Annotated in this window: 55 protein-coding genes and 2 tRNA genes (2 of these 57 running past the window's edge); 28 read left to right on the plus strand and 29 right to left on the minus strand. The window is 45.1% G+C overall.

The genetic code is table 11. The features are described 5' to 3' along the window. From O8C65_09090 to O8C65_09110, 5 genes are all read right to left on the minus strand, one after another. On the minus strand, positions 1-205 hold the 5' portion of the coding sequence (locus O8C65_09090) for a hypothetical protein (GenBank protein ID MCZ7357077.1). The gene continues 2 nt to the left of window position 1, outside the view; only the first 205 of its 207 coding nucleotides appear in the window; it begins with the start codon at positions 203-205; only part of the stop codon is in view: it crosses the left edge, with 1 base visible at position 1. Positions 206-268: 63 nt separating this feature from the next. Next, the gene (gene cbiQ / locus O8C65_09095; GenBank protein ID MCZ7357078.1) at positions 269-1,096 is read right to left on the minus strand and encodes a cobalt ECF transporter T component CbiQ; all 828 of its coding nucleotides are present in this window, start codon (positions 1,094-1,096) and stop codon (positions 269-271) included. Position 1,097: 1 nt separating this feature from the next. Continuing rightward, complete coding sequence (locus tag O8C65_09100) at positions 1,098-1,922, minus strand: ATP-binding cassette domain-containing protein (protein ID MCZ7357079.1); 825 nt, start codon at positions 1,920-1,922, stop codon at positions 1,098-1,100. A gap of 1 nt (position 1,923) precedes the next feature. Next, on the minus strand, positions 1,924-2,859 hold the full coding sequence (cbiM, locus tag O8C65_09105) for a cobalt transporter CbiM (protein MCZ7357080.1): 936 nt from the start codon (positions 2,857-2,859) through the stop codon (positions 1,924-1,926). A 249-nt stretch (positions 2,860-3,108) separates the two neighbouring features. Continuing rightward, complete coding sequence (locus O8C65_09110; GenBank protein ID MCZ7357081.1) at positions 3,109-3,762, minus strand: undecaprenyl diphosphate synthase family protein; 654 nt, start codon at positions 3,760-3,762, stop codon at positions 3,109-3,111. A gap of 59 nt (positions 3,763-3,821) precedes the next feature. Here O8C65_09110 and O8C65_09115 point away from each other — a divergent pair, with 59 nt between their 5' ends. Together O8C65_09115 and O8C65_09120 are read left to right on the plus strand one after the other, a co-directional pair. Then, positions 3,822-5,177 (plus strand): TIGR00297 family protein, encoded by a 1,356-nt coding sequence (locus O8C65_09115; protein MCZ7357082.1) that lies wholly within the window; start codon positions 3,822-3,824, stop codon positions 5,175-5,177. Continuing rightward, positions 5,163-5,236 (plus strand) — tRNA-Arg (locus tag O8C65_09120). Before O8C65_09115 ends, O8C65_09120 begins: the two co-directional genes overlap by 15 nt. 229 nt (positions 5,237-5,465) lie before the next feature. Here the strand turns inward: O8C65_09120 and O8C65_09125 are convergent. Both O8C65_09125 and O8C65_09130 read right to left on the minus strand, forming a co-directional pair. Next, positions 5,466-5,756: a non-histone chromosomal MC1 family protein gene (locus O8C65_09125; GenBank protein MCZ7357083.1), complete on the minus strand. Its 291-nt coding sequence runs from the start codon at positions 5,754-5,756 to the stop codon at positions 5,466-5,468. Between the two features lie 270 nt (positions 5,757-6,026). Beyond that, the gene (locus O8C65_09130; protein MCZ7357084.1) at positions 6,027-6,518 is read right to left on the minus strand and encodes a pseudouridine synthase; all 492 of its coding nucleotides are present in this window, start codon (positions 6,516-6,518) and stop codon (positions 6,027-6,029) included. Between the two features lie 57 nt (positions 6,519-6,575). Between O8C65_09130 and O8C65_09135 the strand changes: the two genes are divergently transcribed. The 3 genes from O8C65_09135 to moaC are packed head-to-tail and all read left to right on the plus strand — an operon-like array spanning position 6,576 to position 8,677. After that, positions 6,576-8,030: an NAD(P)H-hydrate dehydratase gene (locus O8C65_09135; GenBank protein MCZ7357085.1), complete on the plus strand. Its 1,455-nt coding sequence runs from the start codon at positions 6,576-6,578 to the stop codon at positions 8,028-8,030. Further along, the gene (locus tag O8C65_09140) at positions 8,027-8,197 is read left to right on the plus strand and encodes a hypothetical protein (GenBank protein ID MCZ7357086.1); all 171 of its coding nucleotides are present in this window, start codon (positions 8,027-8,029) and stop codon (positions 8,195-8,197) included. The genes O8C65_09135 and O8C65_09140 overlap by 4 nt, the downstream gene beginning before the upstream one ends. Then, positions 8,198-8,677, plus strand: a complete 480-nt coding sequence (gene moaC / locus O8C65_09145; protein MCZ7357087.1) for a cyclic pyranopterin monophosphate synthase MoaC — start codon at positions 8,198-8,200, stop codon at positions 8,675-8,677. Between the two features lie 396 nt (positions 8,678-9,073). Here the strand turns inward: moaC and gatD are convergent, their stop codons facing one another. Continuing rightward, positions 9,074-10,318 carry a Glu-tRNA(Gln) amidotransferase subunit GatD gene (gene gatD / locus O8C65_09150; protein MCZ7357088.1) on the minus strand — a complete coding sequence of 415 codons (1,245 nt, stop codon included), beginning with the start codon at positions 10,316-10,318 and terminating at the stop codon, positions 9,074-9,076. 84 nt (positions 10,319-10,402) lie between these two features. On the opposite strand from gatD, the gene O8C65_09155 reads away from it, so the two are divergent. Further along, on the plus strand, positions 10,403-11,833 hold the full coding sequence (locus O8C65_09155; GenBank protein MCZ7357089.1) for an aspartate ammonia-lyase: 1,431 nt from the start codon (positions 10,403-10,405) through the stop codon (positions 11,831-11,833). Between the two features lie 6 nt (positions 11,834-11,839). Here the strand turns inward: O8C65_09155 and cgi121 are convergent, their stop codons facing one another. Further along, positions 11,840-12,331: a KEOPS complex subunit Cgi121 gene (gene cgi121, locus O8C65_09160; GenBank protein MCZ7357090.1), complete on the minus strand. Its 492-nt coding sequence runs from the start codon at positions 12,329-12,331 to the stop codon at positions 11,840-11,842. 77 nt (positions 12,332-12,408) lie between these two features. On the opposite strand from cgi121, the gene O8C65_09165 reads away from it, so the two are divergent. Next, the gene (locus O8C65_09165; GenBank protein ID MCZ7357091.1) at positions 12,409-12,915 is read left to right on the plus strand and encodes a hypothetical protein; all 507 of its coding nucleotides are present in this window, start codon (positions 12,409-12,411) and stop codon (positions 12,913-12,915) included. On the opposite strand, the gene O8C65_09170 is transcribed toward O8C65_09165, so the two are convergent. Together O8C65_09170 and thrC are read right to left on the minus strand one after the other, a co-directional pair. Beyond that, positions 12,901-14,790, minus strand: a complete 1,890-nt coding sequence (locus O8C65_09170) for a phosphoadenosine phosphosulfate reductase family protein (GenBank protein ID MCZ7357092.1) — start codon at positions 14,788-14,790, stop codon at positions 12,901-12,903. The genes O8C65_09165 and O8C65_09170 overlap by 15 nt on opposite strands. Positions 14,791-14,835: 45 nt before the next feature. After that, positions 14,836-15,942 carry a threonine synthase gene (thrC, locus tag O8C65_09175; protein ID MCZ7357093.1) on the minus strand — a complete coding sequence of 369 codons (1,107 nt, stop codon included), beginning with the start codon at positions 15,940-15,942 and terminating at the stop codon, positions 14,836-14,838. Between the two features lie 150 nt (positions 15,943-16,092). On the opposite strand from thrC, the gene O8C65_09180 reads away from it, so the two are divergent. Next, positions 16,093-18,009, plus strand: a complete 1,917-nt coding sequence (locus O8C65_09180) for a phosphoadenosine phosphosulfate reductase family protein (protein MCZ7357094.1) — start codon at positions 16,093-16,095, stop codon at positions 18,007-18,009. Positions 18,010-18,082: 73 nt separating this feature from the next. Here the strand turns inward: O8C65_09180 and O8C65_09185 are convergent, their stop codons facing one another. Both O8C65_09185 and O8C65_09190 read right to left on the minus strand, forming a co-directional pair. After that, on the minus strand, positions 18,083-18,880 hold the full coding sequence (locus O8C65_09185; protein ID MCZ7357095.1) for a hypothetical protein: 798 nt from the start codon (positions 18,878-18,880) through the stop codon (positions 18,083-18,085). 391 nt (positions 18,881-19,271) lie between these two features. Next, entirely contained in the window at positions 19,272-20,168 is an 897-nt protein-coding gene (locus tag O8C65_09190) for a hypothetical protein (protein ID MCZ7357096.1), read from the minus strand. 77 nt (positions 20,169-20,245) lie between these two features. Between O8C65_09190 and O8C65_09195 the strand changes: the two genes are divergently transcribed. The 3 genes from O8C65_09195 to O8C65_09205 all read left to right on the plus strand — a co-directional run bounded on the left by O8C65_09195 (position 20,246) and on the right by O8C65_09205 (position 22,646). Further along, entirely contained in the window at positions 20,246-21,214 is a 969-nt protein-coding gene (locus tag O8C65_09195; GenBank protein ID MCZ7357097.1) for a replication factor C small subunit, read from the plus strand. A gap of 150 nt (positions 21,215-21,364) precedes the next feature. Then, positions 21,365-21,886, plus strand: a complete 522-nt coding sequence (locus O8C65_09200) for an ArsR family transcriptional regulator (protein ID MCZ7357098.1) — start codon at positions 21,365-21,367, stop codon at positions 21,884-21,886. After that, positions 21,870-22,646: a winged helix-turn-helix transcriptional regulator gene (locus tag O8C65_09205; protein MCZ7357099.1), complete on the plus strand. Its 777-nt coding sequence runs from the start codon at positions 21,870-21,872 to the stop codon at positions 22,644-22,646. Before O8C65_09200 ends, O8C65_09205 begins: the two co-directional genes overlap by 17 nt. A gap of 46 nt (positions 22,647-22,692) precedes the next feature. Here O8C65_09205 and O8C65_09210 read toward each other — a convergent pair whose 3' ends face one another. From O8C65_09210 to tnpA, 3 genes are all read right to left on the minus strand, one after another. Continuing rightward, entirely contained in the window at positions 22,693-23,103 is a 411-nt protein-coding gene (locus O8C65_09210; protein MCZ7357100.1) for a hypothetical protein, read from the minus strand. Further along, entirely contained in the window at positions 23,103-23,642 is a 540-nt protein-coding gene (locus O8C65_09215) for a nucleotidyltransferase domain-containing protein (GenBank protein ID MCZ7357101.1), read from the minus strand. Before O8C65_09215 ends, O8C65_09210 begins: the two co-directional genes overlap by 1 nt. A gap of 225 nt (positions 23,643-23,867) precedes the next feature. Next, on the minus strand, positions 23,868-24,311 hold the full coding sequence (tnpA, locus tag O8C65_09220; GenBank protein MCZ7357102.1) for an IS200/IS605 family transposase: 444 nt from the start codon (positions 24,309-24,311) through the stop codon (positions 23,868-23,870). Between the two features lie 206 nt (positions 24,312-24,517). On the opposite strand from tnpA, the gene O8C65_09225 reads away from it, so the two are divergent. From O8C65_09225 to O8C65_09245, 5 genes are all read left to right on the plus strand, one after another. Further along, positions 24,518-25,783: a Single-stranded DNA binding protein gene (locus O8C65_09225; protein ID MCZ7357103.1), complete on the plus strand. Its 1,266-nt coding sequence runs from the start codon at positions 24,518-24,520 to the stop codon at positions 25,781-25,783. Between the two features lies 1 nt (position 25,784). Then, the gene (locus tag O8C65_09230; protein ID MCZ7357104.1) at positions 25,785-26,759 is read left to right on the plus strand and encodes a hypothetical protein; all 975 of its coding nucleotides are present in this window, start codon (positions 25,785-25,787) and stop codon (positions 26,757-26,759) included. Next, complete coding sequence (locus O8C65_09235; protein ID MCZ7357105.1) at positions 26,756-27,571, plus strand: metallophosphoesterase; 816 nt, start codon at positions 26,756-26,758, stop codon at positions 27,569-27,571. The genes O8C65_09230 and O8C65_09235 overlap by 4 nt, the downstream gene beginning before the upstream one ends. Positions 27,572-27,591: 20 nt before the next feature. Then, positions 27,592-27,888, plus strand: coding sequence for a hypothetical protein (locus O8C65_09240; protein ID MCZ7357106.1), 297 nt, complete (start codon positions 27,592-27,594; stop codon positions 27,886-27,888). Between the two features lie 93 nt (positions 27,889-27,981). Further along, the gene (locus O8C65_09245; GenBank protein MCZ7357107.1) at positions 27,982-28,878 is read left to right on the plus strand and encodes a right-handed parallel beta-helix repeat-containing protein; all 897 of its coding nucleotides are present in this window, start codon (positions 27,982-27,984) and stop codon (positions 28,876-28,878) included. Between the two features lie 61 nt (positions 28,879-28,939). Here the strand turns inward: O8C65_09245 and O8C65_09250 are convergent, their stop codons facing one another. Continuing rightward, a complete protein-coding gene (locus O8C65_09250) occupies positions 28,940-31,675 on the minus strand; it encodes an MEDS domain-containing protein (GenBank protein ID MCZ7357108.1) in 2,736 nt (911 codons plus the stop codon). 191 nt (positions 31,676-31,866) lie between these two features. On the opposite strand from O8C65_09250, the gene O8C65_09255 reads away from it, so the two are divergent. Further along, entirely contained in the window at positions 31,867-32,190 is a 324-nt protein-coding gene (locus tag O8C65_09255) for a hypothetical protein (protein MCZ7357109.1), read from the plus strand. A gap of 245 nt (positions 32,191-32,435) precedes the next feature. Here O8C65_09255 and O8C65_09260 read toward each other — a convergent pair whose 3' ends face one another. Together O8C65_09260 and O8C65_09265 are read right to left on the minus strand one after the other, a co-directional pair. After that, on the minus strand, positions 32,436-33,026 hold the full coding sequence (locus O8C65_09260; protein ID MCZ7357110.1) for a response regulator: 591 nt from the start codon (positions 33,024-33,026) through the stop codon (positions 32,436-32,438). Between the two features lie 110 nt (positions 33,027-33,136). Then, on the minus strand, positions 33,137-33,625 hold the full coding sequence (locus tag O8C65_09265) for a hypothetical protein (protein ID MCZ7357111.1): 489 nt from the start codon (positions 33,623-33,625) through the stop codon (positions 33,137-33,139). A gap of 118 nt (positions 33,626-33,743) precedes the next feature. Here O8C65_09265 and O8C65_09270 point away from each other — a divergent pair, with 118 nt between their 5' ends. The 3 genes from O8C65_09270 (at position 33,744) to O8C65_09280 (ending at position 36,678) form a co-directional block, all read left to right on the plus strand. Next, positions 33,744-34,481, plus strand: a complete 738-nt coding sequence (locus O8C65_09270) for a DNA polymerase sliding clamp (GenBank protein ID MCZ7357112.1) — start codon at positions 33,744-33,746, stop codon at positions 34,479-34,481. 2 nt (positions 34,482-34,483) lie between these two features. Continuing rightward, the gene (gene priL / locus O8C65_09275) at positions 34,484-35,527 is read left to right on the plus strand and encodes a DNA primase regulatory subunit PriL (protein ID MCZ7357113.1); all 1,044 of its coding nucleotides are present in this window, start codon (positions 34,484-34,486) and stop codon (positions 35,525-35,527) included. A 149-nt stretch (positions 35,528-35,676) separates the two neighbouring features. Then, positions 35,677-36,678 (plus strand): hypothetical protein, encoded by a 1,002-nt coding sequence (locus O8C65_09280; protein ID MCZ7357114.1) that lies wholly within the window; start codon positions 35,677-35,679, stop codon positions 36,676-36,678. 371 nt (positions 36,679-37,049) lie between these two features. Here the strand turns inward: O8C65_09280 and O8C65_09285 are convergent, their stop codons facing one another. From O8C65_09285 to O8C65_09295, 3 genes are all read right to left on the minus strand, one after another. Beyond that, complete coding sequence (locus O8C65_09285; GenBank protein ID MCZ7357115.1) at positions 37,050-37,256, minus strand: MoaD/ThiS family protein; 207 nt, start codon at positions 37,254-37,256, stop codon at positions 37,050-37,052. Next, positions 37,253-37,393 carry a hypothetical protein gene (locus O8C65_09290; GenBank protein MCZ7357116.1) on the minus strand — a complete coding sequence of 47 codons (141 nt, stop codon included), beginning with the start codon at positions 37,391-37,393 and terminating at the stop codon, positions 37,253-37,255. The genes O8C65_09285 and O8C65_09290 overlap by 4 nt, the downstream gene beginning before the upstream one ends. Positions 37,394-37,735: 342 nt before the next feature. Continuing rightward, positions 37,736-38,779 (minus strand): DUF362 domain-containing protein, encoded by a 1,044-nt coding sequence (locus O8C65_09295; GenBank protein ID MCZ7357117.1) that lies wholly within the window; start codon positions 38,777-38,779, stop codon positions 37,736-37,738. Between the two features lie 444 nt (positions 38,780-39,223). Between O8C65_09295 and O8C65_09300 the strand changes: the two genes are divergently transcribed. Together O8C65_09300 and O8C65_09305 are read left to right on the plus strand one after the other, a co-directional pair. After that, positions 39,224-39,397 (plus strand): 4Fe-4S binding protein, encoded by a 174-nt coding sequence (locus O8C65_09300; protein MCZ7357118.1) that lies wholly within the window; start codon positions 39,224-39,226, stop codon positions 39,395-39,397. Further along, a complete protein-coding gene (locus tag O8C65_09305) occupies positions 39,394-40,572 on the plus strand; it encodes an NAD(P)/FAD-dependent oxidoreductase (protein ID MCZ7357119.1) in 1,179 nt (392 codons plus the stop codon). The genes O8C65_09300 and O8C65_09305 overlap by 4 nt, the downstream gene beginning before the upstream one ends. 71 nt (positions 40,573-40,643) lie before the next feature. Here O8C65_09305 and O8C65_09310 read toward each other — a convergent pair. Continuing rightward, positions 40,644-40,717 (minus strand) — tRNA-Phe (locus tag O8C65_09310). 158 nt (positions 40,718-40,875) lie between these two features. Here O8C65_09310 and O8C65_09315 point away from each other — a divergent pair. The 5 genes from O8C65_09315 to O8C65_09335 are packed head-to-tail and all read left to right on the plus strand — an operon-like array spanning position 40,876 to position 48,011. Next, positions 40,876-41,754: a hypothetical protein gene (locus tag O8C65_09315; GenBank protein ID MCZ7357120.1), complete on the plus strand. Its 879-nt coding sequence runs from the start codon at positions 40,876-40,878 to the stop codon at positions 41,752-41,754. A gap of 12 nt (positions 41,755-41,766) precedes the next feature. Further along, positions 41,767-42,714 (plus strand): MoxR family ATPase, encoded by a 948-nt coding sequence (locus tag O8C65_09320; GenBank protein MCZ7357121.1) that lies wholly within the window; start codon positions 41,767-41,769, stop codon positions 42,712-42,714. A 3-nt stretch (positions 42,715-42,717) separates the two neighbouring features. Continuing rightward, positions 42,718-43,587: a DUF58 domain-containing protein gene (locus O8C65_09325; protein ID MCZ7357122.1), complete on the plus strand. Its 870-nt coding sequence runs from the start codon at positions 42,718-42,720 to the stop codon at positions 43,585-43,587. A gap of 3 nt (positions 43,588-43,590) precedes the next feature. Further along, positions 43,591-45,456 carry a BatA and WFA domain-containing protein gene (locus tag O8C65_09330; protein ID MCZ7357123.1) on the plus strand — a complete coding sequence of 622 codons (1,866 nt, stop codon included), beginning with the start codon at positions 43,591-43,593 and terminating at the stop codon, positions 45,454-45,456. Continuing rightward, positions 45,456-48,011, plus strand: a complete 2,556-nt coding sequence (locus O8C65_09335; GenBank protein ID MCZ7357124.1) for a VWA domain-containing protein — start codon at positions 45,456-45,458, stop codon at positions 48,009-48,011. Before O8C65_09330 ends, O8C65_09335 begins: the two co-directional genes overlap by 1 nt. A 237-nt stretch (positions 48,012-48,248) precedes the next feature. On the opposite strand, the gene O8C65_09340 is transcribed toward O8C65_09335, so the two are convergent. The 5 genes from O8C65_09340 to O8C65_09360 form a co-directional block, all read right to left on the minus strand. After that, the gene (locus O8C65_09340) at positions 48,249-48,404 is read right to left on the minus strand and encodes a hypothetical protein (protein MCZ7357125.1); all 156 of its coding nucleotides are present in this window, start codon (positions 48,402-48,404) and stop codon (positions 48,249-48,251) included. Positions 48,405-48,658: 254 nt separating this feature from the next. After that, positions 48,659-48,970: a 30S ribosomal protein S10 gene (gene rpsJ / locus O8C65_09345; GenBank protein MCZ7357126.1), complete on the minus strand. Its 312-nt coding sequence runs from the start codon at positions 48,968-48,970 to the stop codon at positions 48,659-48,661. A gap of 32 nt (positions 48,971-49,002) precedes the next feature. Continuing rightward, complete coding sequence (tuf, locus tag O8C65_09350; GenBank protein ID MCZ7357127.1) at positions 49,003-50,274, minus strand: translation elongation factor EF-1 subunit alpha; 1,272 nt, start codon at positions 50,272-50,274, stop codon at positions 49,003-49,005. Positions 50,275-50,383: 109 nt separating this feature from the next. After that, positions 50,384-52,573 (minus strand): elongation factor EF-2, encoded by a 2,190-nt coding sequence (locus tag O8C65_09355; protein ID MCZ7357128.1) that lies wholly within the window; start codon positions 52,571-52,573, stop codon positions 50,384-50,386. 129 nt (positions 52,574-52,702) lie between these two features. Next, positions 52,703-55,240, minus strand: a complete 2,538-nt coding sequence (locus tag O8C65_09360; GenBank protein ID MCZ7357129.1) for a cation-translocating P-type ATPase — start codon at positions 55,238-55,240, stop codon at positions 52,703-52,705. Between the two features lie 156 nt (positions 55,241-55,396). On the opposite strand from O8C65_09360, the gene O8C65_09365 reads away from it, so the two are divergent. Beyond that, on the plus strand, positions 55,397-56,500 hold the full coding sequence (locus tag O8C65_09365) for a mechanosensitive ion channel family protein (GenBank protein ID MCZ7357130.1): 1,104 nt from the start codon (positions 55,397-55,399) through the stop codon (positions 56,498-56,500). Between the two features lie 173 nt (positions 56,501-56,673). Here O8C65_09365 and hemA read toward each other — a convergent pair whose 3' ends face one another. Next, positions 56,674-57,671 carry the 3' portion of a glutamyl-tRNA reductase gene (gene hemA / locus O8C65_09370; GenBank protein ID MCZ7357131.1) on the minus strand. It continues 259 nt past the right edge of the window, so only the last 998 of its 1,257 coding nucleotides appear in the window; its start codon lies beyond the right edge, outside the window — the gene reads right to left on this strand; its stop codon occupies positions 56,674-56,676.

The raw sequence follows: 57,671 nt of genomic DNA on the forward strand, positions 1-57,671 counted from the left end.
ATACCTCTCTGACCACGTGGATGTTCGAGAACGGTATATAGTGTTTCTTCCCAGCATTTTCTCCCTCGAGCGGATAGAACACTAAATACTGGTCATTATGTTTCACTTCTATTACGTTTGCATTTGTTATCCATCGATCGAAAGTGGATTTCCCATCCTCACCGATGTATCTCCTGGATTCTATTATATATTTCCTGTCTGCCATAATCTACCTCCTCTGTTATTTTGTAGATGATTGTATTTCAATTTTATTGAAAGCAAGATAACTTTAGAAAAATTTTAAGACTAGATTGCCTGATATCTGCACCATTCCTATAACTCCAAGTGTCAGCAAAGAAATGAAAATATCAGCTGCGCCGATTTTTCTCTTGCCGGTATACACGTTAGCATCCGCGCTATAACCCCGGCAAAGCATGCTCTGGTATGTCCTCTCTCCTTGCTCATAAGAGCGGATGAACAGGGAACTTATTGTGTATCCCAGTTGTTCCAGTGTCCATCTTCGCGGCACTCTTTTATTCCAGATGTCAAAACCACGTGTCTTCTGTGCGGTTCTTATCCGTCCGAGCATATTCCAGAAAACAAATAGATAGCGCACCATCATTGTAAACAGGAGCGCAATTTCCTTTGGCAACCCCAGTCGGCGTGCCGAGGAGACAAGCTCGCTCATGGATGTGGTTGAAGAAAGAAGTATTACAGCAGTTATACACACCAGGAATTTCGCGAAGATGCTTGCCCCAAAGAGCGCACCTTCCAGGCTTATTTCCAGCCCGAATGGGAGGGTGTATAGAACATGGAAATCCCTCAAGAATGGCTGCTTTATGACAAGCTGCAGGATGGCTACGCTGAAACCGAACGGCAGGGCTATTGCGAATCGAAGGGCAAGGTATGGAAAATCAAGCCTGGCTAGCAAGAGCAGCGCACCCAGATAAACCTCAATCAATCCGAGTTTCAAGAAATTTTGAGTATCTACCCTGGGGAGGGCAACTGCGTACACGATTATTGCAAGGGTAATGAAGATCTTGATCCTCCCGTCCAGCCTGTGAATGGGAGTTTTCTTGTAGGTCTCGCGCTCAAACTCCGTGAGTGATATGTGCATCCTATTTCACCATTCTGAGGAGTTCGTCCCTCGCTTCTTCAAGCGTGAACTTGATGTTCACTGGCACGCCTTCTTCCTGCAGCATTTCCATGAGCTGTGCTACAATTGGCAGACGCAGATGGGTTTTTCTTATCATTTCATCGGTTGAGAATATCTCAGCAGGAGTTCCATCGCCAATGATTTTCCCTGAGGACATGATACACACCCTGTCGGCGAGCAATGGGACGATATCCACTTCATGTGTTGCGATGATCGTAGTTATCCCCATGTACCTGTTCATATCGTTGATCAACCTGATCAGGCGCAAGGCACCACCCGGGTCAAGTCCTGCTGTGGGCTCATCCAGCACCAGCACTTCGGGTTGCATTGCAAGTATACCAGCTATAGCGACCTTCTTTTTCTCACCTGTGCTCAGGTGATGCGGTGCCCTTTCCTCAAAGCCTGTCAGGCGCACGGTTTCAAGGGACTCGCGTACACGTTTTTCAATCTCATTCCCGCCTAAGCCGAGATTCATGGGGCCGAAGGCCACATCCTGCTTCACCGTCGGGGCGAATATCTGGTCATCAGGGTCCTGGAAAACCAGACCCACAGTCCTTCGCACATCGAGGATGTTCTTGCTGTTTATCGGATCACCCTTGATCAGTACTTCACCGCTCGTTGATCTGAGTATCCCGTTGAAGTGCTTGAAAAGCGTGGATTTCCCTGCTCCGTTGGCTCCTATGATGGCAATGCGCTCTCCGCGTTTGGCGGTGAAATTGATGCAGTCAAGTGCTTTGATCTTTCCCCTGTATACGTGGCTCAGGTCGCGTGTTTCGATAATATTCATGTTATGCCCTTTTGATCAATCTTACAGCACCCAGCGAAATCAGGATTATTGCAGCGAATCCGATCATTATTGCAATGACTTTCCCTTCCATTCCCATGCCAGGTATGGAATAATTTGGGAATAAAGGTGATATTGGAGCTATTATATTGTTTATTCCATTTTTTACAACTATGGTTGTAGTCTGCTGGAGCCCATCCGGGTTGCTGGTTGTGAGGAAAGGCGCAGCCAGTGCAAGCCCGATTACTACCACAATGCCTGCTGCGGCGACCTTGATGGCGCTGACATTTTTATGGGCGTCCTGTGAGACTATATCGGGACGGGCTTTTGTTATGGCAGAAAATACGATGACGGTGATAAGTCCTTCCCCCAGCCCCGCAACGCCCTGGAATGTCCCCATCAGGAGAACACCCTGCTTTAGAGGGAATGTGCCTGCAAACCACAGTTCGAATGCCAGGGCTATAGCTGGCAAGATCATGCTGAGCCACGCCCCTGCGAACATCGCCACAGACCGCTTTACCGATAGTTTGCAAAGACCGATATAGCTGTAATATCCCAGAAAACCGCCTATTATCCCCATGTTCATTATGTTCGCTCCCATAGCCGTTATCCCGCCGTCCCCGAAAAGGGATTGCACGGCAAGTACCAGCGTCATCAGCAGCACCGCTGCCCATGGACTTGCGAATATGATTGCCGTGAGAGCGGCGCCCACAATATGCCAGCTCACGCCGCCGAGCATGGGAATAGGTATGAGAAGATTAGCTGCTATGTTTATAGTCTGCAGTACGAACATGCCCGCCGCAAGCACACCGAAGAGGGGTATCATACTTTCATCAATTTCGCTGCGCGCCCATTTTACCGATCGGGCGATGAAGAATATGGCTATTATCCAGTAGACAGCCGCCTGTCCCAAAGGGATGTATCCGTCTGGAATGTGCAAAAATTTTACCTCCTGAAGCAATTTTTATTAATTATTTTTAAATATGCACATATATAGTATTACGAAATTGCAATTTTGTAATACTAAATAATGCATTATAAATCGTTATGGTATATGTAAGTTTTGCTGCCCCTTTTTGCGCTCACATGGAAGTACCATGCTCACAGGACATTACGGATTAGTATTTCGCAATTGTTCTGCCAATCCGGCCTACGCAATAATGCATTTTAGTTAAATGGCTTTTCAATTTCACTTCCCGAATCTCCTTTGTCGTTTCTGAAAATCCCTAATAGCGCGGAGGAAATCCACCTTTCTTAAATCCAGCCAGTTAACATCTGTAAAATACAGCTCAGAATAAACCGATTGCCAGATGAGAAAATCGGTCAACCTTTTCCCGCCTGCCCGTATCACAAGGTCAGGCTCGCACTGGAACAGCAAATGAGATTCTATTGCTTTTTCATCGATATCTTCGGGAACCATTTCACCACTTTCTATTTTTTCCATTATTTCCCTGATGGCATGGGTCAATTCATATTTTCCGCTGTATCCGAGCGATATATCAAGCCTCATGCCTTCTCTTTCATCCTTTTTTATTTCTTTGTTCCAGCGTGTGATCACGTTGATATTACCCGTTATACTGGAGAGCACTGAAGGAATTTCAAAAGCAAGCTTATTACATATATTGTCGCTGAGCTCTGCATCCACGTCGATTATGTTGACATGTATCGTTACCGTGCATATTCCGGTCTCGTTGCACCAGGAAACAAAGGATTTGAGTTTTCCATAATTACTATCTGCCAGCAGGTCGCTTTCAGCAAGCGCGAGGACGATATGTTTTGGTACTGCCTGGTTTTCTATTGCATTCTTGAGTTTCCATTCATACAGTCCTGAAATCAGTCCCATGGTTCAGTATTGGAACAGAAGGATAAAGTATTTGCTTATCAGCACGGATTCTGTTAAAGATGAAGCTGAGGCAGGAGTATAAAACGCAGGGCATCTACATTTCTCTCGGATTGATCATATTACTTCTGCCATTTCTAAAATCTTTTTTTTTGATAGTGTTCCTGGGGGGTGCGCTCTTGTTCTCAAGTTTGTCCCCGAAATCACCGGTATTTGGCATGCTGGCCAGGGAATCGGATATTAAAGCAGGGAAACTCACAGGTCTGGTACAGCTCTTTTTCACTATGGGTATTCTCATGCTGATGGGTTTTCTTACAGGATTTGACAGGTTCCCGTTATTCCTGATCGCCGGGGCTTTTGCCATCACGACATTTGGCGATGGGGTAGCAGATCTTGTAAATATACACGATAAAGTGAGAAATGCTGATACCCAGCAAAATGGCATCAAAATCTATTCCGCAAAATCGAGTATTGTTTTCTTGATCTCAGGGAGCATCTATGCATTCCTTGTAGGGGTATGGATATCAGGGTTCACTTTACACGTCCCTTACGGGATGCTCTTTTTCCTCGCGGTCATCGGATCCATTACAGGCGCGCTGCTTGAGTCTATGACGGTGACAGAAGATAATATCCTCATCCCCTTTGGGTCTGCAATGGTGATGTGGCTTTTCTATGCATTCAGCTTCAGCTATAATGTGGACACGGTCTATCTTATTCAGGCCCTGCTTTTTGCTTTCATGCTTGGTTACCTTGCTTACCGCGCGCGTATTGCCGATATCTCAGCTATGCTGAGCGCGACACTGCTTGGGGTTGTGATCATTATATCCAGCAACTTTTTCTGGTTTTTTATCCTCCTCTCATTCTTTTTATTGGGGGGGATTTTCACAAGATATAAATACAATTTCAAGCTCGCCCGAGGGATAGCGGAAGGGAAGGGTGGGGTGAGGGGATACAGGAACGTTTTCAGCAATTCCCTGGCTGCCCTTGCACTGGCAATGGCTTTTAGGATATTTCCGGCAAGCTCAGCGTTTTTGCTTCCTGCTTATCTTGGTTCGATCGCTACAGCGACGGGAGACACGCTGGCGAGTGAGATAGGCGAGACCTGCAAAGGAGAGCCAAGAATGATAACGACACTCAAAAAAGTGCCCGCAGGTACAGACGGCGCAATTTCAAGCCTTGGCGAGTATGCGGCTTTTTTCGGCGCTTCTGTAATTGCGGTCCTTGCATTCTTTTTGATAAGTAATGATACAGGTCTTTTAATTGCCGTGGCAGCAGGAGGCTTTATTGGCACGAACATTGATAGTGTGCTGGGCGCCACGTTGCAGCGGAAAGGTTACCTTTCAAATAACGGGGTCAATCTTCTTGCCACCATTTCAGGATCTATCGTATCAGGAATAATTTATGGGCTCGTAGTATAGTCCGGATAGTACATGGGCCTCCGGAGCCTATGACCCGGGTTCAAATCCCGGCGAGCCCGTTCATTATCAGCTTTGAGGATGCATTTAGAAAAGGGTTCTAACGAACTCAGGTATGAGAAACAGCGTGAACGCCAAACCTGTGATCGCCACGAACAACCAGAAAACATAACCCGGTAATAGCCAAGAACTCATTAATGCACCTCATTTAAGAAATGAGATTCCTGCATATAAAACTTACTTAAAAAAATCCGCCACGCCAAAAAAAAATAAAAAATAGTTAAAAATAAATTAAACTTTTTTGAGCTTGTCTATGCCTGCTTTCTTTACATTCGGCTTATTAATTTTTGCAGGCATCCATTTCGGTTTGTTCTTCGGGGCAGGAACAAGTTCTTTCCATCCCTTATAGATGTGAACCTTCTTGGTTCCTCTTTCTCTCAATCTCAGTTCAACCGGCTTTGATTTTGTTCCCTTGCTGCGGTTGGCTGCTTTCAGGGCCGCCTGACGCGGCTGATTTCCTGTGAAAACTCCAGTCTCTTTTCCGTTCTTTTCCCTTAATACAAAATTTCTTATTTTCGCCATATTTTTATTACCCCGACAACGATTCGTTGTCTTATCCTTTACTTCTCTCTTCATTATATATAAACCTTGCTATGAAAACAAACGGCTTTGCATACCGTTTTGTAATTATGCTACTTCTGATACCGGTATTTCAGAAACTGAAAAATCAGATGCAAATGACCCAAAATAGTTTTTACAAAGACTCGAAAGCATCATCTGCAGAATATCCATTTTTTCCTTGATGAAGAAAAATCGAAGATAACAGGCTGCATGAGAGAAAGAAATAGAAATCTAATCATCATCAGTCCCCTCACCAGATTCGATTCCGTGTCTTACCTCCACTGCCATACCTTTTTTAAAAGCGATCATTTCATTGGCGGAAAGCACAGATTTCCCTGTAGCCAGGAAGCGATCATCTTCATCCACTACCAGGACTTCCTGTCCCGCCCTGATATCTGTGTCCGCAGACACGACGTGCTTTGCAAAAGCATTCTTGCCTCTTGCCACAAAAGGTGCAGAATCGCTATTAACAACAACCCTCTGCCCCGGGTGCTTGATGAATTCATGAAGCAATTTTGCGCCTGTGATACCAAGCGTCAGCATGCCATCCTGCGCCCTTACCGTTGCTATGCGGTTATTATCAAGGAGGATCTGACGCACCCTCTTTGTCATTGAAAACTGGAACCTCACAGTTTCAGGGAAGAGAATTTCCCCGGCGCCGCGCCCGAATTGGTAGTCAGCTATTGTCCTGACGCGTTTTAGATGAGAGATTTTAGCCAGCATGTTTACCCACTACATTCTTGAACAAATTATAAATGTTTAGGGGTCGAATATCCAGTTATGGAAGCGATTACCTCCTCCCGAATGGCAGCCATCGATGCTAATTGTGAATATCTCGGCGTGAAGAGTCTCCAGCTCATGGAAAATGCGGGAGCCTCAGTCGCTGCCAGTGTGAGAAAAAAGATAAAATCAGGTAAGGTTGTTATAATAGCTGGTAAAGGAAATAACGGGGGAGATGCTTTCGTTGCTGCGCGGCATCTTGTCGGTTATGAAACCAGGGTAATACTTGTGGGGCGGAAAGAAGAAATCAAGACCCAGGGGGCACGGCATAACTGGAACGTACTTGAAAAGACAATGATTCCATTGATACAGGTCATGGATTCAACCGGATTCGATTCGACCCTGCTGAAAAATGCAGATATCATAATAGACGGGATTTTCGGGACCGGCGTGAAAGGCAAAATACATGAGCCGGAGTCAACGGTGATCGATATCATCAATGAATCGGATGCTTTTGTGATATCTGTGGATGTACCATCTGGTTTTGACCCTGACGGAGGCGAGTTTGAGAAGTGCGTCCATGCTGATATAACCCTCACCTTCCATAAGATGAAAGCTGGCATGCTTGCCCCGGACGCTCGTCAATATACTGGTAAGATCGAGGTGGTGGATATAGGAATTCCAGTTGAGGCTGAATTCTTTGTCGGGCCCGGAGATATTGAACCCTTCCAGAAAAGACCGGCGATAAGCCATAAAGGGGATGCGGGGAGAATTCTGGTTATAGGCGGCGGCGCGTATTCCGGAGCTCCTGCGCTATGTGCCCTTGGAGCACTGAGGGCGGGGGCTGATATTGTTACAGTTGCAGCGCCAAGAAACGTATCTGATATAATCGCTTCTTTTTCCCCGAATCTTATCGTACGGTCACTTTCCAGTGATAGATTAGTTGAAGACGATGTTCCGGTCATTTCAGAGCTTATAAAAAGGCACGATGTTGTGGTCATGGGAATGGGCCTTGGAACTTCGGATGAGACACTCTCGGCTGTTAGAAAAATAATCCCGCTCTGCGGGAAAGCGGTCATCGATGCCGATGCGCTCAGACCCTTTATTATCCCGCTTCTCCATAAGAACATCATAATTACCCCGCATGCGGGTGAAATGAAACGGGTTTCATGGATGGATGTTCCCAAAAACGAAAACGAAAAAGCCGAGTTCGTGAAGAATTTTGCGAAAAAAAATCAATTGAACGTGTTACTAAAAGGCGCTGTGGATATGATTTCGGATGGGGTTGAGGTTCGCGCCAACAGGACGGGAAATCCGGGCATGACCGTTGGAGGCACAGGAGATGTGCTTGCTGGTTTGACGGGTGCTCTTTTTGCAGAACACGATGCTTTTGAGGCTGCTTGTGCCGCAGCGTTCATTAATGGCACAGCTGGCGATCTCGCATTCATTGAATACGGGTTTGGCCTTCTGGCTACAGACGTGGTGGATAATATACCCAAGGTGATGAAAGCATGAAAGAGATCCTTACTGACATAGAGCGTAACAGGATAAGAATTGTGATTAGATATGATGAAGACGAGATAGTTATAAGGTTAAAAATTAATGAGGCCCTGGAGCTATCTGGAAAACTGACCGAGCTGATCTCAGATTTTGAGAAAAGGAAAAAAGTCAGGATAGATTGAATGATGTTTTCACACATTCAGGACGGCAGGGCAAGAATGGTCGATATCAGCGATAAACAGGATGTTGCCAGACGCGCCGTAGCTTCCGGGGAAATAAAATTAAAGCCCGAGACGCTTGCGGCCATCGAGAACAGGCGAATTGAGAAAGGGGAAGTGCTTGAAACTGCCAGGATCGCTGCTATCATGGCGGTCAAGCAGACACCCTTAATGATCCCCATGTGTCACCAGATCCCCATAACAAGCATTGACGTGAGATTCGAAACATTTGAATCTACCATCAAAGCCATCGTCGAAGTCAAATCAACGGGTAAAACAGGTGTTGAGATGGAGGCGCTCAACGGTGTCAGTACCGCTCTCCTGACGATATGGGATATGGTTAAATCCGCGGAAAAAGATGAAACCGGTAATTACCCTGTTACTGCAATAAAAAATATAATGGTTCTGGAAAAATCAAAATCAGATCCCCATAGCAAGCATTGACGTGGGATTCGAAACATTTGAATCTACGACCAAAGCCATCGTCGAAGTCAAATCAACAGGTAAGACAGTTGTTAAAACGGAGGCGCCGTAATACCGCTCTCCTGACGATGTGGGATATGATTAAAACCGCTAAAAAGATGAACCGGGAATTCCCCTGACACTCAATTAAAAAATATAGTTGTTCTGGAAAAATCAAAACAAAATCGAAAATCTTAAAAGGTGTAGTGATTAGGTATCTAATTAAAACGATGGGTCGAAGGAGACTGAGGGTACTAAAGGCGTTAGACACCTAATCCTACTACAATATTCATTATGATTTTAATAGTATTTAATATTTACGCTTATATTATATGGTGTATATAATTATTATTATCATCATCACAAGCACGTCAATAATTATATACGTGTGCTCCGTGTGAGCTCGCCTGCTATGCTTATGCGCATCAATTCTTTCACTTTTTTCATGTCCTGGGTCTGTCCGAGCACCCACATGAGTTTTACGAGGGCTACTTCAGGCAGCATATCTTCGCCTTCGATCGCACCGGCCTTCAGTATGTCCCTACCTGTGTCATAGACACGGTCGCAGACCCTTCCGTTGATGCACTGCGATGTCATCACTACTGGTATTCCGGCTTCCGTGGCGTTCCTTATCATAGGGACCCAATCGGTCGAGACGTGACCAAGGCCAGTTCCTTCAATGACAATCCCTTTATAACCACTACCGCTGTGGAACAGAAGCGATTCGCTGCTCGCGCCTGTAACATATTTTATCAAAGCGCATTTCGGTTCAAGTTTATCATGAAGAGCCAGTTTTTTCTCTCCCCGCTTTGCGTATTTAGATAATATTTTTATCTCGCGGGATGGATATTCCACACGTCCTATGGGTCTGGCATTTATGGACTGGAAAGCGTCGCGCCTGGATGTGTGCATCTTCCTCACTTTCGTTCCTCTATGGATATGGCAGAAATCGTCACTCGTTGAGCCGTGCATTACCACGCAGACCTCCGCGATGTCGCTTGTAGCTACAACTGCGGCGCATATTGCGTTCATGGCATTGTCGCTGCTCGGCCTGTCTGCGCTTCGCTGGGAACCCACAAGGACGATTGGGACAGGGGTTTCGATCATGAAAGACAGGGCTGCAGCGGTGTACATCATGGTATCCGTGCCATGTGTGATGATTATGCCCTCCGCTCCGTTCTTGATCTCTTCATGCACTGCGCGCGCAAGCTCGATCCAGTAGGAAGGGCGCATGTTCTCGCTCAGTATGCTGTAGATCATCCGGCAGTTGTAGTTGGCTATTTCCTCAAGCCCGGGGATGGCGCGCAGGATATCCTCTGCAGAGAACTGCGATGTGACAGCGCCCGTGCGGTAGTCTATCTTGCTTGCAATGGTACCGCCCGTGGAAAGGATCGAGATGTTTGGGAGTTCTTCATTTCTTTTTTTACATGGTTGAGAAAGGGCTCCCTGGATCATTTTCTCTTCTTTTCTTTTAAGAAGGGTTACAGTGGCCCGCCTTATCCCCATATTATATCCATTTTTCAATTTTAATACTATACTGCCTGTCTGGGAAGGCATAAGGGTACCTTCATATTTCATGCCTTTTGATTCAACGCGAACCAGATCGCCTTCTTCTGCCTGCATAATCCTCTGTTCATATCAGTTGAGGATAAAAAACTTTCTTAAATGCAAGATTAAATATGCCAGGAATAATATCAGACATATATTATGGGCAGGATCGAAAAAGACAGCCTCGGCGAGATAGAAGTCCCGGATGACGTGCTCTACGGCGCTTTTACGACGCGGGCTTCCAAAAATTTCCAGATAAGCGGACTGAAAGCAAAACCGGAGTTCATCAAATCCATAGCGCTGGTAAAGAAAGCGGCTGCACTTACGAATATGAAACTCGGGATGCTAGACAAAAAACTCGGGAATGCAATTGTGGAGGCGGCCAGTGAGGTTATAGATGGGAAATTCAGGGATCAGTTCATCCTCGACGTTTTCCAGGCAGGAGCAGGCACCCCATTCAACATGAACGCCAATGAGGTCATTGCCAATGTTGCGATAAAAAAATTGGGCGGGAAGCCGGGAAACTACCACATCATACATCCGAATAACCACGTGAATATGGCGCAGTCATCCAACGATGTAATTCCAAGCTCTATCAGATTGAGCGTGCTTTTATCTCTTCCACCTCTTATCCGGGAAATGGAAGAAATGTCAACTGCTTTTCGAGCAAAGGGAAAGGAATATGCAGGCGTGATCAAGGTGGGAAGAACTCATCTTGAGGATGCAGTGCCGATACGGTACGACCAGGTGTTCGCTGGATATGCAACAGCAATCGAAAAATGTGCCGAGAGAATAAGAAATGCCAAAAAAAGCATGCTTGAGCTCGGCATCGGCGGCACTGCTGTAGGGACAGGGATAAATTCACATCCGGATTTCAAGAAGACTATTATTTTAGAATTGAACAAACTGACAGGTCTGGAATTTCATGAGGGGAACAGCGTGATGCTCTCATGGAGCATGACTGGTTTTGTAGAGATGTCCGGAGCTTTGCGGATTTTGGCAATAGATCTAAATAAGATATCAAATGATCTGCGCCTGCTTAATTCGGGGCCAAAGACCGGGATATCGGAGATAGTATTACCTGAGGTCGAGCCAGGGTCTTCCATAATGCCGGGGAAAATAAATCCCTCCATTCCAGAAGATGTTAATATGGTATGTTTCCAGGTTATGGGCAATGATAATGCCGTAGCGCTTGCGGCGGAGGCAGGACAGCTCGAACTGAACGTGATGACCCCGCTTATTGTATTTGATCTATTATGGAGTATCGAGCTTTTGACCAACGCCAGCAGGATGCTTCGAGAAAAGTGCATATCCGGAATAGTGGTTGATGAGAGAAGATGCAAAGAGCTTCTCGAGAACAGCCAGGCCCTGGCAACTGTTCTCAATCCGTATATCGGATATGAGAACGTGGCAGAGCTCGTGAAGGCAGCGCTTGCAGAGAATAAGTCCATGAAGGAGTTGCTCCTTGAAAAGGGTTTGATCCCTGAAAAGTATCTGGCCGAGATCCTTGATCCCATGAAAATGACGGAACCGGGAGTTATAGACAAGAAAATAATTGAAAAAATCAGAGAATACAGGAAAAAAAGTTGAGAACTATTATTTGATTACATCGACGAGCGCAACTCTTTCAAGAACAAGCTCGGGGATTTTTTCTTCTCCCACAGCTTTTATTTCTTCATCAGTGATATTGAAGGCTTGCATGATTGCCTCTTTCTTGGATTCGTGATACTGAAGTACGGGTTTTGGCATTATTTCATCGAATTCAGAAAAATCAGGTTTTTCCCCGATTGCCACAAGGACTATGTTATTTTCTCCTTTGTGTATCCCCAGTCTCATCGCTTTATTTATCTGGCGCGTTCCTGAAACATAGAGCATTATTTCTTTGGAAAGGTCGTTCGCAATATTTCTTTTGTTCTCAAATGAGTTGATAGCCTTCTTGACAGCGAACCTGACATGCTCTTCTCCGGCCAGCTTATCTGCATCAAACGCCTGGATCGTGATGTTTTTCTCTTTACTTATCTTCTTAAGCTTATTTAGGAATTCATCCAGACCTTCTATAAATACTGTGCCTTCGAGGATTTGTATCATCAAGCTCTAAATGGGGTTTTTCATGAAAAAGATAGCGATGGGCAAAATAGTTATGGTTTGCAGCCTGTGTCTATTGCATGAGATTTGAAGACATTATCAAACAAATAAAAAACGTCAGCAAAGCGGAAATAAAACGGGTCGCTCCGACCGATTGCAATGAGACAAAAGAAATTATTAGAACCCCAAACCCGATAGACCTGTACGAGAAAATGGTAGCAGGCTATTTGACATCTCTTTGCGCTGAGTCTATGTATCCTGAGACCTTTCATCTTGAACAGGATGGTCTTGATTATGTTGGGCTTGAACTCGAAAAAGGTTTTATCGAAGTCGGAATAGCCGCAAACAACCTTGGTTCGTGTATGAAAGGCGGAAAAATAATGGTAAAAAAGGCAGGTAGCGAAACCGGAAGCTCCATGGCAGGTGGGGAAATAATCGCTGATGAGATCAAAAGCATCGGCAATACCATAGGCGGAAGAATAACTGCGAAAAAGGTGGACAGTATCTCAAGATCTCAGGGTGCAGAAATTCTGATAAACGGGATCAAATTCAAACGCAGCATTCTTGATAGGTTATTCGGTAAATGAGCCGAACTTGACAACAGGACACGCCCATGTACACTTACCGCAATGCGTGCATTTATCATTGATCCTGGCAGTGCCGTTGACGCTGATCGCTCGTGCTGCACATTGCCCCACGCAAACTCCGCAGCCAGTGCAAGAAAGGGCACGCATGATCGTTTTTTCAGCAAGGCCGATCAGTTCCCTGGCACTTATCTCGTCCTTGCCCCGGGCCACTACCGTGCCGCTTGCATAAACATGCACATTATCCTCCCCATTCTGCGAAAGAATTACGCCATCTATTGCATTTGAATTTCCGATTATCGTGAGGAAACCTGTTTCAGAGATCAGCTGAAGGTTCAATGGCGCACTAAAACTGCCTTCTGCCGTTATCCCGCCTGTTTTGCATGGCCTGTACCCCACTGTCACAGTAAATTTGACCGGCCTTTTTCCGTATTTTGGGACAAGATTGATTCCTTTTTTCTCGGCGATCATCCTTATTGACTTGGGAACAACCTGCCAGCGCCAGAAGCCGTACATTACCCATTCTTCAGGCAATCCATTACGGGAAGCATATTCAAGAAGATATTTTTCAATCCTGCCATAAAGTTCTGGATGGATTTCTTTCAGGCGCGAAAAATCTGCCATGCTTGCGGAAGGACACAGCCAGCATCCGATGCGGTCAAACCCTTGCTCATACAATGGATTGTATTCTGCCTTCTTCCAGAAAAGATACAGCCATACATGCAGGGCAGTCCAGTTCTGGATTGGTGTAGCTCCTATCTGGTTCCCGACCCAGGGATTCCTCCAGATATGCTCGCTGTTGGCCCGTATCTCGCTTTCGTATTTTCGCTGTCCTATGAATGTAAGGCATCCATTTTCGTAGTTGTTCTCGATCAATTGCGTTATTGCGCCGAGTTTGCAGACCTTGCAGCACCATCTGGCTTCCACCGTGGGAGGACCGAAATTGTCTATCGACTGCCAGAACGAGTCGCCTGAAGAATGCATCCTTAAAGGCAGAGAAAATTCGCTCGCTATCTGCCTGACATTATCGACAGTCTCCTGGAATTCAAGACCTGTATCAGCAAAAAGAATATCAAATACGGGCGTTGCATCCCGGACAAGAAGCAGTGTGACAAGGCTGTCCTTTCCGCCAGAGTAGGAAACTGTCACCGGTTTGCCCGTCGTCTCGACGACATTTTTTATGAACTTATGAGATTTCTCCTCAAATTTTCTCAGTATAGGAAGGTTCGCGGCTACGGCATCGTCCCACGTTCTTTTTTCCCCTTCGTATGATAGCTCTGCCGGCTTTGGGGCGCCATTCCAGCGCGTCTTGACTGCCATGCCCTTTTCATGCGTGAGCATGCGTTCTGCGCTCATCCGTGCCCTACCAGTGGCGATTACTTCATTTTGCGGCGTGAGTACAATGACCTCGTCGTCCTCGACTATGCTGGCACAAGCTTCATTAACCCCGGGTGCAAGCACTGAGGCACCTTTTATGATAAAATTAACCGCTCCTTCATCCACAACCAGCCATTTCCTGTTTCCTGCCAGCCGCCGCGCCCCCTCAAGTCTGGGGATAAATACCCATCCCATCTTCTCAAGTTCAAAGCGAAGCGAACCCATCACCACGCCGTCAAATATCACCTCATCCATCCTGTCCTCATAGGGCGCCTTGTTCAGAACAACGAGCCTGCCCTCTGGTATGAGCTTCTTGCCGAACTGTTCTTCTGTCGTCCTGTTAATGAGGTCGATGTCGTATGGAAAACCCGCCCTTATATCGCCAGGCGGAGTGATATCTATCTTTTTTGTGGCAACTCCGCAGGCACAGGTTTTCCCCAGCACCGGGAGGTTGCATGAGGGGCACCAGTACAGTAATAGCTCGCCGAGGTAGTGGGTCATGGGTCTTTCTTGGAGCTTGTACTATATTAATGTTGATTTCACAAATTATGCCAGCCCATACATATCCTTCAGCCCGTGCCCCGTAGCAACCACCACAACCGTCCCCTCAAGCTTTTTCTTCATCGCGCCTGCATAAGCGACCGCTCCGCTTGGCTCAACAAAAATCCCGTTCCTTGCAAGCATATCCCGCGCTGATAGCGCTTCTTCATCGGAAATCCGGATTGCTTCTCCTCCTGATTCCCGGATAGCCCGCAGCGCTGCAATACCGTCTATGGGGTCTCCACATGCTATGGCAGTGGCTATCGTCCTGGGGTTCTGCACGGGTATAATTTCGCCCAGCTCGTTATCCCAGGCATGTACCACAGGGTCGCAGTTCTCAACCTGCACGCCGGTTATATGTGGTATCCTATCCGTGATCCCCACGAGCACAAGCTCCCTGAAAGCTTCGAAAATGCTCCATATAAGCGTGCCGTTCCCTACAGGCACAACAACATAATCTGGCACATGCCAGTAAAGCTGGTCCGCGATCTCAAAACCAATGGTCTTGGTACCTTCACTGCGCCAGGGATAATCACCTGTCAGGAACGAGTCGCTGTTGGAGATAACATACTCCTCTGCTTTTTTCATCGCCTCTGAATAGTCCCCTTCCACAGCTATTGTTTCTGCGCCGTAGGCTTTTATCTGCGTGATCTTTTCCTTGCCCACGATATCGGGAATGAATACCCTGCACTCAAGTCCTGCGTAAGCCGCATATGCTGCCACGGATGCGCCCATGTTACCTGTCGAAGCGAGCGCAACCTTGCGTTTCCCGAACTCAAGCGCTTTTGTGATTTCAAGCGACGAGCCGCGGTCTTTAAATGAACCTGTTGGGTTTGATGCCTCATATTTTATCAGCAATCTTCCGGTTTTTGCAAGCCTTTTGTTCTCAAGCAAGGGCGTGCCGCCTTCACCCATGGTGATTATCTTGGAGAGGTCTCTTGCGGGCATGAAAGCCCAGTACTTCCAGTGAGCAGGTTTAGCGCGCATGAAATCATCGCGCAAAATGATTTTCTGTATAGTCTTGTAGTCATATTCCGCGTCAAGGGCTGAGCCACAATTGGTGCATCTCGGGATAGTCAGTTTCTCAATTTCCTGCGGCTTGAATTTCCTCATGCAGCGAAAGCACTTGAAACTGGTAACATACACCATACAGAGTAATTCATGCGCTTTTGATAAATAATATTCGGAAAAAAGTCAATAATAAAAGGTTATCTTTATATTGCAGACGGATTGAATTAAAGCCAAATATTTCTTCTTTATCTCATGAAGGAAACAAGATATTTCGAACTTGAAAAAAATCACATTTTCTGGTGCAGAAAGTGTAATGTTCCATTACTTGAAGAGCAATGCGGAATATGCGGAGAAAAAGGCCATGAAATTGAGCTTTCCCAGCCGGGCGATGTGAGGTTTGCCTCTCCGCACGAACAAAAAATAATCCAGAACCTTGTCTTAAACTCATTTGGTACCAATCCCATGGAAGGAAAACTCATCCTTCTTAATAAAATTCCCGGGGAAGACAAAACCGATGAGATACTGGTTGACGGTCTTCATTTCGGAGTTCTGAGATTCGATATGAAGGAACTCAATTTCAAACTCGACCTCATGATCGAGGGAGCAAAGGCGCTCATTGAATCAGGCATCCGGAAAAAGCTCGTCCTGATTTCTTCTAAAGGCCGCCATCTCAGCGGAAAAGCAATAGATGGAAGCGAAATCCTCGAATGTTCAGAGGACATCGAGAAAGGCGATACGGTTCTCGTAATTGACAAGAACCTGAGAGGGTTTGGAATATCGTACAGGCAGGGCAGTGAATTAAAGGCCCCCGGACAATCTCTGAAGATAAAGAAAATCGATTCCGGAAAAGCCTATTTTGTGGATAGACAGCCAACCAGGGATGAGATCATCCGTGCCAATGCGCCGCACATGAAATGGCTTGTGAAAGATGCTGTGAACACGATCCGCGGTATCGCCAACCAGAAAGAGTTCAAAGATTCGCCAGTCTACGTTTCATTCAGCGGCGGCAAGGACAGCCTTACCACGCTTGACCTTACAAGAAGCGCAGTGAAAAAACCCATAAAAGTGTTCTTCGCGAACACAGGCATCGAGTTCCCGGAAACGATTGAGTTTGTAAGGAGATTCTGTGGAGAGAATAAAATAGACCTGGCGGAAGTGAAAGCTAAAGATGCTTTCTGGGAAAATCTCCCGAGTTTCGGCCCTCCTGCAAAGGATTTCAGGTGGTGCTGCAAGGTCTGTAAGCTTGGCCCCATCAACACTGTCATGGAAGAATGCACCCGAGGAGGGCGCAAATGTATCACGATTGATGGGAAAAGGAAATATGAGTCCTTTGTCCGCTCGCGTATTGCCCCAAAGGAAGAGAACCCATTTATTCCTGGGCAGGTGAGCGTGTTCCCGATACGAGACTGGCGTGCTATGGAAGTATGGCTGTACCTGTACTACCGTAAACTGGAATACAATCCTCTATATGACCTTGGCTTTGAGCGTGTGGGATGCTGGCTGTGTCCTGCAGAGCTGAACGCTGAATACTACAGGTTCAAAGAACTTCATCCGGAGCTGTTCGAGCGCTGGAATGAGTACCTTCTGGATTGGGCCAGGAAAAATGGACTTTCAGATGCATTCATAGAGCGTGGTTTCTGGCGCTGGAAAATGCTGCCCCCTAAGATGCTCCGTCTCGCAGAGGAACTGGGGATAAGTACTGCATTGAAAGCTGAAGAAAAAGAGTTCAGCATTGTGGTGACTGGCGGGGTTTCACCCTGCAAGACGGGTGGATACACAATGGAAGGAAAGATTACGGGGCTTTTGCTCTCCGAAGCGCAGAACATCGCAAATATGCTCGGGGACAATGTATTCTCGGAAGACCTCGGGGTGCTCCTGATCAAGACAGAGAAATCAAATGTCAAGATATTCTCGTCCGGGCACATATCCGTCAATGCTCCTGGAGAGGAAGAGGCCTTAGCGCTTTTTGAAAAGACAGCAAAACAGTTGATCAGAGAAAAAAAATGCACCAAATGTGGTGTGTGTTTGAAAGTCTGTCCTGTCGGCGCCATAACCATTGAACCGCAATTGAGAATACAGAAGGAGTGCAATAGGTGCGGAAAATGCAGTGAGTCATGCGTTGTTGTGAAATACTCTGACAGAATATTACCTGGATTCCGTGTACAGTAAATGAGGTGTTGACTTACAGCATGGTTATCTGAAAATATAAAAGAGGGTTTTACCCTCTAAATGTTTTCGAAGTTCATTCTTTATGCGCTTGCTGGTTCCCATTTTTCAGGTTGCCAGAGACCGAGAGAACAATGTTACCGCTGGAGTCCTTGATGACGATAGTAGCACTGTCACTGGTACCTGGTTCGCCCGCATCGGTAAAGGTCCACTCTATCGTAGCACCGGAGACACCATTATAGCTGCCAGTACCAGTACCTGTGTAGGTGTCAAATCCTGCGGCAGGTGGATTAGGTGCAATTGCTGGATCGTCGCTGCAAGTGGCTGTTGTCAGGCTCTCCAGATGGAACTTGTTATTCTTGCCCCAGTTGACCTGAAGGTTATTGGGTGCTTTGCTGGCATTGCAGTTAAGTTCGAAACCGTGCGTTACTCGTTCACCGTTGGTGGTGAAAACGCTGCCTCCGCCTGTCATGCGACCTGTTACTTCCATATTGCCGAAGTCTATACCTGTAATAGCCTCCCCTTCTCCAAGAGACACCTGGTAATTTCCTGATGGTACTGGAGCTGTTTGAGTCCAGCCCACCTGCTGAACCTCTCTCACGATATAGTCGCCGGCACCAAGTCCGCTGAAGATATAGTTGCCGCTACCGTCTGTAAATGTGCTTGTGGTGATTTCACTAGTTAAATTTGTAAGAATGATTTGCCAGTTTGCAAGCCCCGGTTCTCCCGCGTCATTTTGCCCATTATTATTGAGGTCGTTGAATTTCATGCCTGAGATGCTTCCTTGTGCAGAAACTGCACCTGAGAAAAGTGTCATGATAATGACTGTTCCCAGTAGCCCTAATGATATTCTCCATAAACTATTATGTTTCATTTTGTTTCCTCCTTTTTATCGGGATACTTACCTTTCGGCAAGGTTATGCTGCCTTGTGTCATTGCGCCTCCCATGTTTTGGCGCTCTTGATGCATTCACCGCATCACCCTTGCGGGCAAATCCCCATGCATCTCGGATTTTTTAGATGTGGTTTAAGAAGTGTTCAGGTGCCAGTTTTTAGTGTCGCCCTTCGAATATTCAGATTATTTTTAGCACCTGCACGATTAGTATTATTATAATGAAATGGAATTTACTGTATATAAAGCTTTGTGGTTATTCTCTGGACTGCAGTCGGCTGCCTGTATTAAGGCAAGCGCTGGAGCCACAGAGATGGTCAAGTCGATTATCAGAACTCAATCGAAATACTCTTTCTGATTAACTTTTGACCGATTTAAGAATTTGGAGCGTCAATCTTTATCTTTTCGCTCGGAACAATGCCGCAGCATGCGCCATAATAGTTTATCTCATACCCCTCATCTTTCATAAACCGCATCGTTCTCACAGTCGGCGCCGCGATGCCGCTCACTCCACTTTGAATGGCGATCTTTTCTATCTCTTCCCTGTCTTTCCCGCTTGAATGGGCGCATCCCAGCACGACAGGAGTATCAGGGAATAATTCCACAGCCCTGGTTATGACCCCGGCAAAATCAGAAGGGTTTGGCTTGATGTGCTCCATTGGCGTGCCCGCGACCGGCATCAGTCCTGTTAGTATCAGGGTCGCCGGCTTTATGTTCTTGATCAATTCAAGGGCGTGAAATTCCCCTCTCAATTCTCCGAAATGAATGCCAACACAAACATGAGGGAATACCTGGATTCCTGAATCATCTATGGCATGAAGGCTTTCCAGGTATTGTTTTTCCGAAACATCAAGACCATAAACTTCTCTCGCTGTCGTCATGTCCCCCAGCACATCGAAACCTATCCCGTCCAGTCCTGAGATTTTTAAAGCGGCCGCCTCTTCACATGCTATAAAACCCGTGTGTGCTATAACCAGAAGATCAGTTTTTTCTTTGATTGCTTTTATCGCAGGAATTAAATCCTTTATTGGGACTTTCCCATGATTATCGCAACCGCCCGTGAGGAGTATGCCTTTTGCACCCAGCCTCCGGAAGATTAAAGCTTTTTCTTCAAGTTCATGACACGTTCGCGCGGGGATCAGAGGTTCAAGCAATTTTCCTTTGCAATGCTGGCACATCAGGGAGCATTTCTGCCCGGTGACTGAAATTGAAGGGAAGAATCTAGATGTGATAAAGAAATTGATCTTTTTGTGGGATTTCTTCTCAGCCATGTTATATTCCATATCAAGATAAAAATTGAATGATGTCAGGGAAAGTTAAATAATACTTGCTTCGTATTAAGGTTTGCATGCTCAAAGAAGAAATCTGGATAGAGAAGTACCGCCCGAAAAAACTTGACGACATAGTTGGGCAGGAAGAAGTCATAAAACGCCTGAAATCGTATGTCAGATCGAGGAACCTTCCGCATCTTCTTTTTTCAGGCCCTCCGGGAGTAGGAAAAACCGCGGCCGCCATTTGCGTGGCCAGGGAACTCTTCGGAGAGACCTGGCTCAATAACTTCACCGAGCTGAACGCAAGCGATGAGCGCGGCATCGACGTTGTCAGGAACAAGATCAAGAACTTTGCAAGAACTGCGCCACTGGGTGAAGCCGATTTCAAGATAATCTTCCTTGACGAGGCAGATGCGCTTACCTCGGATGCGCAATCTGCCCTTCGAAGGACGATGGAAAAATACACCAGCTCATGTCGTTTTATTCTTTCATGCAACTATTCTTCAAAAATAATCGAACCCATCCAGTCAAGATGTGCGATATACAGGTTCAAGCCGATCGGAAGCGTGGCAGTTGAGGAGCGAATAAGGCATATAGCCAAGACAGAAGGAGTGACAATCACAGACGATGGTCTTGAAGCAATAAGATACGTAGCCTCAGGGGACATGAGACGGGCCATCAATGCTCTCCAGGCTGCAGCGATGCTTGATAAGACCGTAAATATGGATGCGATCTATAAGACCACAGCGACGGCGAAACCGGAAGAAGTAGTGGATTTGATCAAGCTTGGATTGGAAGGCAATTTCATGAAAGCGCGGGCAAAGCTGGACTATCTTCTGATCGAGCAGGGGCTTTCCGGTGAGGATATAATAGGGCAGATATACCGCGCCATGTTTGACATGACAGTCCCGGACAGGTTAAAAGTGGATCTTATTGACTTTATAGGAGAGATTGATTTTAGGATTGCTGAAGGTGCAAACGAACGGATTCAGCTTGAAGCATTGATCGCTCATTTTATAATCTGCGGCTCGAATAAAATGGCTTGAATCTAATATGATAGGGTAATCCTAATAGAAATATGCAGAAATATATTTAAATAAATTTATATACGCTCCTTCAAAACGTTTATCCATTTTGAACACATAATAGAATGTTGAACCGAGAGAAAAATTCTGGTAAATTAAGAGATGTCGCCCATGGGTAAAAGAACGCGTATTATCAATGAACCGTCAGACCTGGTCCCGCTTCTGCGTGCGTTTGGATCAGATAATCATAAAAAAGTTTTTGATGCATTGCAAACAGATTGGAAAACCGGGGAGGAGATTGAGACAGAAGTAGGGTTTAATGTTCAGGAAAGCCTTGATGTCCTGAAAAAAAGCGGACTCGTCGAGAGCAAGTGGAGAATGCCGCAGCCCGGCAAAAAGCCGGAGAAAGAGTATCATTCCTCTTATTCCAGGGTGCAGGTCAATTTTCAGTGCACGGTTGAGGATTTAGGTGACCTGATAACCATAACTTTCAAGAGTGACAGTGAAATAAGGAAATATCTTGACACTATCGAAAGGGAAGTGATCGGGGGGAACCAGTCCATGAATGGGCTCCAGAGGGTGGTAGACAAGAGTATCATGTTTATCCGCGGTGTGGCAAAGCGATCACATGTCCTGACGGTTAAAGGGCAGAGGATTGAACTGGTCGGGGAAGCGAATGATACTGCGGAGTAAAAAAGAAAGCACCAAATTCCAGATACTTGTTGAAATATCCGCGCACCAGCCAGATGTCAGACAGAGAGAGATTGCGGAAAAGATCGGCATAACCCCCCAGGCAGTCTCAGAATACATCAAAGACCTTCTATCAGAGGGATTTTTATTTTCTGATGGCCGTGTGCGCTATCGGGTAACAAAAAAGGGTGTGGACTGGGTTCTTGAAAAGGCAATCGAGCTTAAAAAGTATTCCCATTATATCATGGAGGATGTTATCAGTCACATATCTGTCGCGACTGCAATCGCGAGGGGAAAATTCAATAAGGGTGACAGGGTGGCGCTCTGGATGGAGAACGGTTTACTGTATGCTCGTTCGGGGGATGGTGACGTCACAGGGGGCACTATATCTGCCGCAGAAGAAGGAGAGGATATCGGCGTCACAGATCTGAAAGGATTGATAAAATTCCCCCCCGTAAGCATAACAATATGTAAAGTGCCAAGGGTGGAAAGAGGAGGCTCCAGAAGTGTGGATTTAAAGGATCTCAGAAGGCAGGCAAAAGATAAACCTTATATTGCCGCCATCGGGGTCGAGGCGCTGATAGCGCTCAGAAAGATAAGTATAGAGCCCACTATCCTTTTCGGTGCAAGGGAGTCAGTTGTGGAGGCTGCATTTCATGGTCTGTCTTCGCTTGTGGTCTCGGTGGATGAGGAAGTTCCCTCGCTGCTTAACAGGCTCGAGGCCGAAGGGTTGAACTATGAGGTTGTGGACCTGAGCAAATAGTTGTGTCCATTAGCTCTTGATAGTCATACTAATTCCAATCCGCTGATTATAGTTTTTTATAGATTATCACTTTCAGTTTTTCTATTATTGCCTGAATGTCTTTACTTTTTCTTTCTGGATAATCTTCAGTAACGAAAAATCCATTGTAAGCAATACGATTTCTTAGGATTCTCAGGTCATCTATGAGTGAGATCTCATGCCCTTTGAATTCTGGATAATTTTTCTCCAGATATTCTATCAGCTTTTTATGCGCCCCTTCTCCCTGCGTCTTATATCCATCCAGAAGTAAAATGACTGTAATAAGCTCCCGAATGACCTCGTAATATTCCTTAAGCACGTTGGATGGATATTTCTTGGGATCTATTACGCCTATCATTTCCAGAGTGGTTTCCACCATTTTCAAGATGGATTTTGCCTTTTCTCTGTCAGGGGCGGTTTTTATGATGCCTTCTTCCATCAGAACACCTTCAGGTACCCTTTCAAAATTATCCCATTTATTATGTTGTTTTTCAATTCATTGCTAAGTTCAACAAAATCTTTGCTAAAGAACAGGCTGATTTTTCTTTTTATTCTTTTCTCGAAATCCTGCAAATCCATTTTTCTTTCTTTGCAGAGCATGTATAAGTCTATATCGCTTTCTATTGTATCTTCGCCTCGTGATGCTGAGCCGAACAAAATTATAACGTCAGGCATGCATTTGCTCTCAAGAAACTCTATTAAGCCTGAATCTTTTAGGGTCATTATTGTATCTATTTTTTTCAGGAACCTGAATTTTTCACTGTCCAGGTTCGCCCGATAAACAGGATATGCATGTATCCTGTGTTTGGATATTATAATCAGTTCTTCATTAACCAGTTCGTTCAGATACCGCTTTACAGAGGTTGTGGCAAGTTTTGTAATTCTGCCAATCTCTCTTAATTGAAATCCTGCACCTTCCGGATTCGGGTTCTCAAAGAAGACCTTAAGCACTTTCCATTTGTTATATTTTTGTAACATATGTGACAATATTGTAACAACTGTAATATAAATGTTTCAGTTTCCTGAATCTTTATATTGGAACCTGCATTGGTAGTTCATGCAAAGGAGGTATACGTGCCCACATTTTAGGAACCACATTGTTATTCTGTTTTATGATATTCCAAAGGATGCACGAGAACGCCTATCGCCTTCAGTCACTATACCCCGTACTTAATGATACACGGGCTTGTTAGCGTTTTTGGCTTATAAATCTTTCTCATCAGACGAGCAATTCTGCGTGGAAATATATTTCTCCACAACTTCCCAGCCCTGCCCGACAGAACCGTGATAGCAACCCGGAGCCCAGAGATGATCATCGCACCATTCGCGAAGATGCGGGAACTCCTGTCTCAAGAGCCTGCTTGACCGTCCTTTGATCTTCTTGGCGATAAAGCTTACAGAATATTTCGGAGGATACTGGAAGAACAAATGCACATGGTCAACATTTACAGCAATTTCTATGATTTTGAGACCCATTTCCGCGCATGTTCCCCTTATAATACCCTCTGCGGCAAAAGCAACTTCGCCAACCAGGATTTTCCCGCGATATTTCGGGGTTATCACAAGGTGATCCGTGAGCAACGATACTGTATGCCTGTCGCGACGAAGCTCTTTGCTTCCGGCTGTTACATCCATAGCAGGCGTCATAACTCCTGTATTCAAAACCTTTTGGTAAGAGTGGAGCGAAAGTGTTCAAATCTCAAAAAATCCCGCCCTCCAGAGGCGTGACCTCTGGCGCCTTTATCTGCAATTCCCTACCGTTAATAAGACTAAAAATCTCAAACTTTTATCCGATGGTTTTTTATCTTTTATAACCATTATGACTCCTATTCCATTAGTCGGAAGGAGGCTTTATGGAAATTGAATTTGCGCCCCATATTGAAGAGATAAAAAGGGCGCTTGATAATGAAATAGACGATGATAGCATATTAGCGGATTTGAAGAAGCTGCTCCAATACAGGGTACCGATAGAGGAAGCCAAGCGCAGCCTTGTCAAGAAATACGGTGGGGCTGAAAAGAGCATAGTTCGAAAGCTCAAGGATATAGAAATCGGGGACCGAAATATTGAAGTGATCGCTCAGGTGATAGAGATAGCCAAAAAGAATATCAATATAAAAGGCGCAGAGAAGACCATATTTTCCGGGATCATTAAGGACGAGACTGCGGCCAGAAGTTTCACTGCATGGCACGATTTTGCCCTGAATGCTGGCGACGTTATCAATATTACCCAGGCTTATGTCAGGAACTGGCAGGATAGGCCGGAAGTAAATATCGGACCCCGTTCAAAGGTCGCCAAACTCAGCACAGGGATTGCGATAACCCAGGAAAGCCAGCAGAAAAAACTCTCGGAATTAAGGGATGGGGAAGTAAACGTCCATACTGTTTTGACAATTTTGAGCATTGAAACTCGCGAGATTTCTACGAAAGACGGCACCAGGAAAATCCTGAGCGGTATTGGCGCAGATGATGAAACAAAACTTCCATTTACTGCATGGGTAATACTTCCCGAACTCGAGGTTGGGAACACAGTTGAGGTTAAGAATGCATATGTTCGCTCTTTCAGGGGACTGCCTACAATTCACATAAATGAAAATAGCGCAGTTACAAAACTCGACAAGAAAGTCCAGTATAATAATGAGAAGCAAAAGATCACGATCGGAAATCTTATAGAGAAAGAAGGGGCGTTTGATGTTGTCATCGAGGGGAATATCCTTTCTGTAAGACCGGGTTCGGGATTAATAGCCCGTTGTCCTGAATGCTCACGCGTCATCCAGAAAAGCATATGCAGAGTTCACGGCAAAGTGGATGAAAAAATGGATATGCGGATTAAAGCCATAATTGATGATGGAACGGGCGCACTGACGCTTGTTCTCAATGCTGAACTCACACATCAGATATGCGGTTTTACCATTGAACAATCAAAACAAATTGCAAAGGCAGCAATGTCCCAGAACGCAGTCGAAGAAGAAATCAGAAAGAAACTGTTGGGGAAAATGTTAACCGCGAAAGGCAATATGTCAAAAGGCGAATACGGGATTACGCTTGTGGCGAGCAGTATATGGATGTCACCAGACGTTACAAAAGAAAAAGCAGCAGAGTTGCTGGAAAAGGCAGGTTGACATGGAAAAGATACTCGATAGGGAAGTTGCATGGCGCATCTTTGCATGGGAGTTTAACAGATCGAATCTTCACATGAGCGAAGGTGATGAGAGGGCGCCGAATTACATAATAACACCTACGGGTGTTAAATGCAACCGGCTTTTTATTATCGGTGTGGTGACTGAAGTGGAAAACATTGGACAGGATAATAGTCTCTGGAAAGCTCGCATCGCTGACCCTACAGGTGTGTTCACTGCATACGCGGGACAGTACCAGCCGGAAGCCGCTATTTTTCTATCTGAATTAAACGTTCCGGCCTATGTCGCTGTCGTGGGCAAGGCAAGAAAATATGAACCTGAAGATGGGAGTGTATACACATCGGTAAGGCCTGAAGAAATAAATATTGCGGATGAAAATCAAAGGGACAGGTGGGTAATTGATACAGCGGAACGCACGCTTGAGCGCGTAGGGCTCATCAAAGAAGCGATGAACTCGAAACTATCTGGAAATGAATTGAAAGAATTCTTGATGAAGAAAGGCAATAGCCCGGTTGTTGCGGATGGTATAAGCCGGGCGATTGAACATTATAAAAACCTGGATAGAATTATCGAAGAACTGAGAACTGCGGTTATCCAGGCCATCAAAGCGGTATCTAACGAAAATAATCAGGAAGATCAGGTCGCAGAGAAAAATCCAGGGGAAAAGGAAAAGATAGGGGAAATACCGGAGAGGATAATTGACCTTAAAGGAATAGAATATATCGAAAATAAAGCCACTCCGGAACCCGAAAGAATCGAAAAACCCCCCGAACCCAAAGAGATCATTGCAGCCATAATCGATAAACTTGATACCGGCAAGGGAGCAAATTATTCCCAGGTTGTAGAAAAAGCTATGGAGGCAGGTATTGGCGGTGAAATCGTGGAATCCGGCATCAAAGAGCTTATGGAAGAGGGAAGATGCTATGAGCCGAAGATCGGGGTGCTGCGGAAAGTTTGAAAATGATAGTTGACCCGTTATTGAACGAGCCTGCCCTGGTTGTCGAGAATTCCTTTAAGACGCTTAGTATAGCGGACATTCATCTTGGTATAGAGTGGGACCTTTATTACAGCGGCATCAGTATCCCAAGCCAGATCGAAAAGAGAAAGAAGCGCATCCGGGATTATTTGCAAAAGGTCAGGCCGGACAGGATTGTGCTACTTGGAGATATCAAACACAATGTCCCGAAGACATCGTGGCAGGAAAAAGAGGAAGTACCGGGATTTCTTGAGGATCTGGCCTCTTTTGCACCCGTTGACATTGTGCCAGGGAATCATGATGGGGATATAGAAAAACTCATTCCGGAGCATGTCACTGTCCGCAGCATGAGGGGTTTCGTGCTTGATAGTGTGGGTTATTTCCACGGTCACACATGGCCTGATATGGAATTACTTTCAACATCGTATGTTGTAATGTCCCATAATCATCCTGCGATAAGGTTCACTGATTCATTGGGGCATGGAGTATCTGAGCCTGTATGGATACGCACGCATTTTATGGAAAAGGCGATAAAGGAGCATTATGGAGACCATGTGAAATGGATGGACCCAGAAGTCATCATAATGCCTGCTTTTAATGAATTGTGCGGAGGCATACCTTTTAATGAGTCTATCCATGAAGAACTCCTGGGGCCTCTCTTTGCGAACCATGCTATCGGGCTTGAAAAAGCCAGAGCCTTCCTGCTGGATGGGACCGATCTGGGCACGATAGGAGGTATCAAGAGACTTGGCATCACGAGGATACGCAAAAGATATAAGTCCCGGCAAGGATAAAATCTAAAATGGTGAAATGAATGGAAGATGAAATCGACACAATACCACAGGAACCCGATGCATGCGCGACTAAAACTCCTCATGACCATCAATTGATGATACGGACTCTTGAAAACCCGGTCAGGAGAAAGATAGTAAAATCAATAGGAGCTTTCGGGAAGACAAAAAAGGAAATAATGAAAGAGCTTGGGCTGACAGAGCAGCAGTTGAAACTGCAGGTTGATTACCTTGTGAAAATGTGTTATGCAGAGGTGGATGGGGAAAATTGCAGGCTTAACGCAAAAGGACTGGATGAGCTGCTGGCAAATATCAAATAGGCAGGGAAGGGGCAATCCCCTCGCATGGTAAACTTTCGCCCATAGCACTCGCAATCTTTTTATATAAAAACGCGAATTAATACCGGAGGGACTATGATATCAAATAAAATCGTGTTGTGTATCTTAATGATACTCCTTGGCATCGGAGCCGCAAGCGCGGACACTCTAAACGTTGGGCAGGGACAGACCTATCCTACGATCCAGTCAGCAATAGATTCAGCAAAAACTGGCGATGTGATCTCGGTAGGAGAAGGAACATTCTCTGAGAACCTTGTTATAAAAAAGAACGGTATATCGATCACAGGGAAGAACGGGGAAAAAACAATTATCGATGGCAGGAAAATCGGCAGCGGCATCAAGATAGATGGTTCAAATAACGTCAGGATCAGCGGGTTGACAGTGCAGAACAGCGGTGGAAGCGGACAGGACGATGCTGGAATAAGTCTTTACAGGGCGAATAATAATGTTGTAATAAATACAATTCTTATAAACAATGCGGTAGGTATTTCGATATATTCTGGAAGCAATAATAATACAGTGTCGGGCAATGAGATATCATCAAATGGTAATTATGGTATTTTCATATTCTCATCCAATGATAATAACATATACAACAATAACATCCAGGGAAACAAAAAATTCGGGCTATATGCAGATTCAGCGCGCACAAACCACATATATTCCAATAATTTTATAGACGATCAGGCGTATGATAACAGCGGATTAAATTCATGGGATGGGGACAAATCAGGCAATTACTGGAGCACATACAAGAAAGGAAGCGGTCCAAACCTTATACCAGGCGGGGCAAAAGCACAGGATAATTACCCACTCTCAGGTGCGGTTACAATAAAAACGGAGGAAGTTCCTGCATCTCCTGAAAAATCTGTAGCTAATGCGGAAACTAAAAAATCCACGCCTGGATTTTCAGGCATTGCAGTTCTGGTCTCCGTTATCATTCTGGTCTTAACGGGCAGGAAAACAAGATGATCGCCGGATTTATTCTCTGAAAAGGGATAATCCGGGAACATTTTTCTTGACATTAAAATTTTTATTTCTCCCCTGATACGGGTATCGTAAAGGTAAATGTACTGCCCTTTCCGTACTCGCTCTCGGCAGTGATTTTCCCCCCCTGCATCTCAACGAGCTGCTTTGTGATAGCAAGTCCAAGACCTGTCCCATCATATTTTCGAGATAATCCTTTATCAAGCTGCTCGAACTTCTGGAAAAGCCTGGTCATATCTTCCTTCTTTATTCCTATGCCCGTATCAGAAACTGAAATTCTGACCATATCCCCATCTTTCTTCGTCGATAGCCTAATAGTTCCTCCCTCCTCCTTGCTGAATTTCAAAGCGTTGCTGAGCAGGTTAAAGATTATCTGCTTGAATTTCTGTCTGTCTGATTTTATCACAAGATGGCTTTCAAATTCTTTTTCCAGGACTATCTTACGGCTTGCAGCTTTTTCTTTGAAAAGATCGAGAATCTCGATTATGGCATCCTTTGCAGATATGTCTTCTGTTACCATTTCCAGCTTTCCTGCTTCCAATTTTGCAAGGTCAAGCATGCTGTTGATAAGGGAAAGCAGGTGATTGCTGCTTGCATGAATACTGTCTACATAGGCCATCTGCTTCATATTCAATTTACCGTGACCCATTTCCTTTAGAAGTATTGAATACCCGATTACTGAAGTCAGAGGTGTCCTGAGCTCATGGCTCATAATGGTCAAAAACTCAGACCTTGCCTTGCTTGCACTTATCAGACGTTCATTTTCAATGCGTAATTCATCCATTTTTTTGCGCTCTGTGATATCCTCGATGACAAGAAGGATCATCTGCTTATCGATGGTATCCCTGTAGATCCGCCGGGCGTTGAGCACCATTGTCTTTCGCCCTATGAGGGGGAATTCGTGCTCAACCTCAAAATCTATGAACTGATTGTTCTCCGGGATAATTTCTTCAAGAAGTTCTCTGAGCTTTGGAATATCCCATTGGCCGTTCCCGAGGTCGTAGATCAATTTATTGTTCGTCTCTTCTATCGAGACCTTGAAGGTTTTATAAAATTCATGATTTGCTGTCTTTATATGCAGGTTCTTATCCAGGATCAAGAATGGCTCCTGTATTGAATCCACGATGCTCTCCGCGTATTTTAGAGCCTCCTGTATGACTTGCTCCATCTCGATACGTTCGGTCACATCAGTAAGAGACAGCACCATCCTGTCTATATATCCGGAATTATCCTTAATGGGTGTAAGTGTCCAGTCCCAATATGTAACGCCCCGCCAGGGCTGGTCAATGAACTCGAAGGGCTTTGCTTTGAACTCCATTTCATTTCCAGTATCTCTCACTTTTTCAAATATCGCCCTATTTTCCGGATTTGGAAAAAACTCAAAATGGTTATGCCCTATCAACTCTTCCTTGCTGTGACCAGAGCCCCTTGCAAAGGCTGAGTTTACCCTTATGAAATTGAATTTCGGGTCAAGGTAGGCAAGCTGGGTAGCGGTATTCTCCATGATTACGTTGAGCGTATCCCTTTCCTTCTTCAGCAATAGGGCCAGATTCTCCGCATGCTGCTGCTGATCAAGTATCCCCTCGATCAGACGCTCCCGTTCTTCTTCAGCCCGCTTCCGATCAGTTACATCCCAGAAAATGCCAAGTATACCTGCCATATTCCCATTCTCATCTATGACAGGCGTTTTTACCGTATTAATAAAATGTTCCTTTCCATCCAGAATATATTTCTCTTCTATTTCTTCTGTCTTACCCGACTCAATAATTCGTTTGTCGTCCGCTATGTATTTTTCAGCCAGATCCCTGGTGTGAAAGTCATAATCCGTCTTCCCGGCAATCTCATACGGTCTGATCTTTAAATCGCGTGCGTAGTTCTCGTTGCACGACAAATAAATTGAATGAACGTCTTTATAAAATATTTTTTGTGGAAGATTTTCAAGCAGCGTTCTGTACGTGTTCTCACTTGCCTGAAGCGCCTCCTCGATTTTTCTGCGCTCCTTTATCTCAGTCCGTAATGCTTCATTGGCCTCCCCCAGTTCTTTTGTTCTTTCCTCCACCCGTATTTCCAATTCTTCCTGAGCCCTGCGCAGCTCCTCTTCTGCTTTCTGGCGATCCTGGACATTATTCAGCAGCCTTTTTACTTCATCAGAGATCTGTTGCTCTTTTGGTTTTAAGAATTCATCAGGCGGAATGTAATATGAATTATCAAAGATCATTGATCCGTATATTATAGTTGGATGGGTACGGATCACATCAAGGATAATTTCGGGTGTAAAACGGTTCCTGTTATACTGGCAGATTGCAACGATGTCGTTATCGGAAAATAAATGGTTCAATTTTGCCTCATATTCCATCAGCCGGTCAGCGCCCATCTCGCTCCCAAGTGCCCATGTCATTTCCCCGGCGATCCGAAGTGCTTTGAAGCCCGCTGCCTTTGTTGAACTTACTTGTTCCCTGAGGAACTGTATCATTAGATCAGGATCAAAATACCCGTTCCTAAGATACGATTCGCGCTTGGTAACGACCGCTAAGGCTTTCGACCTGATGGCTGAATCTGTATCAATGCCTTCGGTACGCATGGCCTCAAGAACAGCAGCAGCGGTGTTATCATCCGCTATGTATAGGCATTTCTCATCCCGATCCAACCCGATTCTTATGAATGATAACGCTGTCGCTTTCTGTTCTTCAAGGGATTCATAAATCAGGCAAAGATGGTCATGTGAAGAAAGTTTTTCCAGTTCATTGAAAAGCCTGGATTTATAGTTTCTTGATTCGGTCATAAATTACTATATTTTGCTATTCTTTCTTTTAACGAGAATTAAGCTATCTTCGCCAGATAGATTTGTCCATCCATAGAAGGGTTAATTGTTCCTTCTGATTATAAAGCTTTTTTATCAATCGTTTAAAAATAAACGAATCAATTAGAAAGTTTTAAATACCATTATGTCATTGTACAATTTTGTCTGCGATAATGAACCAAGGGAGCGGGATTTATCGTGCCCCTGTCCTGCATCGGATGCAGTGCGGGGCACATTCCCAATTTAATCGCGGGCAGATACAGGAGGCCAAGAAAATGGAAGAAACGAATGAAGCCAGGATCAAAAACCTTTTGAATGATGTGAATAAGGAATTTAAGGGACTTAACCATTACCATCAGGCCAAATTCGCGATAGAGCAGATAAGCCAGTGGCAGAAGAAGTTCAATGAGGCTAAGGTCAAGATATCAAGAGAAAACATTGTTGATGCGACGCCCGCGGGAATGATGATAAGTCAATATCCTGAAATAGAAGCATAAATGTTTGAAAATCAAGAAGAACTCCTCAATTCTCTATTTTTCGATCCAGTAATACCCTCAAGACAACCAGAGGAAGTCTTGGAGAGAATCCAGGTAGGAAAGAGTGGCGCTCCTTAAAGCCGGTTTCACAAGTAAGGATATCGAGTCCAATTACCTCCGGCTCAAAGGTATCTTTATTGTGATGTGAACTGGGAGGATTCGCCATCTTCCGGTCCTACTTGAACCGCTAACTTTTTTCTTAACGATCAATCAATGCTTACGGGTTTCAACCTGAGTTTGATCCTTGCTTTTAATTCTCTGGGGTCAAAAGGCTTTACGATATAATCATCTACACCCAGGCCCATTGCTGTGAGCTTATCCTCTATACTGGTTTTGGCGGACAATATTATAATAGGAATCTTTTTTGTGGATTCGTGTTTCTTAAGCTCCTCGCATACCTTATATCCATCCATGTCGGGCATCATAATGTCAAGGATAAGCATATCAGGCGATTCTGCGAATACCATCCCAAGAGCTTCCTTTCCATTCACGGCTTCCAAAATCTCGAATTGTTCGGGGTCGAACGAATCCCTGATAATGGTTATTACATTCTTGTCATCATCAGCGACCAGTAATTTCATCGTTTTGATATTCTTTATATTTTGACCTTTTTCTTCTTTCAAAAACCAGATTTTCGCAGTCCCTATCTCTTCGAAATCTACCAGGTTTTTTTCTTTAAGCATCTCAAGGTATTTCAGGGCTGTCACTTTGCTCATATTGACCTTGGCAACTACCTCGCTGGTTGTCAGTTTTCCTTTTTTAATTGCAGTAAGCAATTCCTTTTCACGCCAGTGCATATAGAGCTCATTTAAATTTGAATGAACTATATATTCATTTTTACTATTTCAATTTTTGGATAAGGAGATTTATATTTATAAAAAGTTAAAGTCGAATCCCGAAATGTTTCTCATTCTGGGATTTTACTTTCGATTTTTTCGGCGAGACCTGTGATGTGGTCGATATTTTCCGCCTTCTCAATTTTATATTTGCCGCTTATCGCTGCAAAAAATGTGTTTTTTAAAAAAAGTATATTATAGGTGATCCCGTCACTTTGGTTTTTCTTGAACATGATGGAGTCATCACCCAACATTTTTCCCTTTAAAGGTCTTCCATAGTTATTCTTCTTGAAATAATTCACGTCTGCTTTGTAGGCCAGAGCCGCCCCGTTTCTTTCCTGGTATGTCGTAATTACCTGGACTATCACATCTTTCTTATCCCGCAAAAGAGCGCTAAAACACCCTTCAAGGAACTTCCATTCTCTCAGTTCATCAGTAGTCGCATAATTAAAACACAATTCAGGCTCCGTCGCGAGAGTGCATACGTTCTCATAGACCGTTTCCAGCCCTTCTCCCGCTTCGGCCTCTGTAAGTGCTATATCAATAGAACGTTTTGCCATTTTTTTACCAATAAAAGCGTAAGTTAGATATGAAAGTATCGACACCTTAATCGATAGAATAAAATAGATAGAATAACTTATTAATATCCTGTATTATTAGGTAACGAGGAGGCTTAAAATGTTTAAGGCGGTAATAGGCGCAGAAAAATTAAAGGATGCGATTGAATCGATATCAACACTTGTAGATGAAGCTAAATTCAGACTCAACCCGGACGGGATATCAGTAAGGGCCGTTGACCCTGCGAACGTTGCCATGGTAAGTCTTGATATTGCAAAAGATGCCTTTGACTCTTTTGAAGCTACGGAAGGGGAGCTCGGTATCGACCTGACAAAATTGAACGGTATAATGGAGATGGCAGAAAAGGGTGACAATATCGAACTTGAGCTGGATGAGACGGCTCATAAACTCATCCTTCGCATGCGCGGGCTTTCCTATACAATGTCACTGCTTGATCCTTCTTCTATCAGGAAGGAGCCAAAGGTGCCAGCTCTTGATCTCCCCGGCCGCATCGTGATCAGAGGGGAAGACCTGAAACGGGCGGTAAAAGCTGCTGAGAAAGTTAGCGATTATATGTCCATGGGGATAATGGGTGATACCTTTTTCATGGAAGCAGATGGGGATACAGATAACGTTCGTCTTGAGATGACAAAAGACCAGTTAATAGAAATTAAACCAGGAGATGCAAAATCCTTATTCTCACTTGATTATCTCTCTGATATGAGCAAGATACTTGGTAAAGCCAGCGAGATCACTATTGACATAGGAAAGGATTACCCTCTTAAGATCAGATTCAAGATCGCAGAAGGTCATGGTGACGTCAGTTATATGCTCGCTCCGAGGGTTGAATCTGAGTAGGCATGGATGTTTTTGATTTTGCAAATTTTCCTTTTATTAATGGCGCTCTAAAATATGTAGAAAACCTGGATTTCAAACTCGATGAGCTTTTTTCAGACAGGGCCTTCGAGCAAATAAGGGAGCGGGGGAAAGGTCGCGTGCTTGAATCTATCGGAGATGGCATACTCAAACCTCTGTGCACCGATCGGATAAGTGCGGAAAAAGAACTATTATCTTATCCTGTTGCCAGGATACTCGTTTCTTGCATCAATGACGCGTATCTTATTCGGAGATATGCGCTTGCAGAAGCGAAATCTTCGTATGGGCAGGTAAAGAAACTGCCACATGCATCCCTTAAAGAGTTTGCCCTGGATTTCGATATCGATGCTGGGATCGATGAGAGAGGATACCTGGTGTATTTTACCCACTATATCAGGTATGCCAGTTCCATTCACGAACATGAATGGAAGCTGATAAACAGGAAAATGAATCGAGGGTGGGTACATCTCACGAAGGAAGAGCTCTCGAGGATTCTGGAAGAAGCCATAAAAAAAAGGATAGAATCAAGCCTGCCGCTCGATGTTCCACCAGGGATTTGTGCGGCTCTTGAGATTTACCTCGCTGATATCCGCAATAACCTTAGCGTGCGCAAATCAGAGTTCAGCATAGAAGAATTTAAAGAGATAATGCCCGACTGCTTTCCTCCATGCATTATGCATGCCCTGTCAAATGTGAAGGCAGGAATGAACCTGGCTCATTCGATGCGTTTTGCGCTCACCTCTTTTCTGCTGAACGTGGGAATGAACACCGAAGGCATCATGGAAATGTTCAAAGTCTCACCCGATTTTGATGAGGAACGCACAAGGTACCAGGTGATGCATATCCACGGAGCCACCGGTACAGCTTACAAATCCCCGTCGTGTGCGACCATGACAACATACGGGAATTGTTTTGGCAGGGAGCCGCTGTGCGATCGGATCTCGCATCCGCTTTCCTATTACCGGAGAAAAGCGTGGATCCTGAAAAAAAAAGCTGACAATTCAAGAAAAAATAATGATAAGGATTAAATCAAGCAACAACCCTGTTTTTTCTTCGTTTCTCAATATCCCTGGTTCCATGCTTGAAAGGATGTTTCCGGTGGATATTCCCGGACGATCATGAAACAAGTGATTTTCACAAAACATATATCCAGATGAATATCTATATAGGCCCAAGAATGTTCAAGAGTTTTAATTTCTGGAAGCAGCGAGCTTTAAAAAAAGTGTTGTCGGAGGACAAAAAGCTCTATATATACACAAAAAATAATCCTGATTCGGATGCGCTTGCAAGTTCACTCGCCTTTAAGCAGATTGCAGAGCATTACAACACAGATGCCAGTATATATTATACAGGCGCGATCCAGAACAAGACTCTCATCAATATTCTTGGCGATGATGTTATAAATATACCGGGATTATCCAAACCCCAGAACACGATAGCTTTTGTTGATCTAATACCTCTTGAGATTGCAAGTGAAGGATTGAATCCTGATATCGTTATTGGGCATTCACTGGGCAACACCGAAGGGATACGTTCTACATATCGGGATATCAGGTCCACCGAGACAACATCAAGCATTCTAATAGAGTATCTGAAAAAACTGGGGATGCAGATAGATAAAAGGGTGGCAACTCTCCTTCTCTTTGCGATCAGGGACAAAACCAAGACATTGATAACGAATTTTACAAAGGAAGATCTCGAAGCTTACTGGTATATTCATAATTATGCGGATATGGAGTTGCTAAACAGTCTCGAACGCCCCTCGGCAAAATTCGAAACGTTCGAGGACCTTTCCCGCGCAATAGGCAACAAAATAATAAAAGGTGCTTCGCTTTTCACGACGGTTGGTTATGTGAAAGACCCGGCTACCATCCCGAAGGTCTGCAAATACATGCTGGATATTGAAGGAGTATCTACAGCTCTCGTACTGGCCATAAACGCTACAAAAGCCTACATCTATGCTGAATCCAAAAATATGGAATTCAATATGAAAAGCATTCTTAAGAAAGCATTCGGGGATTGGGGTGAAGTTGCAGGTGGATCGTTCCATGCAAGCACTTCGATACCGCTTGGCGTGTTCGGTGTAGTAACAAGCGATGAAAAAGCAAAACAACTCCTTTTAAGATCCATCAGCGATTCCATATCCACGCGATATTTCTATATTTTGGAGGCTGAGTAGGTTCTCCCATGAGAGCAGCTGATACATACCCCATCTCTTGTAACACAATTAGAACATACGAGTCTTCCGCAAAGCATGCATGTATGCATCTTCGCCGTCCGCCCGCAGATGCTGCAAACTCCCATTACCTCCATTTACCCCTCCGAGGAAAAAATTTAAGAGGCTTGGTAAGGAACGAAGTATTCCTCAATTACCCATGACTCAAGCTCTTCCGAATCCTTTTTTTTCCCCTCGCTTAGCAAAACCGGCCGTTTTTGTTCGATTTCAGATATTTTCTTATTCATATATATCTAGGCATCCTTTCAGGATGACAGTCTCCTATAAACAGGAGTCTCTATAAGAACATAAACTTATCGATTTACAGATGAACATCATCCACCTGTCACTACTCTGAGTATTTCTACGCTATCGGGCGTCACTCTCTCATCAAGAGGTACTGGATCACCTTTTCGGAATACAATAACCAGTTCAGGGTTTATCTGAAGGGACAAGAGCATTTCTTCATAAGTGGTATCTCCATGAACTTCCAGGGTTCTTTCCTTGACACCACCTGATAGGATTTTTACATCTACCTTCAAGGGGTTTCCTCTAATTCCTCCAACTCTCCCTCAGTTTTTGTTAACTCCCCAAGATGCTCTCCATTCAATTTATCTTCAAGAATTTGCTGCTTCTTTTTACCTTTCCGCTCCAGTTCCCGCTTTTTAAGTTTTGACATGGTTTTCCTCGCTTCTCTTTGATTTTCCAGATTTAATTATTTATTGAAGCTCTAATTTGAAAATTTAATTGTTTATTAAAATATTAAACCGAAACCAAGGCTCGTTGTCCATCTTAATTTGGCTTCCTCTATTTATTAAGGTATGGGTTGAGGAATTAAAGTGTTTTATAAAAAAAGAGAGATGATGCTACAGAGTTCAGCTTTCATCCGCGTATGCTCAAATCTTGTAATGTTGTCGAACAGGAAAGCCAGAAAATCTATATGCCGCCCCCTCCGGGAAAAAACATATGAAAGGTCTGAATGGAATAGACCATACTGCTGAACCTTTATTCTTTCCACCGTCTATTTGATAAGTTTGTACTTCCTGCTCCCGCATCCTATTTTTTCTGCGGCCTCGATATGTATCCAGGGATCCACGCCCCACACGGTATTTATCGATTGACCATTTTTCTCCATCCTTTGGTTAATAAGATCGATCGTTGCGGAATCCAATGCCACAGGATCTTTTCCGGCAAGTATCCCTATATCTTCAACGAACCGCTCACCTGAAAAATTAAAGCAATCACATCCAGGAGTGATGTCGTAAACCCAGTTAATATACCCGATCCTGCCTTTAAGGGCTTTAATAGGGCCAAATGCGGCTTCGCCCAATCTTTTCTGCATCTTTTCGCCGGCATCCGGGGGCGGAATGATCGCTTCCTGCTGGCAGGCTTCGGCGCATGACAACTCACCGCAACATTTTGACTGGTCAATCTCAGGAGGCGTTATGGCACCCCAGGGGCATACCTCCACGCAGTCGCCACACTGGATGCATTTTTCAGGGTCGATCGAAGGTTTTCCCACCTCATGTACCCTTATCTTTCCAGCTCGGTCAAGGCATCCCATGCCAAGATGTTTCATTGCCCCGCCGAATCCGGAAGCCGGGTGTCCCTTTCCATGCGATATCACGATCATTGAATCCGCCTCCGCTATAGCCCCGGCAATGGTGATGCTGTCAAGCGCATCCCCATCGATCTGTATCTTTTTCCCATCCCCGCCTCTTAACCCATCGGCGACAATAATGGGCGCGTTCATACTGGCATGGGTAAAACCGTTCATGGCAGCGCCCTTTATCAAGTCTGCAGCATTTAGCTTCATGCCCCTGTACAGCGTTGTTGTGTCTGTAACAAAAGGTATCCCGCCGGCCTCAATGACAAGGTCGACCACGGTTCTTACAACTACAGGTCTCACGTGGGTGGTGTTACCATACTCCCCGGGATGTATTTTTATTGCAACGATATCCCCCTTTTTCACAGGGGAAATACGAGAGAATATTTTTTTAACCTGTTCTGGCTGATTATCTTCTGGCTTTGTTACCTTAGCATCCTTGAATATTATTTCATTCAAAAACCATCACTCCTTCTCCTATTTGATGTCAATATCTTAAAGGATTGCATCTTATTTGAATCACAATATTTATATAACCAATAGTCAATGTAGATATGTAAAAAACGGGTGTTTCTTTAATGGGGAGAATGTTAGAAACTTCACAGGAAAGAGTAAAATTATTAAAGGCTGGTATCTCGGGAAAAACAATAGAAAAACTGTATTTATTATATAACGATATCAAACTTGTCAACAGGCACCTACTTCTGGAGGCTTTCTGAGATCAATGGCAGTGGAAATCATGTCAAATTTTCCAGATCATGATCGGGATACGTGAGTTTTCGATAGGATTAAAGGAATTTCAAAAGACAACTATCAAGAATGGCTTTTTCTCCCAAATCTACGGATTGAACGAACCTGACTTAATAAAATTTATATGTGCAAACTGCATTAGCAGACAAGCCTATGAGCGTTAATGTAAATCGTTATAAATGCGGATATTGCGGCGCCTGCGTGGGGGTGTGCCCGGTGGGTGCGCTTGAGCTGGTGGAGACGTGGATTGAAGTGGATAATACCTGCACCAGCTGCGGGGTATGTGCAAAGATATGTCCAGTGGGTGCCCTGTCGGTGGTCAAATGAAGAATAAGTACGATATTATTGTCGTGGGGGCAGGGCCGGCGGGATCGATAACAGCAAAAACCTGCGCAGAGGGAGGACTTGATGTCCTGCTCATTGAAAAAAGGCAGGAGATAGGGGATCCCGTCAGGTGTGCGGAAGGCGTGGGCAAGGATGCTCTGAAGAAACATATCGAACCCGATAAAAGATGGATAGCTGCCGAGGTGAAGGGCTCAAGGATAATATCTCCCGACGGAACGCAGATACTCATGTCAGGGGATGCTGCAATGAAAGATGTGGGTTATACACTTGAAAGAAAAGTTTTCGACCGTGTCCTTGCCCAGAAAGCTGCCATGGCAGGTGTTGAGGTCATGGTGAAGACGAGGGCAACAGGATTGTTAAGGAACAATGGGAATGTTTCTGGCATAAAAGCCATGTACATGGGTGAAACGCGTGAGATAACGGCCAGTATAGTAATAGGTGCGGACGGCGTTGAATCCAAAGTCGGGCGGTGGGGCGGGATAGATACTTCATTGAGACCTGTGGATATTGAGACATGCGCGCAATTTCTTGTCTCGAACCTGGACCCGGGTGAGTACAGTGAGTTCTATTTAGGGGAAAGATATTCTCCATCGGGTTATGTCTGGGTATTCCCCAAAGGCGGATATACCGCGAATGTTGGCATCGGGATACTTGGAAGCAAATCAGGAAGTATCAGGGCTATTTCGCATCTCCAGAAATTCATAGATACTTTCATACCGCATGGAAAAATAGTTGAAATGGTCGTGGGCGGCGTTCCTGTCAGCGGTCCGATAAAACAGACAGTTGCAAACGGTCTTATCCTTGTTGGCGATGCCGCAAGACAGTCCGACCCCCTGACGGGCGGCGGGATCATCAATGCAATGGATGCAGGAAAGATGGCGGGTGAAGTCTGCATCAAAGCAAGGGAAAAGGGAGATTATTCTGTCAAGACATTAAAAGAATACGAAGATAGATGGCGCGCAACCATTGGAAAAGAGTTGAGTAAATCCCTGCTTGTCAAAAACATGGTGCTCAAACTCACCGATGAGCAGCTGAATCAGCTTGCGCACTCTCTTGACGGGATGGATGTGAGCACAATGGAACTATCGAAATTGCTGTATGTGCTGTTCAAAAAGAACCCAAAACTGCTCTGGGAACTCAGAACGTTATTCAATTGAAGGACCCATTGCTGTTATTGAATATTACTTCAATCTATTAAATCTGATTCAGAAGGCATTTAGGTTAAGCATGCCCAGACCCGGACTTGAACCGGGGACATCTGCGTCTTCAGCGCAGCGCTCTCCCAGGCTGAGCTATCTGGGCATAAAGGGTGCTAATTGATGACATCGTATATCTATCCTTCGGAAATCATCAATAAACATCCCTGGGATGAGGCACAAGATATGATTGAGGATAGAAAAACGTTTCGCATCCCCAAGACTTAATATAAATAAAAGCAATAAAGCCGGGAAGGTGACTGAATGGGCGATTTCCTGGAGAAACTTCAAAAAATCAGGTCAGGATTTTTATCACGCATGAGGTTTCTTTTCCTTCTGGATTTAATCTCAGTTTTTAGCATATTTTATGCAATTTTTGTAATCTTCCAGGTTGAGTATTTCCTGAATAAATCTTCTTTCTATTTACCGATTCCAGTCAAATTCGTTCCACCTATCCTGGCTTTCATTATCGCGATAATAAGCGCTTTATTGATGCATAAAAAAGACAGTAAAATCAATGTAAACCTGTTGATAGAAAATAAGTATTCTGAATTAAAAGAAAGGCTCATGACAGCGTATGATAACAGGAATGAAACAAATGTAATAGTTGATTCATTAAAAGATAATGTTTCTGATGCGCTCACAACTGTTTCATCATCCCATCTTCTCGCAAAAACCACGATAATCTCAAAAATTCTCGTAACTATCATATTCATCGCAGGTGTTGCTATGATTTCATCAAACCCAGGCACATATACCATTCCTCCTGAAACCATAGCTAATAATTTCAAAAATATAACGGGCGCTGATGGAACTGGTAACGAAACGGTAATAATTCCCGTGGGCCCCATTCAGAACCTCCAGAACGTGGGAAGCCAGGGTAGCGGAGACATCATCGGCAAGCCAAAGATTGCATCCCTTGAAGGCAAGAATATTGACCTTTCCCTTCATGCGGGCATTGGAACAGGTTTTGTGCCAAGTGTCGCAAGCCAACCACAGAACCAGTTTATAGCGTCAGCAGCTTACCCTGTGGATGTCCTGGGTTCCAATGTTTCAGATGGAGGATACAGCATCCTGATGCAAAAAACCCAAGCCGAGAAGAAATTAATCCAGGATTATGCAGTTGAAAGGAGTAAAATATGAAAGAGGTTAAACATGAGTGACGAGACATATAAAAGCTCAAAAGGCGTTTTCAAGGAACTTCTTGATGAAATCGGGAAGGTAATTGTAGGGCAGCATGAAGCTGTTGAACATATATTGATAGCTATTCTCTGCAACAGCCACGCGCTTGTGGAGAGTAACCCCGGGCTTGCAAAAACCCTTACCATAAGCACCATATCAAAAGCACTTGACCTGAAATTCAGCAGGATACAGTGCACGCCCGATCTTATGCCTTCTGACATCACAGGCACAACCATTATAGAGGATGTGGGCGGGAAGAAACAGTACCGTTTTGAAGCCGGGCCTGTTTTTGCAAACATCGTACTCGCAGATGAGATTAACAGGGCCTCGCCCAAGACGCAGAGTGCTCTCCTTGAGGCAATGCAGGAAAAACAGGTAACAATTGGCAATAAAACATATCCCCTTGATAAGCCGTTTTTTATCCTTGCAACCCAGAACCCGATTGAAATGGAGGGTACGTATCCATTGCCAGAGGCGCAGCTTGACAGGTTTTTGCTTAAAATTTTAATGGATTATCCCACGGTTGAAGATGAGAACGAAATTGTTAACAGATATACGAAAAATATCACTCCATCGGTAAGACAGGTGGTTTCGAAGAACGAGTTGCTTGAACTGCAGAAACTCACAAGGGATGTTCCCATAGCAGAGGATATCAAGAAAAGAGCCATTAACATCGTGTTTGCAACGCGGGCAAAAAGCGAGCATATCGAATACGGAGCCTCGCCGCGAGCTTCCATCGGCATTATCCTTGCTGCAAAGGCAAGGGCGCTCATGAGAGGCAGGAATTATGTGAGTACTGAAGATATTGATACAATGGCATATCCGGTTCTGCGTCACCGGGTTATCCTCACATTTGAGTCAGAACGCAAGGGCATGACCACAGACCAGGTGATTTCTGATCTTCTGAAAAATGTGAAATAAAAAATGATTGACACTTCGTTTTTCAAGGAGCTTGACCGCTTCTCATTCATGGTGCGAAAACGCGTATCCACAGCCTACAGCGGGAGCAGGCGTTCCATATTGAGAGGGAGGGGCATGGAGCCTGTGAGCTACCGCGAATACACGCAGGGAGACGATTTTAAGATAATCGACTGGAAAGTGTACGGGCGCACCGAGAAGCTCTATGTCAAGGAATTCGAAGAAGAAAAGAGCCTGACAACGCATATACTGCTTGATACAAGCAAGAGCATGGATTTTCGAAACAAGTTCGATTACGCTGCAATGCTCGCCCTGGGGTTTGCCTATCTTGTAACCAAAGATAACGAGAAGTTCGGGGTATCCACATTCGCAGAAGAGATCAATATCACAAAACCCAAGCGAGGAAGGAGATACCTCTCCCAGACAATCGACCTCCTTAACAACACGGTGCTTGTGGGAAAAACTCGGTTTGATTACTGCATGGAAAAGTACGCCGCTATTATAAAGTCAAGATCGCTTGTTTTCATCATATCCGATTTCATGACCGATATCAATGCTATCAAGAGCGCGATATTCAGGCTCGGTGACAATGAGCTTGTTTTGATCCAGGTGCTTGACCCTGTGGAGAAAAGTCTCAACCTCGGAGGCGAGGCAAAATTAATCGACCTTGAAACAGACAAAAAAATTGATATTTATACAAGTCCCCGCCTTCGCGCAGAATATGAAAAGCTGCTCGGTGACCACATCGCAGGAATAAAAGAGACCTGCCTCGCAGTCGGGGCGGATTTCCATACCGTAACCACGGATAGACCTGTATTCGACGCCATATTCGAAGTTATAAACCAGAGACAGGTAAAGAAGGTAGGAAAGAGGTAGAAAATGAGTCTTTTGGATCAGTTCGCGAATCAGGCGGGGCTCTACGCTCTTCTTTCCATAATACCCCTTATAATAATATACCTCTTAAGACCAAGGCCAAGGAAATTAAAAATACCCTCTCTCATGTTCCTTTTTGACCTTGAAAAGAAAAAGAGGCTCAATATTTTCAGGAAATTCCTCAAAGACCCCCTGTTCCTCATCCAGCTGTTCGTGCTTATTCTAGTCTCGCTTGCGGTAGCTGTGCCGTTCATTATGGCAAACGAGCAAGCCGGGGGAGGTTCAACCGTGATTATACTCGATGCCTCGGGGAGCATGCAGGCTAAAACCGCTTCAGGCAATACAAAGTTTGAAAGCGCAGTTGATGAGGCGCAAAAATTCCTCTCGGCAAAGAACACCATAATCCTTGCTGAAAGCGTGCCTTTGATGGTGATGCAGGACGCACCTTCGAGCAGCGCATCGGATGCGCTTAAAAAATTGAAGGCAAAAGCCACGAGTACCGACCTGTCAAGTGCCATTCTTCTCGGGAGAAGGGTGCTTCCAGAAGGGGGCAGGATAGTAGTGCTCTCTGATTTTACGAGCTGGATTGGCGATGACCCTTCGGTTGCGAAGGCACTTGCGCAAGCCAATGGCATCAACGTCGATTTCGTGACAATAAGCGGAAGGACTGCCAACATAGGCATTGTGAACGGCTGGTTTGAATCCGGTGGCGATTATACGATTGTAATTAAAAACTTCAATACGCAAGCACAGGATGTAAAAATTGATGTTACCACTGATAACCAGAACGTGCTTTCAAGTACGCTTAACCTGAAAGGGCAGTCAAGCCAGAACTTTGCAATAAGCAACCTGGCACCCGGAATAACGAAAATCTCACTCGGCGCAGACGATGCCCTTCCTCTGGATGACAATGCCTATGTGATAAAACCAAACTCGGTAAAACATAATCTCCTTTACATAACCGATAATACAAAATCTCCTTCAGTCGTGGCTCTCGGTCTTACCACATTCACCACAGTTAAAAAAACAGATACCAAAAACATCCCTTCAATGCCGGATTATTCGATTGTATTTGTGAGTTCTCCTTTACAATCAGATGCATTACAGAGCCTGTCCGATTATGTTAAGGGTGGGGGAAATGCAGTGATAATCGCCTCGCCGGGTTTAAAGGACACTGATCTATTGCCCGTGACACTTGGTTCCCTCTCGAACGGGACATCGCTGAATATCGTTCAGCCCACCATGATAACAGGTGGCATAGACATTGATAAAATAGACGTAAAGAAACATTTCAAGGCAAGTCTAAAACGGGGCGCAATATCCCTTGTTGAAGGAGGGGATAACTCTGTAATGCTTGCCTACTGGAAATTCGGGAAGGGCATGGTGGTATATTCCGGGCTTGCAGACCCGATGGGTGATAATATCTATGACCCGCTTAATGAGAATATATGGAACGACTTCCATTCGCATGCGGATTACCCGCTGTTCTGGAAGCAGATGCTGGAATGGATAAGCGGAAGCCTGGATGTGAGCGAATACAACGCAAATACCGGACAGTTTATCAAACTCCCTGCCATGCAGACCGTAAAAACCCCAACTGATAGTGTTACCACAGACCTTTTGCTGCTTGATGAAGTGGGGATTTATGGTCTGCCCGATAAGAATGTGGCAGTAAATCTTTACGATGAAACAGAATCAAACCTCGCGCCAGCTGGTCTTACCCCTGCTGCGAACCCGACGAGCACAAATGCAATACCGTACAATGTCCAGGTTATCAGAAAGCCGCAATACCTTGATGTTTATTTAATAATCGCAGGGATTTTCCTTGTTTTCCTTGAACTGTACTACCTGCGCTGGAGAGGTGAACTGTAATGGAGTTCCCCCAGCTTACGAATCCCCTTATGCTCTTGCTCATAAGCCCGGTGGTTCTTGCAGGATGGTATGCCATCAGGAAAGGCATTCCGAGGCTGCTTATAATCTCGCGTATTATAATCCTGAGCCTTCTCATAATCGCACTTGCCTCGCCTTTTACGCTGGGCATAAGCACGATAAGGGATGAGGCGCCCAGGATTACGCTTGTCTCAGACCAGACTTTGAGCATGGATTTATTTAACAAGGATACGGGACAGAAGCTCTTCGAAGCCATAAAATCAAAAACCCCTACCACATACAAACAGTTTGCAGGGATTAAATCTCCTATAGGGGACGAGGTTATCCAAGATGCCGAGGGGAACAATAACATAGTGCTTGTGAGCGACGGGAACAATAACTACGGCAAAGACCTGTTCGATGCAATCTCCTTTGTCTCGAAAACCGGGACAAAAGTTTTTGCTGTGAGGCAGACGCCCATACATAATGATGCGAGCGTTGAGATAGCAAGCGCCAAAAATCTTATCATCGGGAATGAAAACACTTTTAATATCGTGGTGAGGCAGGCGGGAAATGAGACTACTTACAGGCTCGATGTCCAGATAGACGGGACGCCTGTGAAAAGCGATACAATCACACAATCAGAGCGCACCCAGGTCATTCCGGTTTCTTATACATTCAATTCACTTGGATCGCACAAGGTAACCGCCACCATAACGCCGAGCGGCGAGGACTGGAATCCGCTCAACAATGTTTTCTACAGGTCGGTGTTCGTGGTTCCTAAGCCGCAGGTGCTTGCAGTGACGGATGATAAAACTTCGCCGCTTTACACAGTCGCAAGCAGCCTGTACCAGGTCACAACCTCAGGCGATGTGCCCGACGACCTTTCAGCTTACAAGGCTGTGATTATAGACAACAAGGGCGCGGCGCAGTTGAGCGCGGATTCTCTGCGAAAATACGTCGGGAGCGGCGGAGGTCTGGTTGTGGTAGGCGGGGATGCCTCTTATGATAAGGGAAATTACAATAATTCACCTGTTGAGGCAATGCTTCCAATAATATCGAGGGCTGCTGAGTACAAAGGTGGAAGGAACATTGTAATTATAATTGATTCGTCCTCAAGCACAATAGAAGGTGGTTCAGCTACTACAATTTTTGGAAATGCTATAAATATTATTAATGATAAAAAATTAGTTGATGCTAATTTAGGAGTTGTAATATTTGGTAAGAGCGTAAAAACATTTGATATGAGACATTTGATTAATCAGCAGGATAAGCAAAATTTAATTGATGATATCAAAAAACAGGTGGAGAGTGGGCTTAATATTGGAGATGAAACTGCTTTAGACACCGCGCTATTTGCTGCAAGAGATATGCTCTCTAAATTTCCTGGTCAAAATCAGATAATATTACTTTCTGATGGAGGATTACAAGAACAAGGTAGATTCGCCCAAATTCTAGATGCTGCTAAAGAAGTACATACTAGTGGTATTACAATTATAGCAGTTCATGTTGTAGGCACACCAGCATCTTGGCAATACAACATTAATAATGTAAAATATAGTAATGTAGCGTATGATGGTTTAGCGTTTATGGAAATCTTAGCAAAAGAAACTGGTGGGGATTATTATCCTATTGAAGTTCAACAAAAGGTGAATATTAATTATGAAGAACAGCCAAGTATCACTCCTACTCCTACAACTACCCCTGAAATCAGCCATCAATATCCTCTTGTTGCTATAGATACCAACCATTTCATCACGAAATACATCAACCTAACCGCCTCTGTGACAGGATACAACGATGTAACGCCAAAACTTGGTTCAGATGGGCTTGTTGCAACAATACAAGGAAAACCTATCCTCACCACATGGGGCTTCGGTCTCGGAAGGGTTGCATCGTTCACAACCGATAATGGCAATCCATCCGATAGCGACCCGTCCAGACCCTGGGCTTCGCAGGTTTACAGCGGCGAGAACTCGCGCCTCATCTCGGCGATGATTAACTGGGCAATAGGCGACCCGCGGCCTAAGGAGGGCGTGGTGATACAGGCTGAGGATATCTGGGGCGGCACGTCTGGAAAAATTGTAGTTACCTCGAAAACCCCGCCTATCGTGAAACTTGATGGGAAAACAGATATTAATCTGGCTTCTACCGGACCTTCTACATTCGAGTATTCCTTAAATTTTGATAGAGATGAAGATAGGGGATTTCACGACCTTTCAGGATACGGGATAGCTGTGAACTACCCGCTTGAGTACAGGGATGTTGGATTTAATGACCAGCTCACCTCAGTTATCAATGCAAACGGCGGGCGCGTTTATGATGAGAGTGAAGTGGAAGGTCTGCTGCTCCTTGATATAAAGGAAAAGGCAGTAAGGACTGTGCAGGAACCGATGAGCCAGAAAGAACCTTTCCTGCTTGCAGCTCTTGTATTGTTCCTGGGAGAAGTGATAGTCAGGAGGCTTAAGGATTACAGGAAGGAAAGACCCGTGATTCAAGATAATCCTCCTCGAGCCGTTGCTCCGGCGGAACAGGTGATTCAACAGGCGCCTGAATAAACTTGGCGGGACCACAATGATATGTTAATAAATTTATGCTGGGACTCTATCCCCATTCTGCAAAATCTGACTGATTTTTTGCCTGACATGCTTCTGATGCATTGTTATAACTGTAACTCTAAGGTTCAGATCTATCTTTTCTCCAGTCTTAAAATGCAAAAAATATGGAAGGGTGAAAGCCTGATGTTGGCAAATTCCCCTTCCTTATCTCAATGCCTGTTTAAATGACTCCCATGGTCATTTGTATTGTGCACCTTTCGGTTGCTCTGCCTTGCGGGCTCGCAGTTTTGCATAGAACTCACTCTGCCGCTCTCTTTCAGCCGAATCAACCTCCGGCTTCTTGACTTTCTTGGCAGTTTCAGCCTGTTCCATTGAACTCTCTAAACCGACCATTTTTCTCACCTCCCAAGTTGTTTGATATTTACTACACGTTAAATCTTTCTGTGATTCAGTATCTCCGAAGAAAAATGATCATATCGAATTTTCCCTAAGGATATGCGTTTTCAGATCAATGGAGATTTGGGCGTACTACCGGGAGACGTTCCTGATGTTCCCCATACTCTTATTAGGTAAGCAAAGATGTCCTATCTGGTCGATTAAAGCAGAAGCTCAGGAAATTAAAAATAAGAAAAAAAGAAAAAAGATATTTAACTCGTCAGAACTATCTCAATACTGATATCCTTGGGTACCTGAATGCGCATCAACTGGCGCAATGCCCTTTCATCAGCATCGAGGTCGATTAGCCGTTTGTGCACGCGCATCTCCCAGTGGTCCCAGGTCGCGCTTCCCTCGCCATCCGGGCTTTTCCTGCACGGAACCACCAGTTTCTTCGTAGGCAGCGGTACCGGGCCTGAGATGCTCACGCCTGTTTTCACTGCGATATCCTTTACCTGGGAACATATCCCATCAAGTGTTGAGGGACTTGTCCCTGATAAACGTATCCTTGCTTTCTGTGCCATAATTCCTCGTTTTAAAATTGAAAAAAGGCGATTTAGATTCGCAGTTTGATTTCCTGGACCATGCCTGCCGCGATGGTCATTCCCATATCACGTATTGCGAACCTGCCAAGCTGTGGGATATCTTTGACTTTTTCAATGCACATTGGCTTGGTCGGTTTGATGACAACGATAGCCGCATCTCCCGCCTTAATGAAATCCGGGTTCTCAGCAGCGGTCTGACCGGTCTTGGGGTCAAGTTTCTTGAGAATGGCAGTGATCGTGCCTGCAACCTGCGCAGTGTGGCAGTGCAGTACAGGTGTGTATCCAACGGTGACCGCTGATGGGTGCTGCAGGACCACTATCTGAGCTGTGAACTCTTCTGCTACTGCGGGTGGCTTGTCGGGATGTCCGCAAACGTCGCCGCGCCTGATATCTTTTTTCTCAACGCCCCTGACATTCCATCCGATATTATCGCCTGGAAGCGCCTCTTTGATCTCCTGGTGATGCATTTCGATGGATTTGACCTCGCCGACTGCCCTTGAAGGCATGAATATTACTTTATCCCCTGGCTTCATCCGTCCGGTTTCGACCCTGCCTACTGGCACCGTGCCGATACCCGAAATAGTATAGGAGTCTTGGACGGGAATGCGAAGTGGTAAAGTTGTGGGTTTCTCAGGCTCTTTCAGCATATCAAGTGCTGCCAATAATGTTGGCCCTGTGTACCATTTGGTGTTCTCGCTCGGTTTTGCGAGGTTATCTCCTTTGAACGCCGATGTTGGGATAAAGTGCATATCATCCGGCTTATAGCCAACCATCTTGAGAAGGGTACTGAGTTCTGCTTTTACTGCATCATATCTTGCTTTATCATAGTTGACTTCATCCATCTTATTGACTGAAATTATCAACTGGTTGATACCGAGTGTCCTCGCAAGAAATACGTGTTCTTTTGTTTGCGACTGTACTCCTTCCTTGGCTGCGCATACAAGAATAGCCGCATCTGCCTGAGAAGCGCCTGTGATCATGTTCTTGACGAAGTCCCTGTGACCGGGGCAATCCACGATCGTAAAATAGTATTTTGCGGTATCGAATCTCTGATGTGCTACATCGATGGTGATACCCCTGTCCCTCTCCTCTTTTAGCGAGTCCATGACCCATGCAAAAACGAATGATTCTTTGCCTTTCGCCTTTGCCTCTTCCCTATACTTTTCAATGATGTGCGGTGGTACAGCACCAGTCTCAAACAATAACCGCCCTACGAGAGTTGATTTCCCGTGGTCGATATGCCCGATAACTGCTAAATTTAAATGTGGTTTCTCTGCCATAATATTTCTCCTACAATTTTATTGTGATTTTTCCCCTAATGTTGTTTTTGTTTTTAAACCTTCCGTTAACAGACCCCATATTTAAATATGGGGTCTCCGGGGTCTTATCTTTTCAGGGACTTATGAAATCACTGGGTTTCGGCAATTCAAGTTTAAGTCCTTTTCTCTTCCTGATATCCATCACGATATCATTCAGCATGTTCCCAGGTATTGGTTCAAATCCCTCGAACTCCGTGCTCCACATTGCCCTGCCCTCGGTAGCGGAGCGTATGTCTCCGGAGAAACCGAAGAGCTGGGCAACCGGTGCCTTGGCCTCTATGATGGCCGTGTCACCTTCAGATTTCATATCGAGTATAACGCCGCGTCTTCCCTGCATTTCACGCATTGCGCCGCCCATCTGGTCCTGCGGCACATGGATGAACACTTTCTGGAACGGTTCAAGTAATGTTGCACCAGCCATGAGCATCGCAGCCTGGATAGCCTGCCTTGCAGCCGGTATCACCTGAGCTGGTCCCCTGTGGATTGAGTCTTCGTGGAGCTTGGCATCCATTAATTTTACTTTGACCCCCATTACAGGTTCCCTCGACAGCGGTCCTGCCTTCATGACCTCTTCATAGCCCTCGAGTATAAGCTCCATGGTTTCGTTCAGGTACTGGATACCTTTTGTCATATCAATGAAGATATTGGACTCATAGATATGATAGATTCCCTTCGCTTCATCTTTGCTCATGCCCGCCTTCATGAGAATATCCCTTCGCTCTACTTCCTGCTGCCTCATCGAAACTTCATTGTTCTTTATAAGTTGTATTATCGCAGGCGCCAAAGGTTCGACCTCGATGTAGAACCTGTTATGGCGATTGGGGGACTTCCCTTCAACGGGACCGGCATGGGTAGCGACGGTTTCCCTGTAAACCACAAGGGGCTTTGAGGTAGTGATCTCAACGTGTTTATCACGCTGTATCCTGTGGGCTACGACCTCCAGATGCAGTTCACCCATTCCCGCGAGAAGGTGTTCCCCTGTTTCCTGGTTGATCATGACTTTGAGCGTGGGGTCTTCCTTTGCCACCTGTCTCAAAACTTCAACGAGCTTGGGAAGGTCTTTCATATGTTTTGCTTCCACGGCCACAGTCATCACAGGCTCACTGACATGCCTGATACTCTCAAAAGGTGTCATGGCCTTTTCCGTGGATGCCGTTGAGCCAACTATGGCGTCACTCAATCCAGTAACAGCCACGATATTGCCGGCAGGGATCCTCTCGACTTCGATGCGCTCCGGACCCATGAAAATCCCTACGGACTGGATCCTGTTAGGGTTTGGCATTCCTGAAATGAATATCTCCTTTCCCCTTTCAAGCGTTCCTGAGAAGAGCCTGCCGCTTGCCACTTCGCCTGCGTGCGGGTCGGTGGTTATATCGGTAACCATGAGAGCCACTTTGCCGTTTCGGTCCACGTTTATCATCGATTTTCCGATCTCGCTTTCCTTATCGCCATGCCAGATGACCTTTATTCTTTCTTTCTGTGCATCCACAGGACTTGGCAGGAATCGTATGATCATATCATTCATGACTACATGAAGAGGACATTTTATGGCAAGTTCATTTTGCTTCTCTGCATGGCAGAAATCGATTATTTCCTTAAATGTTATGCCAGTCTTTTTCATATAAGGAATGCTGATAGCCCAGTTGTTGAGCGCCGAACCGAAAGCTACTTTCCCAACGGTAGGATCCAGTCTTAGATCATCATATTGATCCGGTTTCAGGCCTTTTATTATCTTATTGACTTTATCGATTACCAATCCGAGGCGCATCTGCATATCCGCCGGCGTCAGCTTTAATTCCATTATAAGGCGGTCAACCTTGTTAATGAAAAGGATAGGTCTTACGTTCTCGCGTAACGCCTGGCGCAATACGGTCTCGGTCTGGGGCATCGGCCCTTCCACCGCATCGACCAGTACTATCGCTCCGTCCACGGCCCTCATGGCCCGTGTAACATCGCCGCCGAAATCAACGTGGCCCGGTGTATCGATCAGGTTGATGAGGTACTCTTTTCCCTCATATTCGTGCACCATTGAAACCGTGGCTGCATCGATGGTGATCCCGCGTTTCTGTTCTTCCTCATCAAAGTCCATGAATAACTGCTCGCCAGCAAGTTCTTTTGATATCATTCCAGCGCCAGCGAGTAGATTATCGGAGAATGTGGTTTTTCCATGGTCGATATGTGCAACAGTGCCGATGTTTCGGATGAACTCGGGTTGGTCCATCAGTACTGTCACACGTTCAACCATTTTTTTTCGTCTGCCCATTATAGATTACCTCTTTTATTGGAAATTTTTGGTTCTCTATTATTCTATCCTATATAAACACTTTGAAAATCGGGATAAAGGACGGGATTATGAGACCAGATTCTTTTAATTCAATCCCACCGTATGAGTTTATTTTGGCTGGATTCTTATCAATCTGAACCACACTACACTCAGTATCCCAGCAAACAGCACGATAACCAGGTCGTTAAAGTGCAGGAATGAGAAATGGAAAATGTCACTTAAAAAAGGTACGTACAGAACCAGGACCAGGCTGGATAGCGCTCCTCCCACAACCATCCATAATGCCTTGTTTTCCGGGCTCATTGTTCTGATCAAGCTGTCTTCCCATGAGAGATTCGCCACTATCAGAGTGAGATTTGCGATCACGAGTGTTGTGAATGTAAGCGTGCGAGCCTCCATTTCCCCTTTGCCTAAATACAGTGCTAACAGGAAAACCATGATTACCACGGCAAGCACGCTTCCGCCCTGCAAAAGACTGCTATAAACGCTTTTCCTTCCGAACAATTTTTCTTTCAGGTCCCGGGGAGGTCTTTTCATGATATTTCTTTCTTCTGGTTCAGCCTCAAAAACCGTTGAACAAGCCGGGTCGATTATCAGCTCAAGAAATGCTATATGTCCGGGCAGGAGCACCAGGGGCAATTTGAACAGTATCGGAAACAGTGCTATCCCGGCGATGGGTACATGAACGGAAAATATGTAGCTTATTGCTTTCTTGAGGTTATCGAAAATTCTCCGGCCAAGCCTGACAGCCGCAACTATAGATGAAAAATCATCATTCAGCAGAACGATCGCTGAGGATTCCCGCGCCACATCCGTACCTCTTTCCCCCATCGCAATACCGATGTGTGCTGATTTTAATGCCGGTGCATCATTGACCCCGTCGCCGGTCATTGCGACCACTTCCCCGTTTGATTTCAGGGCATTTACAATTGCCAGTTTCTGTTCAGGCACGACACGCGCGAAAATATTTATCGTCCTGAGCTTCTCCTGAAGTTCGGATGTGCTCATTTTAGCAATCTCGATACCGGTTATGAACTTGTCCGGATCTTTTAAACCGATCTGTCTGGCTATGTGCTGCGCTGTTCCCGGGAAATCCCCGGTTATCATTATTACTCTTATCCCGGCGGTATAACATTCCGAAAGTGACCGGGCGACGGAGGGACGGACCGGGTCAATGAAACCGAGCAATCCTATGAATCCAAACTCGAAATCGTGCTGTTCTTCAGGCAAAAAGTCCTCCGGGAAACACGATTTTGCCACTCCGAGAACCCTCAAACCTTTATCTGCCATTTTCTGGACTTGGGACAATAATTGTTCTTTTTGTGTCTCATCCAGATGACATAACTCTATTATGGCCTCGGGAGAGCCTTTTGCTGCAATAACATGCTTTTCCCTGTCATGCGACTCCCATACGTTTGAAAGAGCTAGCAGGTTTTTTGAGAGCGGATATTCACGAACAAGCTTCCAATTTTGATGTATGTGCTCCGTTTGGGAAAGAAATTTTTCAGTACCATTTTTTATTTCCTTCTCGACAGGGTCAAAGGGGTCTTTCTGGCTTGCCAGATAACCAAATTCAAGCAGCTCATGAAATTTTTCAGGAAGCGGCATTCCGGCATTTTTTTCCAACTCAAGAAATTCACCATGTGAGAAAAGGGAACTTAAGATCATCCGGTTCATTGTCAGGGTTCCGGTTTTGTCCACGCACAGCACCGTGGCGGAGCCTAGCGTTTCGATTGCAGGCGTGCGCCTCGTGAGAACCTGGTTTTTTGACAATCGCCACGCTCCAAGGCTCAGGAATATCAACAGAACCACTGAAAACTCCTCCGGGAGCAATGCCATGCTCAAACTCAAGCCTGCCAGCAACCCATTCAACCAATCTCCCCTCGTTAATCCGTAGATTATGACAACAAGAATGCAAAGTGCCGACCCACCTATTACGAAATTCCGTACCAGTGATCCGGTCTCTTTCTTGAGCAATGTATCTTCCTGGTTGATGGTCGAGAGAGCCTTGCCAATCTTTCCCATCTCGGTGTGCATTCCCGTCGATGTCGCTTTCACCATTCCATGACCATGGACAACCATAGTCCCGGAATATACGAATGGCAAATCGTCTCCCCCAGGGTGCGCAGACTGCTCCTTACCATCCCAGCGGGATTTTCTCACTGCCAGCGACTCACCTGTGAGAAGTGATTCATCCACGAGAAGATTCGAGCAAAAAAGCACACCGCCATCGGCCGGGACCCTGTCCCCCTCTCTCAAAATAAAAATGTCCTCCCTGACGAGTTCTCGCCCCGGGATCCTTTTTTGTTTTCCGTTTCTTATCACAAGGGCCCTGGGGCTTGACATGCTTTTTAGAGACTCTAACGCACGCTCCGTCTTTTTCTCCTGGTAGAAGGTTATGCCTATGACAACGAACACAAACAGGAGCAGCATTATAGCATCGTTTTTCTCTCCGATCAATAAATAAATTGAACCAGCGCCTAAAAGAAGCAGCAGCATCGGGTCAAGTATCACATTCAATAGTATGGAAAAAATATTCTGTCTTTTTTGGGATGGAAGCTCGTTATAGCCTTCCAGTTCAATCCTTTTTTCAGCATCCTCTTCCGAAAGTCCGGATACGCTTTCCTCATCGAGCATTTTTTCCATAGTCAACCAAATCAATCATTTTATCCCGCCAAATTATCTGAGATTAACAAATCAATCTCATATATATTTGTTTCAATTTCAAATTATTTGTTTTCAAAAAGAAGGAATCAAATGTTCTGTTAGCTTTAAATATCGCCACTATAATGTAGTTACCCCATGGATTTTGCAAACTACACCGCGTTCATTGACAGCCAGATTTCCCACTCTTTTGGTCTCGGAGCTCAGGCTACCGATGTCACGGTCGCGCTGATTATAGTTGCAGTCTTTGCTGTACTCGCAAGAATCACTGCATACCTGTTGCACGTGATTCTCCCGAGGTTTACCGCAAAGACAGAGACAACGCTGGACGATGAACTCATTAGAGCATTACAACGGCCAATCCAGCTCTTTGTAATGGTGACAGGATTCAGCCTTGCTGTGCATTCACTTGAGATGGGAACCGTATATTTTGAATCATTTGACAAGATTATGTCGATCCTGTTTATCCTTCTCGGGGCATACCTTGTATCCAACATTGTTCATGGCTTGATACAGTGGTATTCGAACGACATAGCTCCCAGGACGAAATCCAAACTCGATGACCAGCTGATGCCCTTCCTGGACAAGGTGGATAGGATCGTTGTATTTGCAATAGCCCTGCTGATGATACTCGATAGGCTCGGCTACCCGATAACTCCGGTGCTGGCAAGCCTTGGTGTTGCGGGCATAGCTGTAGCATTTGCCGCCCAGGAAACTCTCTCAAATGTATTTGGTGCTTTCTCTATACTGACTGACAGGCCTTTCAAGATAGGGGACAGGATCGAAATATCAGATACCGAGATCGGGGATGTGGTTGATATAGGGGTACGCAGCACACGGATTAAGACCGCAGACAATAAGGTAATAATTCTGCCAAATTCCGTGATTTCCAAAGGAAAGATCGTGAACTATGCTGAACCCGACATAAGGGTAAGATTCACGATCAAAGTCTCGATAAGTTATAAGTCCAATATAGATCAAGCCCTTGAGACGATGATCGAAATTGCAAAAAACACCGAAGGCGTGATACAAAATCCGGTTCCGAGGGCATATGTGGTGACACTTTCAAGTTACAGCATAGACCTTGTAATGCATGTATGGGTGAAAGATTACCGGCTTGAGTTCGAGGTGCCTGATCGAATATACAGGGAGATAATCAGGAGATTCGCAGAGGAAAAGATCGAGATACCATACCCCATAACAACGATAATCAGGTCGCCGCCTGAACAAATTAATCCATAATCCTTTTCTATTTTTCTTCGGGCGGTTTCAGGTGCTTGAAATTGAAGCAAAAGATCTCGATACCTGCGGCAGAGCGCATTCCGCGATATCAAGAACCAATCTTTCCCATGCGGTGCCCCGTTCCTCAGGATAGATATCCCATATATTTCACGATTGCAACCGGTTCTATAGAATTATTTGTTCTCTTTCACGCCGTTTAACTTAAATAATTCCGCCACAGTATCCAGGAACCTTTCATCGTTATGCTCTGCCGCATTTCTGAGTATCTTTGTCGGCTCGGCAAGGATCTGGTTGGCAAAAGAATGCGTCATGTCATCCAGAACCTCTCTCTCAATATCCCCAATAGTATGCCTGGACTTGAGTTTATTTATGGCCGCTTCGCGCTCTTTTTCCCGGATATCTTCTACCTTTGAATAAAGCGCTGAGATGATCTTATCCGCCTGCTGGCGCTTGTATTGCTTCTTGAGGAGGCCGAGTTCTTCTTCGATTATGAGTTCGGCTTTTTTTGCCTCTTCTCTTCGCTTTGCAAGGTTCGCCTCGCTTATGCTTTTCAGGCCGTCGATGTTGTGCAGCTTGACATCCGGTATTTCCCCCACCGTACTCTCTATATTTCGAGGGTTCCCTATATCGATAAGCATTATCTCTTTTTTTCTCTTTTCCATTATGCCTGACATTATTTCCTGCGTCAGGACGAAATGCGGTGCTGAAGTGGCACTTATAACCACATCCGATATCGGGATGTAGTCCTGCATCAACTCATATCTGATAGCTTTGCCTTGCAGCTCGCATGCCAGGGCTTCTGCTTTATCAAATGTCCTGTTGGCTACGTAAATGACTTTTATGTTCTTGTTTGCAAGGGCCTTTGCCACGAGGGTTCCCATTTCTCCTGCACCTATGACCATCACCGTCTTCCCCTCCAGACCGCATAGTCCCTGGTCAGCAAGTTCGACCGCGGCAGAGCCGATGGATATAGAACCTTTATTTATTCCGGTTTCGTTCCGAACGCGCTTTCCCACCTGGATAGCCTTATTGAATGCAGTATCAAGGGTTTTTCCAATAGCCCCCGCCTTTTTTGCCATTATGAACAATTCTTTGACCTGGCCGAGTATCTGGTCTTCGCCGACTATCATTGACTCAAGCCCGCAGGTGAGGCGCAAAAGATGGCGGAGTG

It is taken from the genome of Candidatus Methanoperedens sp., assembly GCA_027460535.1.
Taxonomy (GTDB): domain Archaea; phylum Halobacteriota; class Methanosarcinia; order Methanosarcinales; family Methanoperedenaceae; genus Methanoperedens.

What these genes read in the sequence shown, in the direction of transcription:
- cbiQ (MCZ7357078.1), bottom strand. Translation starts at nt 1,096, where the DNA reads ATGCACATATCACTCACGGAGTTTGAGCGCGAGACCTACAAGAAAACT.
- O8C65_09100 (MCZ7357079.1), bottom strand. Translation starts at nt 1,922, where the DNA reads ATGAATATTATCGAAACACGCGACCTGAGCCACGTATACAGGGGAAAG.
- O8C65_09110 (MCZ7357081.1), bottom strand. Translation starts at nt 3,762, where the DNA reads ATGGGACTGATTTCAGGACTGTATGAATGGAAACTCAAGAATGCAATA.
- O8C65_09115 (MCZ7357082.1), top strand. Translation starts at nt 3,822, where the DNA reads ATGAAGCTGAGGCAGGAGTATAAAACGCAGGGCATCTACATTTCTCTC.
- O8C65_09125 (MCZ7357083.1), bottom strand. Translation starts at nt 5,756, where the DNA reads ATGGCGAAAATAAGAAATTTTGTATTAAGGGAAAAGAACGGAAAAGAG.
- O8C65_09130 (MCZ7357084.1), bottom strand. Translation starts at nt 6,518, where the DNA reads ATGCTGGCTAAAATCTCTCATCTAAAACGCGTCAGGACAATAGCTGAC.
- O8C65_09135 (MCZ7357085.1), top strand. Translation starts at nt 6,576, where the DNA reads ATGGAAGCGATTACCTCCTCCCGAATGGCAGCCATCGATGCTAATTGT.
- O8C65_09140 (MCZ7357086.1), top strand. Translation starts at nt 8,027, where the DNA reads ATGAAAGAGATCCTTACTGACATAGAGCGTAACAGGATAAGAATTGTG.
- moaC (MCZ7357087.1), top strand. Translation starts at nt 8,198, where the DNA reads ATGATGTTTTCACACATTCAGGACGGCAGGGCAAGAATGGTCGATATC.
- gatD (MCZ7357088.1), bottom strand. Translation starts at nt 10,318, where the DNA reads ATGCAGGCAGAAGAAGGCGATCTGGTTCGCGTTGAATCAAAAGGCATG.
- O8C65_09155 (MCZ7357089.1), top strand. Translation starts at nt 10,403, where the DNA reads ATGGGCAGGATCGAAAAAGACAGCCTCGGCGAGATAGAAGTCCCGGAT.
- cgi121 (MCZ7357090.1), bottom strand. Translation starts at nt 12,331, where the DNA reads ATGATACAAATCCTCGAAGGCACAGTATTTATAGAAGGTCTGGATGAA.
- O8C65_09165 (MCZ7357091.1), top strand. Translation starts at nt 12,409, where the DNA reads ATGAGATTTGAAGACATTATCAAACAAATAAAAAACGTCAGCAAAGCG.
- O8C65_09170 (MCZ7357092.1), bottom strand. Translation starts at nt 14,790, where the DNA reads ATGACCCACTACCTCGGCGAGCTATTACTGTACTGGTGCCCCTCATGC.
- thrC (MCZ7357093.1), bottom strand. Translation starts at nt 15,942, where the DNA reads ATGAGGAAATTCAAGCCGCAGGAAATTGAGAAACTGACTATCCCGAGA.
- O8C65_09180 (MCZ7357094.1), top strand. Translation starts at nt 16,093, where the DNA reads ATGAAGGAAACAAGATATTTCGAACTTGAAAAAAATCACATTTTCTGG.
- O8C65_09185 (MCZ7357095.1), bottom strand. Translation starts at nt 18,880, where the DNA reads ATGAAACATAATAGTTTATGGAGAATATCATTAGGGCTACTGGGAACA.
- O8C65_09190 (MCZ7357096.1), bottom strand. Translation starts at nt 20,168, where the DNA reads ATGGCTGAGAAGAAATCCCACAAAAAGATCAATTTCTTTATCACATCT.
- O8C65_09195 (MCZ7357097.1), top strand. Translation starts at nt 20,246, where the DNA reads ATGCTCAAAGAAGAAATCTGGATAGAGAAGTACCGCCCGAAAAAACTT.
- O8C65_09200 (MCZ7357098.1), top strand. Translation starts at nt 21,365, where the DNA reads ATGGGTAAAAGAACGCGTATTATCAATGAACCGTCAGACCTGGTCCCG.
- O8C65_09205 (MCZ7357099.1), top strand. Translation starts at nt 21,870, where the DNA reads ATGATACTGCGGAGTAAAAAAGAAAGCACCAAATTCCAGATACTTGTT.
- O8C65_09210 (MCZ7357100.1), bottom strand. Translation starts at nt 23,103, where the DNA reads ATGGAAGAAGGCATCATAAAAACCGCCCCTGACAGAGAAAAGGCAAAA.
- O8C65_09215 (MCZ7357101.1), bottom strand. Translation starts at nt 23,642, where the DNA reads ATGTTACAAAAATATAACAAATGGAAAGTGCTTAAGGTCTTCTTTGAG.
- tnpA (MCZ7357102.1), bottom strand. Translation starts at nt 24,311, where the DNA reads ATGACGCCTGCTATGGATGTAACAGCCGGAAGCAAAGAGCTTCGTCGC.
- O8C65_09225 (MCZ7357103.1), top strand. Translation starts at nt 24,518, where the DNA reads ATGGAAATTGAATTTGCGCCCCATATTGAAGAGATAAAAAGGGCGCTT.
- O8C65_09230 (MCZ7357104.1), top strand. Translation starts at nt 25,785, where the DNA reads ATGGAAAAGATACTCGATAGGGAAGTTGCATGGCGCATCTTTGCATGG.
- O8C65_09240 (MCZ7357106.1), top strand. Translation starts at nt 27,592, where the DNA reads ATGGAAGATGAAATCGACACAATACCACAGGAACCCGATGCATGCGCG.
- O8C65_09245 (MCZ7357107.1), top strand. Translation starts at nt 27,982, where the DNA reads ATGATATCAAATAAAATCGTGTTGTGTATCTTAATGATACTCCTTGGC.
- O8C65_09250 (MCZ7357108.1), bottom strand. Translation starts at nt 31,675, where the DNA reads ATGACCGAATCAAGAAACTATAAATCCAGGCTTTTCAATGAACTGGAA.
- O8C65_09255 (MCZ7357109.1), top strand. Translation starts at nt 31,867, where the DNA reads ATGAACCAAGGGAGCGGGATTTATCGTGCCCCTGTCCTGCATCGGATG.
- O8C65_09260 (MCZ7357110.1), bottom strand. Translation starts at nt 33,026, where the DNA reads ATGCACTGGCGTGAAAAGGAATTGCTTACTGCAATTAAAAAAGGAAAA.
- O8C65_09265 (MCZ7357111.1), bottom strand. Translation starts at nt 33,625, where the DNA reads ATGGCAAAACGTTCTATTGATATAGCACTTACAGAGGCCGAAGCGGGA.
- O8C65_09270 (MCZ7357112.1), top strand. Translation starts at nt 33,744, where the DNA reads ATGTTTAAGGCGGTAATAGGCGCAGAAAAATTAAAGGATGCGATTGAA.
- priL (MCZ7357113.1), top strand. Translation starts at nt 34,484, where the DNA reads ATGGATGTTTTTGATTTTGCAAATTTTCCTTTTATTAATGGCGCTCTA.
- O8C65_09280 (MCZ7357114.1), top strand. Translation starts at nt 35,677, where the DNA reads ATGTTCAAGAGTTTTAATTTCTGGAAGCAGCGAGCTTTAAAAAAAGTG.
- O8C65_09290 (MCZ7357116.1), bottom strand. Translation starts at nt 37,393, where the DNA reads ATGTCAAAACTTAAAAAGCGGGAACTGGAGCGGAAAGGTAAAAAGAAG.
- O8C65_09300 (MCZ7357118.1), top strand. Translation starts at nt 39,224, where the DNA reads ATGAGCGTTAATGTAAATCGTTATAAATGCGGATATTGCGGCGCCTGC.
- O8C65_09305 (MCZ7357119.1), top strand. Translation starts at nt 39,394, where the DNA reads ATGAAGAATAAGTACGATATTATTGTCGTGGGGGCAGGGCCGGCGGGA.
- O8C65_09315 (MCZ7357120.1), top strand. Translation starts at nt 40,876, where the DNA reads ATGGGCGATTTCCTGGAGAAACTTCAAAAAATCAGGTCAGGATTTTTA.
- O8C65_09320 (MCZ7357121.1), top strand. Translation starts at nt 41,767, where the DNA reads ATGAGTGACGAGACATATAAAAGCTCAAAAGGCGTTTTCAAGGAACTT.
- O8C65_09325 (MCZ7357122.1), top strand. Translation starts at nt 42,718, where the DNA reads ATGATTGACACTTCGTTTTTCAAGGAGCTTGACCGCTTCTCATTCATG.
- O8C65_09330 (MCZ7357123.1), top strand. Translation starts at nt 43,591, where the DNA reads ATGAGTCTTTTGGATCAGTTCGCGAATCAGGCGGGGCTCTACGCTCTT.
- O8C65_09335 (MCZ7357124.1), top strand. Translation starts at nt 45,456, where the DNA reads ATGGAGTTCCCCCAGCTTACGAATCCCCTTATGCTCTTGCTCATAAGC.
- O8C65_09340 (MCZ7357125.1), bottom strand. Translation starts at nt 48,404, where the DNA reads ATGGTCGGTTTAGAGAGTTCAATGGAACAGGCTGAAACTGCCAAGAAA.
- rpsJ (MCZ7357126.1), bottom strand. Translation starts at nt 48,970, where the DNA reads ATGGCACAGAAAGCAAGGATACGTTTATCAGGGACAAGTCCCTCAACA.
- O8C65_09355 (MCZ7357128.1), bottom strand. Translation starts at nt 52,573, where the DNA reads ATGGGCAGACGAAAAAAAATGGTTGAACGTGTGACAGTACTGATGGAC.
- O8C65_09360 (MCZ7357129.1), bottom strand. Translation starts at nt 55,240, where the DNA reads ATGGAAAAAATGCTCGATGAGGAAAGCGTATCCGGACTTTCGGAAGAG.
- O8C65_09365 (MCZ7357130.1), top strand. Translation starts at nt 55,397, where the DNA reads ATGGATTTTGCAAACTACACCGCGTTCATTGACAGCCAGATTTCCCAC.